Origin of the sequence: Pseudonocardia bannensis (genome assembly GCF_012911875.1) — a bacterium.
Classification (GTDB): Bacteria; Actinomycetota; Actinomycetes; order Mycobacteriales; family Pseudonocardiaceae; genus Pseudonocardia; species Pseudonocardia bannensis.
Window position 1 is genome coordinate 1 of the sequence record NZ_JAAXKZ010000040.1, and the last position, 42,746, is coordinate 42,746.

The 42,746-nt window shown below is 71.5% G+C and carries 41 protein-coding genes, 1 tRNA gene and 3 pseudogenes; 33 read left to right on the forward strand and 12 right to left on the reverse strand.

Annotated features, from left to right (window positions below):
* Positions 1 to 674: 674 nt before the first annotated feature.
* The 4 genes from HF519_RS12975 to HF519_RS12990 all read left to right on the forward strand — a co-directional run bounded on the left by HF519_RS12975 (position 675) and on the right by HF519_RS12990 (position 5,421).
* Entirely contained in the window at positions 675 to 1,871 is a 1,197-nt protein-coding gene (locus HF519_RS12975; protein WP_169413177.1) for a carboxylate--amine ligase, read from the forward strand.
* 145 nt (positions 1,872 to 2,016) lie between these two features.
* Complete coding sequence (locus tag HF519_RS12980; protein WP_312860081.1) at positions 2,017 to 2,961, forward strand: SRPBCC family protein; 945 nt, start codon at positions 2,017 to 2,019, stop codon at positions 2,959 to 2,961.
* Between the two features lie 28 nt (positions 2,962 to 2,989).
* Positions 2,990 to 4,165 carry a zinc-dependent alcohol dehydrogenase gene (locus HF519_RS12985; RefSeq protein ID WP_169413178.1) on the forward strand — a complete coding sequence of 392 codons (1,176 nt, stop codon included), beginning with the start codon at positions 2,990 to 2,992 and terminating at the stop codon, positions 4,163 to 4,165.
* A gap of 71 nt (positions 4,166 to 4,236) precedes the next feature.
* Complete coding sequence (locus tag HF519_RS12990; RefSeq protein WP_169413179.1) at positions 4,237 to 5,421, forward strand: RtcB family protein; 1,185 nt, start codon at positions 4,237 to 4,239, stop codon at positions 5,419 to 5,421.
* Between the two features lie 244 nt (positions 5,422 to 5,665).
* On the opposite strand, the gene paaK is transcribed toward HF519_RS12990, so the two are convergent.
* Both paaK and paaZ read right to left on the reverse strand, forming a co-directional pair.
* A complete protein-coding gene (paaK, locus tag HF519_RS12995) occupies positions 5,666 to 6,982 on the reverse strand; it encodes a phenylacetate--CoA ligase PaaK (RefSeq protein WP_169413210.1) in 1,317 nt (438 codons plus the stop codon).
* Positions 6,983 to 6,987: 5 nt separating this feature from the next.
* Positions 6,988 to 9,033: a phenylacetic acid degradation bifunctional protein PaaZ gene (gene paaZ, locus HF519_RS13000; RefSeq protein WP_169413180.1), complete on the reverse strand. Its 2,046-nt coding sequence runs from the start codon at positions 9,031 to 9,033 to the stop codon at positions 6,988 to 6,990.
* 210 nt (positions 9,034 to 9,243) lie between these two features.
* On the opposite strand from paaZ, the gene HF519_RS13005 reads away from it, so the two are divergent.
* The 7 genes from HF519_RS13005 (at position 9,244) to paaE (ending at position 14,727) form a co-directional block, all read left to right on the forward strand.
* Positions 9,244 to 10,059, forward strand: coding sequence for an enoyl-CoA hydratase/isomerase family protein (locus HF519_RS13005; RefSeq protein ID WP_169413181.1), 816 nt, complete (start codon positions 9,244 to 9,246; stop codon positions 10,057 to 10,059).
* Positions 10,056 to 10,700 (forward strand): TetR/AcrR family transcriptional regulator, encoded by a 645-nt coding sequence (locus tag HF519_RS13010; RefSeq protein WP_169413182.1) that lies wholly within the window; start codon positions 10,056 to 10,058, stop codon positions 10,698 to 10,700. The genes HF519_RS13005 and HF519_RS13010 overlap by 4 nt, the downstream gene beginning before the upstream one ends.
* 100 nt (positions 10,701 to 10,800) lie before the next feature.
* On the forward strand, positions 10,801 to 11,766 hold the full coding sequence (gene paaA, locus HF519_RS13015; protein WP_169413183.1) for a 1,2-phenylacetyl-CoA epoxidase subunit PaaA: 966 nt from the start codon (positions 10,801 to 10,803) through the stop codon (positions 11,764 to 11,766).
* The gene (gene paaB / locus HF519_RS13020; protein WP_169413184.1) at positions 11,763 to 12,134 is read left to right on the forward strand and encodes a 1,2-phenylacetyl-CoA epoxidase subunit PaaB; all 372 of its coding nucleotides are present in this window, start codon (positions 11,763 to 11,765) and stop codon (positions 12,132 to 12,134) included. Before paaA ends, paaB begins: the two co-directional genes overlap by 4 nt.
* Complete coding sequence (gene paaC / locus HF519_RS13025; RefSeq protein ID WP_312860082.1) at positions 12,131 to 13,090, forward strand: 1,2-phenylacetyl-CoA epoxidase subunit PaaC; 960 nt, start codon at positions 12,131 to 12,133, stop codon at positions 13,088 to 13,090. Before paaB ends, paaC begins: the two co-directional genes overlap by 4 nt.
* Positions 13,087 to 13,605, forward strand: a complete 519-nt coding sequence (paaD, locus tag HF519_RS13030; protein ID WP_312860083.1) for a 1,2-phenylacetyl-CoA epoxidase subunit PaaD — start codon at positions 13,087 to 13,089, stop codon at positions 13,603 to 13,605. Before paaC ends, paaD begins: the two co-directional genes overlap by 4 nt.
* A 45-nt stretch (positions 13,606 to 13,650) precedes the next feature.
* Positions 13,651 to 14,727, forward strand: a complete 1,077-nt coding sequence (paaE, locus tag HF519_RS13035) for a 1,2-phenylacetyl-CoA epoxidase subunit PaaE (RefSeq protein WP_169413212.1) — start codon at positions 13,651 to 13,653, stop codon at positions 14,725 to 14,727.
* A 23-nt stretch (positions 14,728 to 14,750) separates the two neighbouring features.
* On the opposite strand, the gene HF519_RS33290 is transcribed toward paaE, so the two are convergent.
* Complete coding sequence (locus HF519_RS33290; protein ID WP_369009248.1) at positions 14,751 to 15,119, reverse strand: response regulator transcription factor; 369 nt, start codon at positions 15,117 to 15,119, stop codon at positions 14,751 to 14,753.
* 274 nt (positions 15,120 to 15,393) lie between these two features.
* A pseudogene (locus HF519_RS33295) lies at positions 15,394 to 15,810 on the reverse strand (hypothetical protein); the annotation flags it as partial.
* Between HF519_RS33295 and HF519_RS13045 the strand changes: the two are divergent.
* From HF519_RS13045 to HF519_RS13095, 10 genes are all read left to right on the forward strand, one after another.
* Positions 15,760 to 16,224, forward strand: coding sequence for an ester cyclase (locus HF519_RS13045; RefSeq protein WP_246243382.1), 465 nt, complete (start codon positions 15,760 to 15,762; stop codon positions 16,222 to 16,224). The pseudogene HF519_RS33295 and the gene HF519_RS13045 overlap by 51 nt on opposite strands.
* 396 nt (positions 16,225 to 16,620) lie before the next feature.
* On the forward strand, positions 16,621 to 18,372 hold the full coding sequence (locus HF519_RS31310) for an ATP-binding cassette domain-containing protein (RefSeq protein WP_312860084.1): 1,752 nt from the start codon (positions 16,621 to 16,623) through the stop codon (positions 18,370 to 18,372).
* Positions 18,369 to 18,920 carry a COG1361 family protein gene (locus tag HF519_RS13060; protein WP_169413187.1) on the forward strand — a complete coding sequence of 184 codons (552 nt, stop codon included), beginning with the start codon at positions 18,369 to 18,371 and terminating at the stop codon, positions 18,918 to 18,920. Before HF519_RS31310 ends, HF519_RS13060 begins: the two co-directional genes overlap by 4 nt.
* A gap of 166 nt (positions 18,921 to 19,086) precedes the next feature.
* Entirely contained in the window at positions 19,087 to 19,320 is a 234-nt protein-coding gene (locus HF519_RS13065; RefSeq protein ID WP_169413188.1) for a hypothetical protein, read from the forward strand.
* A 19-nt stretch (positions 19,321 to 19,339) separates the two neighbouring features.
* On the forward strand, positions 19,340 to 21,079 hold the full coding sequence (frdA, locus tag HF519_RS13070; protein WP_169413189.1) for a fumarate reductase (quinol) flavoprotein subunit: 1,740 nt from the start codon (positions 19,340 to 19,342) through the stop codon (positions 21,077 to 21,079).
* A 5-nt stretch (positions 21,080 to 21,084) separates the two neighbouring features.
* Positions 21,085 to 21,825, forward strand: a complete 741-nt coding sequence (gene sdhB, locus HF519_RS13075; RefSeq protein WP_169413190.1) for a succinate dehydrogenase iron-sulfur subunit — start codon at positions 21,085 to 21,087, stop codon at positions 21,823 to 21,825.
* A complete protein-coding gene (locus HF519_RS13080; protein ID WP_211169955.1) occupies positions 21,822 to 22,283 on the forward strand; it encodes a fumarate reductase subunit C in 462 nt (153 codons plus the stop codon). Before sdhB ends, HF519_RS13080 begins: the two co-directional genes overlap by 4 nt.
* The gene (gene frdD, locus HF519_RS13085; RefSeq protein WP_169413191.1) at positions 22,283 to 22,633 is read left to right on the forward strand and encodes a fumarate reductase subunit FrdD; all 351 of its coding nucleotides are present in this window, start codon (positions 22,283 to 22,285) and stop codon (positions 22,631 to 22,633) included. The genes HF519_RS13080 and frdD overlap by 1 nt, the downstream gene beginning before the upstream one ends.
* A gap of 30 nt (positions 22,634 to 22,663) precedes the next feature.
* Positions 22,664 to 23,914, forward strand: coding sequence for a M23 family metallopeptidase (locus tag HF519_RS13090; RefSeq protein WP_169413192.1), 1,251 nt, complete (start codon positions 22,664 to 22,666; stop codon positions 23,912 to 23,914).
* A gap of 122 nt (positions 23,915 to 24,036) precedes the next feature.
* Complete coding sequence (locus HF519_RS13095) at positions 24,037 to 24,846, forward strand: MOSC domain-containing protein (RefSeq protein WP_169413193.1); 810 nt, start codon at positions 24,037 to 24,039, stop codon at positions 24,844 to 24,846.
* A gap of 6 nt (positions 24,847 to 24,852) precedes the next feature.
* Here the strand turns inward: HF519_RS13095 and HF519_RS13100 are convergent, their stop codons facing one another.
* Complete coding sequence (locus HF519_RS13100) at positions 24,853 to 25,194, reverse strand: hypothetical protein (RefSeq protein WP_169413194.1); 342 nt, start codon at positions 25,192 to 25,194, stop codon at positions 24,853 to 24,855.
* A gap of 553 nt (positions 25,195 to 25,747) precedes the next feature.
* Here HF519_RS13100 and HF519_RS13105 point away from each other — a divergent pair.
* Complete coding sequence (locus HF519_RS13105) at positions 25,748 to 26,749, forward strand: glycoside hydrolase family 183 protein (protein WP_169413195.1); 1,002 nt, start codon at positions 25,748 to 25,750, stop codon at positions 26,747 to 26,749.
* Positions 26,750 to 27,000: 251 nt separating this feature from the next.
* Here HF519_RS13105 and HF519_RS32850 read toward each other — a convergent pair.
* Both HF519_RS32850 and HF519_RS13115 read right to left on the reverse strand, forming a co-directional pair.
* Positions 27,001 to 27,231, reverse strand: a pseudogene (locus HF519_RS32850) (hypothetical protein); the annotation flags it as partial.
* 246 nt (positions 27,232 to 27,477) lie between these two features.
* Positions 27,478 to 27,554 (reverse strand) — tRNA-Leu (locus HF519_RS13115).
* Between the two features lie 104 nt (positions 27,555 to 27,658).
* On the opposite strand from HF519_RS13115, the gene HF519_RS13120 reads away from it, so the two are divergent.
* The 6 genes from HF519_RS13120 (at position 27,659) to HF519_RS13145 (ending at position 34,260) form a co-directional block, all read left to right on the forward strand.
* The gene (locus HF519_RS13120; RefSeq protein ID WP_169413196.1) at positions 27,659 to 28,294 is read left to right on the forward strand and encodes an ANTAR domain-containing response regulator; all 636 of its coding nucleotides are present in this window, start codon (positions 27,659 to 27,661) and stop codon (positions 28,292 to 28,294) included.
* A 230-nt stretch (positions 28,295 to 28,524) separates the two neighbouring features.
* Positions 28,525 to 29,757, forward strand: coding sequence for a branched-chain amino acid ABC transporter substrate-binding protein (locus HF519_RS13125; RefSeq protein ID WP_169413197.1), 1,233 nt, complete (start codon positions 28,525 to 28,527; stop codon positions 29,755 to 29,757).
* Positions 29,758 to 29,847: 90 nt separating this feature from the next.
* Positions 29,848 to 30,840 carry a branched-chain amino acid ABC transporter permease gene (locus HF519_RS13130; RefSeq protein WP_169413198.1) on the forward strand — a complete coding sequence of 331 codons (993 nt, stop codon included), beginning with the start codon at positions 29,848 to 29,850 and terminating at the stop codon, positions 30,838 to 30,840.
* Positions 30,837 to 32,624 (forward strand): branched-chain amino acid ABC transporter permease, encoded by a 1,788-nt coding sequence (locus HF519_RS13135; RefSeq protein ID WP_169413199.1) that lies wholly within the window; start codon positions 30,837 to 30,839, stop codon positions 32,622 to 32,624. The genes HF519_RS13130 and HF519_RS13135 overlap by 4 nt, the downstream gene beginning before the upstream one ends.
* Complete coding sequence (locus tag HF519_RS13140) at positions 32,621 to 33,538, forward strand: ABC transporter ATP-binding protein (protein ID WP_312860085.1); 918 nt, start codon at positions 32,621 to 32,623, stop codon at positions 33,536 to 33,538. Before HF519_RS13135 ends, HF519_RS13140 begins: the two co-directional genes overlap by 4 nt.
* A complete protein-coding gene (locus HF519_RS13145) occupies positions 33,535 to 34,260 on the forward strand; it encodes an ABC transporter ATP-binding protein (protein WP_169413200.1) in 726 nt (241 codons plus the stop codon). The genes HF519_RS13140 and HF519_RS13145 overlap by 4 nt, the downstream gene beginning before the upstream one ends.
* Positions 34,261 to 34,280: 20 nt before the next feature.
* Here the strand turns inward: HF519_RS13145 and HF519_RS13150 are convergent, their stop codons facing one another.
* From HF519_RS13150 to HF519_RS13170, 5 genes are all read right to left on the reverse strand, one after another.
* Positions 34,281 to 34,709 carry a hotdog fold thioesterase gene (locus tag HF519_RS13150; RefSeq protein WP_312860086.1) on the reverse strand — a complete coding sequence of 143 codons (429 nt, stop codon included), beginning with the start codon at positions 34,707 to 34,709 and terminating at the stop codon, positions 34,281 to 34,283.
* A gap of 320 nt (positions 34,710 to 35,029) precedes the next feature.
* Positions 35,030 to 35,272 carry a hypothetical protein gene (locus HF519_RS13155; protein WP_169413201.1) on the reverse strand — a complete coding sequence of 81 codons (243 nt, stop codon included), beginning with the start codon at positions 35,270 to 35,272 and terminating at the stop codon, positions 35,030 to 35,032.
* On the reverse strand, positions 35,266 to 35,478 hold the full coding sequence (locus HF519_RS33300) for a DNA glycosylase AlkZ-like family protein (protein ID WP_369009249.1): 213 nt from the start codon (positions 35,476 to 35,478) through the stop codon (positions 35,266 to 35,268). Before HF519_RS33300 ends, HF519_RS13155 begins: the two co-directional genes overlap by 7 nt.
* 12 nt (positions 35,479 to 35,490) lie before the next feature.
* Positions 35,491 to 35,643 carry a hypothetical protein gene (locus tag HF519_RS13165; protein ID WP_169413203.1) on the reverse strand — a complete coding sequence of 51 codons (153 nt, stop codon included), beginning with the start codon at positions 35,641 to 35,643 and terminating at the stop codon, positions 35,491 to 35,493.
* 284 nt (positions 35,644 to 35,927) lie between these two features.
* Positions 35,928 to 36,752 (reverse strand): class I SAM-dependent methyltransferase, encoded by an 825-nt coding sequence (locus HF519_RS13170; RefSeq protein ID WP_169413204.1) that lies wholly within the window; start codon positions 36,750 to 36,752, stop codon positions 35,928 to 35,930.
* A gap of 281 nt (positions 36,753 to 37,033) precedes the next feature.
* Between HF519_RS13170 and rpsA the strand changes: the two genes are divergently transcribed.
* The 5 genes and pseudogenes from rpsA to HF519_RS13195 form a co-directional block, all read left to right on the forward strand.
* Positions 37,034 to 38,497 carry a 30S ribosomal protein S1 gene (rpsA, locus tag HF519_RS13175; protein WP_169413205.1) on the forward strand — a complete coding sequence of 488 codons (1,464 nt, stop codon included), beginning with the start codon at positions 37,034 to 37,036 and terminating at the stop codon, positions 38,495 to 38,497.
* Positions 38,498 to 38,676: 179 nt separating this feature from the next.
* Positions 38,677 to 39,420, forward strand: coding sequence for a hypothetical protein (locus HF519_RS13180; RefSeq protein ID WP_169413206.1), 744 nt, complete (start codon positions 38,677 to 38,679; stop codon positions 39,418 to 39,420).
* 30 nt (positions 39,421 to 39,450) lie between these two features.
* Complete coding sequence (gene coaE / locus HF519_RS13185) at positions 39,451 to 40,653, forward strand: dephospho-CoA kinase (RefSeq protein ID WP_169413207.1); 1,203 nt, start codon at positions 39,451 to 39,453, stop codon at positions 40,651 to 40,653.
* 131 nt (positions 40,654 to 40,784) lie between these two features.
* The gene (locus HF519_RS13190; protein ID WP_169413208.1) at positions 40,785 to 42,308 is read left to right on the forward strand and encodes a sigma factor-like helix-turn-helix DNA-binding protein; all 1,524 of its coding nucleotides are present in this window, start codon (positions 40,785 to 40,787) and stop codon (positions 42,306 to 42,308) included.
* Positions 42,305 to 42,746 (forward strand): annotated as a pseudogene (locus HF519_RS13195) (hypothetical protein); the annotation flags it as partial. The gene HF519_RS13190 and the pseudogene HF519_RS13195, both read left to right, overlap by 4 nt.

The window sequence follows — 42,746 nt, forward strand, 5'->3', positions numbered from 1 at the left end:
GGGTGCGGGGAATGCCGGGATCCATGCCCGGGGGCCCTGCTCGCGCCGGCTGCACCTTCACGGCGGGGGACGATAGGTATGCCGGGGCCACGGACGTTGCGAAGCTGAGGGCCGTCCACGCCCTGCGTGGCCCGCTGCGCGACGAGCGGCGGCCGGTTCCTCCGGATGGCGCACGGGTTGCGCCGGATGCATCGGCGGGTCCTCAGACTCGCCGGCGGCAGCCGCCCGCCGTCCGACGGGCCACGGTCGTCGCGGGCCAGGCGCGCCCGGCGCGGACGGATCCGGCTCGAACGCCGGGAGCCGCCGCTCGGTGGTTACGGGCCTGGTCAGAACCGGGACGCGTACCGGGAGAAGCACCGCGGTGCCAGCTCGGACACATCCATCTCGCCGCCGGGGTTTCCGCAGGCGCCGCTCGACCTCCCTGATGCCGCCATTCGGCGACACCGCCCGTGGTTCCGGTCAGTACCTGAGCGCGTCGATCTTCGGCCCGTCGGTCGCAGGACGGACCGCGGTCCAGCACAAGGCAATCGGACGGTAAATCGTGAGCAACTTCTGCGTCGTCATCGCAACTCGGACGTGTTCATTCCGTTGGATCCGGCGTGTATCACGCGCGGGAGTCGTTACCCTCCGTAATCCTGCTGCATCCGAACGACGGTTGCCTCACGCTGGCCCGGATGCTGGTCCGTCGCGGAGTGCAGGTGCACGCGCTCGCGACACCGCACTACGGCTACGTGCTGGCCGGCCGCGGAATTCAGGGCCGGGTGATGCCCGACATCCGCCGGCACTCCGACGCCTGGCTGGAGGAGCTCGGCACGCTGGGAGCGGCCGGTGGCGGCGTCGTGCTGTGCGGATCCGACGCCGCCACCGAATGGGTCACGCAGAACCGGGCCGTCCTGGCGCCGTCGTTGCGCAGCTTCGAGTCGGCCGACGGCGTCCACGTAGGCCTGATGGACAAGCTGTCCCTCTACGAGACGGCCCGGCAGGTCGGGGTCCGGGTGCCGTGGATGCACCACGTCAGCACTCGTGGCGACCTCGACCACGTCCTCGACGCGATCACCTATCCCTGCGTGCTCAAGCCGCGTCTCGGGCACCTGGCCAAGCAGCAGGTGGGCTTCGGGACGCTCATCGTCGAGTCCCGGGCCCAGCTCGTCGAACCCGCCTCGCGACTGCTCGACCACGGCATCGACCTGCTGCTCACCGAGGTGGTCCCCGGCCCGGAGACCGGCCTGGAGGGCGCGGTCGCCGTCCGGGACCGGGACGGGAACTACACCCTCGAGTACGGGCGGCACAAGGTGCGCCAATGGCCGCCGAACACCGGTGTCGGATCCCTGCTCGAGTCCGCCGAGGTGCCGGAGACCCTCGCGATGAACCGGCGCCTGCTCGATCACGCCGGCTACCACGGCATCGCAGCGTGTGAGACCAAGCGCCACGAACGGACCGGCGAGCTCTACCTCATCGAGATCAATGTCCGGATCCCCGCCAGCTTCGGCCTCGCCGACGCGTGCGACACCGACGGGTCGTGGCGCCTCTACGCCACTCTGGCCGGCATCCCGCTCCCGCCGCAGGGAGCCCAGACCGACGGTCGAAAGGTGATGCTGCTGCAGAAGGACCTGCGCGCGGCCTGGCAGCGCGTCCGCCGCCACGACGCCTCGCCGGCCGACGTGGTGCGCAGCTGGCGTGGCGTCCGTGACCTCGGCGTCCTCGACCCCCGTGACCTCATGCCGGCGGTGGCGATGGCCGCCGACCTGCTGCGGGCCCGGCGGGGAGCCGGCCGGTCGAAAGGCTCTCAGGACTCGTCGACACCGGCGGTCCCGCGGAGTGACCGACGGTTGCGGGACGCACCGCCGAGAGGGGATCGCCTTCGGCGGTGAATCGATTCCGGCGGGCTGGGAGACGCACCTCTCCACATTCTCGAATCCACGCTGAAACAGCAGGCCGGATGCGTGTCGGCGCCGAAACAACGGGCACTCCGATGGAGTGCCCGGAACCCCGGGCGTTGCGGCGGAGGGAGTCGACGTGGCCGGAAGCGACAGAACCTGGCGATGGGTGGACGGGCTCGGGATCTTCAGTCTGGGGCTCGGCACCGCGCAGGTGGCGGCCCCGGGTGCGATGAACCGCCTGGTCGGGGCGAAGGACACCCCGGAGAACCGGGCCGTTCAGCGCTGGCTCGGCGGGGCCAGAGAGATCGCCGCAGGCATCGGCATCGAGACCCGCCGTGGGACCACCGGCTGGCTGTGGGCGCGGGTCGCGGGTGATGCCCTCGACCTGACCCTGCTCAGCCTGGTGCTGGCCGATCCGCGGCGCCGGCCCGACGAGCGACGGCGGGCGACGGCGGCCACGGCCGCGGTGCTGGGTGTCACGGCGGCCGACATCACCGCCGCGCTGCGGCTCAGCCGCGGCGCGGTCCGGGAGACCAGGGGAAGGGGAACTGGCGACATGGCGGAGATCGAGGCGAAGGCCATGATCACGGTCAATCGGCCGATCGGTGAGGTCTTCAGGTTCTGGCACGACCTGGAGAACCTGCCGCAGTTCATGGCCCACCTGCAGTCGGTGCGCTCTCTCGGCGGTGGCCGGTCCCGATGGCGGGCCAAGGCCCCGGTCGGCATGGAGATCGAGTGGGAAGCGGAGATCACCGGTGAGGAGATCGACGAGTTCATCGCGTGGCGCTCCGTGCCGAGCGCCACGGTGCAGAACTCCGGCGAGGTCCGGTTCCGGCCGGCGCCGGGGGGCCGTGGTACCGAGATCCGGGTACTCCTGCACTACCGCCCGCCGGCCGGGAAGCTCGGCTCGGCGGTCGCGAAGCTGTTCGGTGAGGAGCCCGGCCAGCAGGTCCGCGACGACCTGCGTCGGTTCAAGCAGGTGATGGAGACCGGGGAGGTGGTCCGGTCCGAGGCCAGCCCGGAGGGCACCAGGACCCGGCGGCTGATCGCCCAGCGCCCCGCCCAGCCGCTACCGGCCTGATTCGCCCCAGGAGAAGGGAGCACACGTCATGCGAGCCAACTGCTGGACCGGAAAGAACAGCGTCGAGGTCATGGACGTTCCGGACCCGAAGATCCTGAACTCCCGGGACGCGATCGTGCGGATCACCTCCAGCGCGATCTGCGGGTCCGACCTGCACCTCTACAACGGCTTCATCCCGACCATGAAGAAGGGCGACATCCTCGGTCACGAGTTCATGGGCGAGGTGGTCGAGACCGGCCCGGGCGTCACCAACCTCTCGATGGGCGACCGCGTCGTGGTCCCGTTCCCCATCGCGTGCGGCACCTGCGGTGCCTGCCAGCAGGGTCTGTACTCGGTGTGCGAGAACTCCAATCCCAACGCGCCGATCGCCGAGAAGCTGATGGGCCGGTCCCCCTGCGGGATCTTCGGCTACTCGCACATGCTCGGTGGCTATCCGGGCGGACAGGCGCAGTACGCGCGAGTGCCGTTCGCGGACATCGGCCCGATCAAGATCGAGGACGGGATCCCGGACGAGCAGGTGCTGTTCCTGTCCGACATCTTCCCGACCGGTTACATGGGTGCGGAGTTGTGTGACATCACGCCCGGCGACGTGGTGGCGGTCTGGGGCGCCGGGCCCGTCGGCCAGTTCGCCATCGCGAGTGCGAAGCTGCTCGGCGCGGAACGGGTGATCGCGATCGACCGCTTCGACTACCGGTTGCGGATCGCGGCCCAGCGGGCGGGTGCGACCGATGTGATCAACTACGAGCAGGTGTCGACCTTGGAGGCGCTCGAGGACATCACCGCCGGGCGCGGACCGGACGCATGCATCGATGCGGTCGGCATGGAGGCGCATCACGACATCGGCCCGCTGCACGCCTACGACCGTGCCAAGCAGGCCGCCGGGGTCGAGACCGATCGGCCGCACGTGCTCCGCGAAGCCATCATGAGCTGCCGGAACGGAGGCGTGATCTCGGTCATCGGCGTCTACGGCGGTTTCGTGGACAAGTTCCCGATGGGCGCGTTCATGAACCGGTCATTGCGGATGCGCACCGGGCAGTGCCATGTGCAGCGCTATCTCGAGCCCCTGCTCGCGCGTGTGCGCGCCGGAGAGATCGACCCCAGCTTCGTGATCACCCACCGGATGTCGCTGGAGGACGCCCCGCGGGGCTATGAGATGTTCAAGAACAAGGAGGACGACTGCCTGAAGGTCGTGCTGTCCCCCTGACCGACGATCACTCCGGGCGGCGTCCCCCGGCGGTCGACCTGCCGCCGGGGGACGCCGCACGGGAGGCCGATGTGGAGCGGATCAACGACAAGCTGCTGAGCTGGGCCTCGATCCTCGAGGAGGGCACGCGCCGGCAGGCCGAGGCGACGTCCGAGCGGCCGTTCATCCACCCGCACGTGGCGCTGATGCCCGACGCGCACCTCGGCAAGGGAGCCACGGTCGGCAGCGTGATCCCGACCGAGGGAGCCGTCATGCCGGCCGCGGTGGGTGTCGACATTGGCTGCGGGATGATGGCCGTGCGCACGCAGTTCACTGCGGACGAGGTCGTGGCGCGGCGTGGCGACGGCCGCGGGGACGGGCTCGGCCCCCTGCACGCCGGGATCGCGCGGCGGGTCCCGTTGTCCGCGGGGAAGTACAACCGTTCGCTGTCACCGACCGCGGGCCGGCGGCTGCGGGCGCTGCGGGAGCTGGCCCGTGCAGCGAAGTTCAACCCGGCCTCCTACGCCGAGAACTGGGAGCAGCAGCTCGGCTCGCTCGGGTCGGGGAACCACTTCATCGAGGTGACCGTCGACGAGCAGGACCGGGTGTGGCTGTTCCTGCACACCGGTTCCCGCGGCGTGGGGAACAAGATCGCCCAGAAGCACATCGCGGTGGCCCGTGACGAGTGCGCGTCCCTGGCCTTGCCCGACCGGGATCTCGCCCACCTGTCGGAGGGCACGGATTCGTTCGCCGCCTACATCCGTGAGATGCGCTGGGCGCAGGAGTTCGCCCGGCTGAACCGCGAGGAGATCATGGACCGGACCGCGGACGCCCTGACGGCGTGGATGGACACCGAGGTGGAACGGGTGGAGACGATCAACTGCCACCACAACTACACCACCCGCGAGCGCCACTTCGGCCGGAAGGTGTGGCTGACCCGCAAAGGCGCGATCGACGCGGCGCAGGGCGCCCGCGGGCTCATCCCCGGGTCGATGGGCACCGCGTCCTACGTGGTGACCGGCAAGGGCAACCCGTTGTCGCTGAACTCCAGCCCGCACGGCGCCGGGCGCAACTTCTCCCGGACCGCGGCCCGCAAGCGGTTCAGCCGGCAGTCCCTCGACGAGGCCATGCGTGGCGTGGCGTGGGGCCGCTCCGACGCCTTCCTCGACGAGCACCCCGAGGCCTACAAGGACATCGACGTCGTGATGGCCGACGCCGCCGACCTCGTGACCGTCGACCACACGCTCCGCCAGATCGTCAACGTCAAGGGCGACTGAACGGTCGCGCGCCGGGGCCCGGGCGCCGCGGTCCATACCCGACATCCATCGCGAGCCTGCGTAGTCGTGGGGCGAGGACGCCCTCCTGCAGTTCACCGTCGTCGACGAGGGCGATGATGCCGACCGCGTCGTCGCCGTGACCAGCCCGGTGTGAGCTGCGCGTCGAGCTGCCGGTGGCATCCCCGCGCAGCTACCGCCCGCGCCGGGTGACCGGGTGGGCCGGCCCGGCCGCCGGCCGCGGTCGCTACCTGTCCCGGCGGTCCACGAGGCGCTGCAGCTTGCCGACCGAGCGTTCGAGGGTGTCGGGGTCCACCACCTCGCAGGTCACCGTCACGCCGATCATGTCCTTGACCGCCTGAACCACCTCGCGGGCCGCGTCGGGACGGCGCCCGGCCGGGGTGTCGTGCCGGGCCTCCACCCGCACGCCCAGGGCGTCCATCCGGCCCTGGGTGGTGAGCACGAGCTGGAAGTGCGGCGCGAGCCCCGGGGTGCGCAGCACGATCTCCTCGATCTGGGTCGGGAACAGGTTCACCCCGCGCAGGATGATCATGTCATCGCTGCGGCCGGTGATCTTGTCCATGCGCCGCATGGCCGGGCGGGCGGTGCCGGGACGCAGCGCGGTGAGGTCGCGGGTGCGGTACCGGATGATCGGCAACGCCTCCTTGGTGAGCGAGGTGAACAGCAGCTCGCCCTCCTCGCCGTCGGCGAGCACGTGCCCGTCGAGCGGATCGATCACCTCGGGGAAGAAGTGGTCCTCCCAGACGTGCAGGCCGTCCTTGGTCTCCACGCACTCCTGGGACACCCCCGGGCCCATGACCTCGCTGAGCCCGTAGACGTCGACCGCGTGGATGTCCATGCGGTCCTCGATCTCGGTGCGCATCTGCTCGGTCCACGGCTCGGCGCCGAAGATGCCGACCTGCAGCGATGACGAGCGCGGGTCGATGCCCTGGCGTTCGAACTCGTCGATGATCGTGAGCATGTACGAGGGCGTGAGCATGATGATCTCGGGCCGGAAGTCCTGGATGAGCTGGACCTGGCGCGGGGTCATGCCACCGGAGACCGGGATGACCGTGGCACCGAGCTTCTCGACGCCGTAGTGCGCGCCGAGCCCGCCGGTGAACAGGCCGTAGCCGTAGGCGTTGTGCACCCTGTGCCCCGGCCGCCCGCCGGCCGCGCGGATCGAGCGGGCCATCACGGTGGCCCAGGTGTCGATGTCGCGGGCGGTGTAGCCGACGACGGTGGGCCGGCCGGTGGTGCCCGAGGACGCGTGGATGCGCCGCACCCGGTCCTGCGGCACGGCGAACATGCCGAACGGGTAGTTGTCCCGCAGGTCGGCCTTCGTGGTGGTGGGGAACTTCGCCAGGTCGGCGAGATCCCTGCAGTCGTCGGGATGCACTCCGGCGGCGTCGAAGCTCTTCCGGTAGAACGGCACGTTCTCGTAGGCATGCCGCAGCGTCCACTGCAACCGCTCGAGCTGTAGCGCGCGCAACTCGTCCACGCCCATCCGCTCGGCGGGGTCCAGGGTCTCCGGGGCGGGCGCGTTGCCGAGTCGGCGCTGCATCGTCGTCACCGCGCGGCCTCCTTCTTGGCCACCAGGGTGAGCACCTCGTAGCGGGCGACCGACTCGCCGTCCTGCCGGGTGACGTCGGCGTCCCAGCGGACCTCGCCGTAACCGGGGGACTCGCGCGGGGTGAGCTGCTTGCAGGTCAGGGTCACGGTGAGCTCGTCGCCGAACTTGACCGGGGTGAGGAACCGCAGGTTGTCGACGCCGAAGTTGGCCAGCACCGGTCCCGGGTCGGGGTCGACGAACAGGCCCGCGGCCAGGGAGACGATCAGGTAGCCGTGGGCGACGCGCTCGCCGAACAGGGGGTTGGCCGCGGCGGCCTCGGCGTCCATGTGGGCGTAGAAGGTGTCGCCGGTGAACTCGGCGAAGTGCTCGACGTCGGCCTGGGTCACGCGCCGGGGTCCGGCGACGATCGTGTCGCCGGGACGCAGCTCCTCGAGGTGTTTGCGGAACGGGTGCACGTCGGTCTCGCTGCGCTGCGCGCCCTGGACCCAACGGCCGGTGATCGCGGTGAGCGTGTCCGGGTCGGCCTGCACCGCGGTGCGCTGCATGTGGTGCAGCACGCCGCGGATGCCGCCCATCTCCTCGCCGCCGCCGGCGCGCCCGGGGCCGCCGTGCACCAGCGCGGGCAGCGGGGAACCGTGTCCGGTCGACTCCGTGGCGTCGCGTTCGTTGAGCACCAGGAGGCGGCCGTGCCAGGGGGCGACGCCCAGCACGACGTCGCGGGCGAAGGCGTGGTCGGCGGTGACCACCGAACCGGCGAGGCTGCCCTGGCCGCGGGCGGCGAGCGCGATGACCTGCTCGGTGCTCGTGTACGGCATGACCGTGCTGACCGGACCGAAGGCCTCCACCTCGTGCGGCTCGGCGCGGCCCGGGTCGGCGGTGAGCAGCAGGGGCGAGACGAACGCGCCGCGCTCGGGATCGGCGTCGAGCACCTCGACCTTCTCGGCGTCGCCGTAGACGATGCGACCGGCGGCGGCGAGCGCCTTGACGCTGCGCCGGACCTCCTCGCGTTGCTCGAGGCTCGCCAGCGCGCCCATCCGGACGCCCTCGGACGCCGGGTTGCCGATCACCGTCCTCGCCAGCCGTGCGGAGACGGCCTCGACGACGGCGTCGACGTGCTGTTCCGGGACGAACGCGCGGCGGATGGCGGTGCACTTCTGCCCGGCCTTGACCGTCATCTCGGCGACCAGGCTCTTGACGTAGAGGTCGAACTCCGGCGTGCCCGGAGCGGCGTCGGGACCGAGGATCGAGAGGTTGAGCGAGTCGGCCTCGGCGGTGAACCGGACGGCCCGGCCGACGATCGTCGGGTGGGTGCGCAGCTTGGCGGCGGTGGCCGCCGAGCCGGTGAACGACACGAGGTCCTGCTCGGTGAGGTGGTCGAACAGGTCGCCGACGCCGCCCGCGACGAACTGCAGGGTTCCCTCGGGCAGCAGCCCGGAGCCGACGATCAGCTCGACCAGCTTCGCGGCGAGGAACGCGGTCGGGCTGGCCGGCTTGATCACGGACGGGACGCCGGCGAGGAACGCGGGGGCGAGCTTCTCCAGCGGACCCCACACGGGGAAGTTGAACGCGTTGACCTGCACCGCGACGCCACGCAGCGAGGTGGCGAGGTGCTGGCCGACGAACGTGCCGCCCCGGCTCAGGGGCTCGACGCCGCCGTCGACGTAGACGGTCTCGTTGGGCAGTTCGCGGCGGCCCTTGGATGCGTAGGCCTGCAGCACGCCGATGCCGCCGTCGACGTCGAACTTGGAGTCGCCGAGTGTGGCGCCGGTTCTCGTGGAGACGGCGTAGAGCTCGTCGCGATGCTCGCGCAGGTGTCCGGCGAGGGCCTTGAGCAGCCCGGCTCGCTGGTGGAACGTCAGCTCCCGCAGCGCGGGCCCGCCCACGCGACGACCGTGTTCGAGTACACCGGCGAAGTCGATGCCTGCGGAGGAGATCCGGGCGATCTCCTCGCCGGTGACCGCGTCGTGGAGCGGACGGCCGCCGTCGGCAGGGTCGGTGGGGGAGTGCCAGCTCCCCTGAACGTAGCTGCGCAGGGTTGCCATCGGTGATCCTCCCGAGACGGCGCTGTTCTTCGGTGGCCCAGTTCTTCGTCGGCTCGCGGTCAGCTCTTCATCGCCACCGTCCTCGACCGACCGTTCGTTCTAAAGCGGGTGCGCCGAAGCTAGCACCTCGCGGCCCACAACGGAACGGTCCCGGGAGCGGTCCCGCCCCGTCGACCGATCGTTCGGTCGGAGAGCGGCTAGCATGACCCGATGGCTGTCGATCCTTCCGGCGATCCCGCTGTCCTGCTCGAACGCGACGACACCGACCCCGCGGTCGCGGTGCTGACCCTGAACCGTCCGGCCCGCTACAACGCGCTGACCGTCGAGCTGAAGGACGCGCTGCTCGCCGCCGTCACCGACGTCGCCGGGGACGAGTCGGTGCGCGCGGTGGTGCTGACCGGGGCGGGTAAGGCGTTCTGCGTCGGCCAGGACCTCGGCGAACACGCGGAGAACCTGGAGAAGGACCCGGCCACCGCGCTGGACACCGTGACCGAGCACTACAACCCGATCGTCACGGCGCTGTCCGAGGCGCCCAAGCCCGTCGTGGCGGCGATCAACGGGCCGTGCGTCGGGGCCGGTCTCGGCTTCGCGATGGCCGCGGACCTGCGGATCGCGGCATCCGGGCTGAAGTTCGCCACCGCCTTCACCGGGATCGGTCTCACCGCGGACTCCGGGCTCTCCGCGAGCCTGGCGCACGCCGTCGGGATCTCCCGGGCGACGGAGCTGCTGCTCCTCGGCGAGCAGTTCACCGCCGAGGAGGCGCAGGCCTGGGGCCTGGTGCGCCGCGTCGTCCCGGCCGCCGAGGTCCTGGGCACGGCGCTCGAGCTCGCTCGGACGCTGGCCACGGGCCCGACCGCGGCCTACGCCGAGGTGAAGAGGGCGGTCCGGTTCGGCGCCGTGAACGAGTTGCCGGCGGTGCTCGCGCACGAGGCCGCCGCGCAGGCCCGGCTCGCCGCCACCCGCGACCACGTCGCCGCCGTCGGGGACTTCCTGGCGAAGAAGAAGCCCACCTTCGAGGGCCGATGAGCGGGCTGCGGGCTCGGGATCCGGCACCGGCGAAGCCCGCGGCCACCGAACCCGCGCGCCGGCCCCGCCGGCCCAGCGGCGGCCCCGGCTCGCTGCTCGAGGTGGCGGTGGCGGAGTTCAACACGCGCGGCTACGACGCCACGAGCATGGAGGACCTCTCCCGCGCCGCGGGCATCACGAAGTCGTCGTTCTACCACCACTTCGCGGGTAAGGAGGCGCTGCTGCGGGCGGCCCTGGAGCGGGCGCTCGACGGCCTGTTCGGGGTGCTCGCCGAGCCCGGTGCGCAGACCGGTACGCCGTCGGAGCGGCTGCGGCACATCGTGCGCGGACAGGTCCGGGTGCTGATGGCCGACCTGCCCTACGTGACGCTGCTGCTGCGCGTGCGGGGCAACACCGAGACCGAGCGGTGGGCGTTGGAGCGCCGCCGCGCATTCGACGCCGAGATCACCGCGCTGGTCCGGGCCGCGGTCGACGCGGGAGAGGTGCGGGCCGGGGTCGAGCCCGCGCTGGCGGCGAAGCTGCTCTCCGGGCTCGTGAACTCGATCGTCGAGTGGTACCGCCCCGGCCGCCCGGGCACCGCGACCCTGCCCGACGACGTCGCCCGGGCGGCCTTCGCGGGAATCCTGCCGGCCGCGGCCTGACCGGCTCGCGCGGCCGCAGCCGCAGCCCGGCCCACCTTGCGCCGCGCCGCGCACTGCGCCATCCTGTAGCCGAACGAACATTCGGTTCAGGAGGTGCCCAGTGCCGGACACGGACGAGCTCGCCGCGGGCTTCGAGGCGGAGTTCGAGCGGACGATCGCGGCCGACCAGCGGATCGAGCCGCGGGACTGGATGCCCGACGCCTACCGCAGGACGCTGATCCGGCAGATCGCGCAGCACGCGCACTCCGAGATCATCGGGATGCAGCCGGAGGGGAACTGGATCCTGCGGGCGCCCAGCCTGCGCCGCAAGGCGATCCTGCTGGCCAAGGTGCAGGACGAGGCCGGGCACGGGATGTACCTCTACGCCGCCGCGGAGACCCTCGGGGTGGACCGCGAGGAGCTCACCGAGAAGCTCATCGACTCCAAGCAGAAGTACTCGTCGATCTTCAACTACCCGACCCTCTCCTACGCCGACATCGGCGTGATCGGCTGGCTGGTCGACGGGGCCGCGATCTGCAACCAGGTGCCCCTGTGCCGGTGTTCCTACGGCCCGTACGCGCGGGCGATGATCCGGATCTGCAAGGAGGAGTCGTTTCACCAGCGGCAGGGCTACGAGCTGCTGCTGGCGATGGTGAACGGCACGGAGGCGCAGCGGGCGATGGTGCAGGAGTCGGTGGACCGCTGGTGGTGGCCGTCGCTGATGATGTTCGGCCCGCCCGACGCCGACTCGCCGAACACACAGCAGTCGATGGCGTGGGGGATCAAGCGGCACACCAACGACGAGCTCCGCCAGCGCTTCGTCGACATGACCGTGCCGCAGGCGGCGGCGCTGGGTGTCACGCTGCCGGACCCGGACCTGCGCTGGAACCCCGAACGCCAGGCGCACGACTACGGCGAGCCGGACTGGGAGGAGTTCAAGGCCGTGCTCGCCGGCTCCGGTCCGACCAACGCGCAGCGACTGGCCCACCGTCGCCGGGCGCACGAGAACGGGGCCTGGGTGCGGGAGGCCGCGCAGGCCTACGCCGACAAGCAGGCCGCCCGGTCCCGGAAGGAGGCTGCGGCGTGAGCGAGGACGTCACCGACCTCACCGCCGAGGGCGGGCGCGGGGCCGTCCCGACGACGGGCGTCGAGGCCGGGGCGGGGGAGCGCAAGCGCCGGTCCTGGCCCCTGTACGAGGTGTTCGTCCGTGGCAAGCGCGGCCTGAACCACGTGCACGTGGGCTCGCTGCACGCCGCCGACGACGAGATGGCGCTGCACAACGCGCGCGACGTCTACACCCGGCGCAACGAGGGCGTGAGCATCTGGGTGGTCCGCGCCGACCACATCACCGCGTCGAGCCCGGCGGAGAAGGACCCCTTCTTCGCGCCGGCCGGCGACAAGGTCTACCGGCACCCCACCTTCTACGCGATCCCGGAGGAGGTGCCGCACCTGTGAGCGGGCACCACACCGACGTGGAGGAGCACGACGCGACCAACGCCTATCAGTCGCTGTCACAGACCACCGCGGTCGACGACCCGCGCTGGGCGTTCGGTACCGGCGTCGAGGACGTGCAGGCCGAGATCACCTCGCCGGTCCCGGACGGCGTCGACCCGGCCGACCTGGCCGCGTACTGCCTGATGCTCGGCGACGACGCGCTGATCTGCAGCCACCGCATCTCCGAGTGGGTGTCCAACGCCCCGGAGCTGGAGGAGGAGGTCGCGCTCGCCAACACCGCGCTGGACCTGCTCGGCCAGGCCCGGGTGCTGCTGGCCCGCGCCGGACACGTCGAGGGCTTGGGCTCGACGGCCGGCTCCGCAGGCTCCGCCGGACGTGGACGCGACGAGGACGCCCTGGCCTACCTGCGCACCGAGTCGCAGTTCCGCAACGTCGCGCTGGCCGAACTCGGCGACGAGCTCGACTTCGCCCGCGCGATCGCCCGGCTGCTGATCTTCTCGACCTGGCGGCTGGCGCTGCTGCACCGGCTGCTCGGCTCGCGTGACCCGGTGATCGCCGCGGTGGCGGGCAAGGGCGTGAAGGAGCTGACCTACCACCGCGACTACGCCGCCCGCTGGACGCTGCGGCTCGGCGACGGCACCGACGAGTCGCACCGGCGGATGCAGGCCGCGCTCGATGCGATCTGGCCCTACGTCGAAGAGTTGTTCCGTACCTCCGACGAGGAGCGGCGGCTGGTCGAGGCCGGTGTCGCCGTCGACCCGGCGCAGACGCGCGCCGAGGTCGACGCCGTGCTCGACGAGGTGCTGGCGAAGGCCACCCTGACCCGCCCGCAACGCCCCGCCATCGGGACCATCGGCGGGCGCGGCGGCCGGCAGGGCCTGCACACCGAGCAGCTCGGGCACGTGCTCGCCGAGATGCAGAGCCTGGCCCGCCAGCACCCGGGGGCGACGTGGTGAGCGGAGCTCCCGCGAGTGCGCGGTCCCGGGCCCGCACGGTCGTGGCGCAGGTCGTCGATCCCGAGATGCCGATGCTCACCCTCGACGACCTGGGCGTCGTGCGCGGGGTCGAGGTCGACGACCACGGGGGCGTCACGGTGACGATCACCCCGACGTACTCGGGCTGCCCCGCGATCGAGGTGATGCGCGACGACCTTCGCGCGACGCTCGGCGAGGCCGGTTACGACCGGGTCGAGGTGCGTACCGTCCTCTCCCCGCCGTGGAGCACCGACTGGATCAGCGACGACGGCCGGCGCAAGCTCGCCGAGGCCGGCGTCGCCCCGCCCGGCCGCGTCGGCCCGAGGCCCACCGGGCCGATACCGCTGACCCTGACCCCGCCGTCGGCGGCCGTGCGCTGCCCGCGATGCGGGTCGCCGGCCACCGAGGAGGTCTCCCGGTTCGGGCCGACCGCCTGCACGGCGCTGCGCCGGTGCCCGTCGTGCCGGGAGCCCTTCGAGCACATGAAGGAGATCTGAGCGGTGCCTGCGGATTCGATCACGGCGACCGCCCCGGCCGACGAGATCGTCGAGCCGGTCGCCGGCGGCTTCCACCGACTGCGCGTGGCGGCGATCGAGCGGCTCTGCGACGACGCCGTCGCCGTCACGTTCGCGGTGCCCGACGACCTGCGCGCGGAGTTCTCCTTCCGGCCCGGCCAGTACCTCACGCTGCGGCAGTTCGTCGACGGGGGCGAGGAGCGCCGCTCGTACTCGATCTGCGCCCCGGCCGGTGCCGCACCGCGGGTCGGCGTGCGCCGGATCGACTCGGGGCTGTTCTCCGAATGGCTGGTCGACCGGCTGGAGCCCGGTGAGGAGATCGAGGTCGGGCCGCCGGCCGGGTCGTTCACGCCCGATCTCGAAGCAGGGATGCACCACGGGCTCATCGCGGCCGGCTCGGGGATCACGCCGGTCCTGTCGATCGCGGCGTCCGTGCTGGCCGCGCACGCCGACACCCGGGTGACGCTGCTCTACGGCAACCGGCGCACCGACACGGTGATGTTCACCGAGGAGCTCGCCGATCTGAAGAACGCCTACGGCCCGCGGTTGCACCTGCTGCACGTGCTGTCGCGGGAGCCGATGGAGGCCGAGATCTTCTCCGGCCGGCTCGACGCCGACAAGCTCCGCACGCTGCTCGGTGCGCTGGTGGAGGTCGAGGACGTGGACCACTGGTGGCTGTGCGGGCCGCTGGGAATGACCGAGGGCGCCGTCGAGGTGCTCACCGGGTTCGGTGTGGACCGCAAGCGGGTGCACCGGGAGCTGTTCTACGTCGACGAGCCGCCGCCGGAGCTGCACCGCGTCGACGCCGCCGACCTCGTCGGGGGGGAGACCAGCGAGGTCACCGTCGTCCTCAACGGCCGGTCGACCAACCTGACCCTGCCCCGTGACGTCTCGATGCTCGACGCCGCGCAGAGGGTCCGCGGCGATCTGCCGTTCGCCTGCAAGGGCGGGGTGTGCGGCACGTGCCGGGCCAAGGTCACCGACGGTGACGTGATGATGCGCCGCAACTTCGCGCTCGAGGACGACGAGGTCGAGGCCGGCTTCGTGCTGACCTGCCAGACGAGGCCGGTGTCGGAGAAGGTGACCGTCGACTTCGACGTCTAGTCCGTCCAGTTCGAGGCGTCACGTCAGGGCCGATCGGACCCGCCCGGGCCGAGGAGCCGGCCGACGAGATCGCGGCGGCTGCGCACGCCGACCTTGTCGAAGACCGCTTTGAGGTGGTCCTGAACGGTGTGCCGGGAGATGTGCAGGGTGTCCGAGATGGTCAGGGTCGACGAACCGCGCAGGACCAGCCTGGCGATCTCCGCCTCGCGGGCTGAGGCCGTGTGCGGACAACACGAGCGGCACGGTGTCGCCCGCCACCGCGGGTTCGACGACCACCGCGATGCGATCCTCACCGGGCGGCCCGCGCAGCCGGGACGCGTGCACCCGGAGCCAGCGTCCGACGACGGTCCGGACCCGGGTACTCGGCAGCACCCGCGGCGCTGCCGTTCCACGCTCCACCGCGCCGAGCGCCACCGCGACGGTGTAGACGGCGACCGGCAACGGAAGCCGGGTGGAGCGGACGTCCTCGACCAGCGACAGCAGATGTTCGGCTTCCGGCGTGATCGCGACGACGCTCAGATCGTCGGCGAGCAGGACGACCCCGGGTCGCTGATCGCTGCCGTCGCCGCCGGCCCCGCCACGGTTGTGCAACAGCACGGCCTGACGCAGCGCGTGGGCGATGTGCGGGCCGAGCCGGGCGATCAGCGCGGCCTCCGGCGGCGTGAAACCGAGCGGCCGGTCCGCGCGATGCAGGCACAGGTAGCCCCAGCACTCCGAGCCGGTGACCAACGCCGCGCGAAGCTCGTCGCCGAGGCCGAGGGGCCTCATGATGTCGCGGTAGCGCGCGCTCGACGCGCGGTGGAGGTGGGTGGCCTCGTCCAGCGAGGCCACGTGCGTCGCCGCGGAGGCCAGCGACGCGAACGTGTTGACGTCGGCGCTGCCGAACTCGTTGTCGAGGAACCGGGGGGTCGCGGTGTCGAGCGCTGTGGCATTGGCGGATCGTGTCGTGCTCGGCCCGGGCCGCAACGGCTCTCCTCGGCACGCCCACGGTGTCCTGCCCCCACAGCGGCCGCGATACCCCAGCTTTCTGGGATGGAGGACGTCCGCCGCCGGCTGGACGACCCGACCATGACGGCCGACCACATCACCCGTAACAAGCAGCTCGTCGAGGCGTTCATCCAGGAACTGTTCAGCAAGGGCGACCTCGATGCCGTCGACCGCTACCTGGACCCGGACTTCGTCAACCACGATCCGCCGTTCCCCGGTGCTCCCGATGGACCCGAGGGCATGCGGCAGGCGGCCGCGATGTTCCGGCGGGCGCTACCCGACTGGCACAGCGAGGTGAATCAGCTCGTCGCCGAGGACGACATCGTCGTCGAGCGCTTCACCGCCGGCGGCACGCACCGCGGAGAATTGATGGGCGCACAACCCACGGGCAGGACGATCGTGCTCGCCGGTGTCAACATGTTCCGGATCGACGGCGACAGGATCCTCGAGCGGTGGGGCCGGCTGGACGAACTCGGATTGCTGCGTCAGCTCGGCCTGCTCCCTGGATAGGCGCTGTTCCGCGGTGGCCTGCTAGCCGCTGTCGCCATGTTCTCGCCGAAATGTTGCTGGCCGGGCAGCCAGTCGACTATTCGAGTACTCGCACGCGGTCGTTCTCGACGACCACCCTGTAATGGTCGGGATTGCTGAGCGCCGACTCCATGTCGTCCACGCGATCGGTGTGGCCCGGCCGTCGATGCATCGACTCGCGCTCGAACATAGTCCGAACTGAGGATGACAGCTCCGCTCGGCTGAGCCGACACTCTCGCTCCGACGACCCGACCAGGAATCCGAGGCCAGCGCGAGGCACACCACGATGAGGCGCACCGAACGGACCGGTTCTCCTTTCCCCGGCACCGGAGATGGATCGACCCCGCGTGACAGCCCTGCGGTGAGAGGGATCTGACCGTGGCGGCGGCGCTCGAGGCACGCGGTCTGCGCAAGTCCTACGGACCCGTCGTCGCCGTCGACTCGCTGGACCTCGAGGTCGAAGCGGGTGCGGTGGTGGGCTTCCTCGGGCCGAACGGTGCCGGGAAGACCACGGCGATCCGCATGCTGTCGACCGTCCTGCCCCCGGACGCCGGTGAGTTCGCCGTCGCCGGCGTACCGCACAGCCGTCCGCGGGAGATCCGTCGGCGGCTGGACGTCCTGCCGGAGAGCGCCGGCTACCCGCAGGGCCAGACGGGCCACGAGTGGCTGAGCTTCCACGCCCGGCTGTTCGGCCGCTCCCGGGCCGACGCCGCCGCGACCGCGTGGCGGCTGCTCGGCGAGGTGGGCCTGGCCGACCGCGGCCGATCGCGCGTGTCGAGCTACAGCCGCGGCATGTGCCAGCGTCTCGGCATCGCCCGGGCACTGGTCAACGACCCCCAGGTGGTCTTCCTCGACGAGCCCACCCTCGGTCTGGACCCGAGCGGCCAGCGGCAGATCCTGGACCTGGTCGCCCGGATCGGGCGGGAGCACGGGGTCACCGTGGTGCTCAGCACGCACCTGCTCGCCGAGGTCGAAGCGTTCTGCGATCGCGTGATCATCCTCAACCGCGGCCGGATCGCCGCGCAGGGCACGGTCGACGAGGTCGGGCGGCTGGCGGCGGGGCGCCGCAGCGGCCTGCTGCGGGTGCAGGCCGAGTCGCTGTCCCGCGCGCTCGAGGCGCTCGCCGCCGCCGGGGTGCCGGCCGCCGCCGACGGGCGGCTCGGCGGCCGGATCCGGCTGAGCGTGCCGCCCGGCGCCGAGCCGGGACGTTGTCGGCGCCCTCGAGCCGCTGCTCGCCGCAGGTATCCCGGTGCTCGGGTTCGCCGTCGAGGGCGGTCGTCTCAACGACGCGTTCCTCACGGTCACGAAGGACAGCTGATGGTCGTCCACGAGCGTTCCCGGCCCGGTGTCGGCCGGCCGAGCCCGGCGTGGCTGGTCGTCGCGGAGCGCGAGCTGCGCGACCTGTGGATCGGAGGCAAGGGGCCGCTGCTGATCTTCGCCCACACGCTGCTGCTGAGCGTGACGGCGTACCTGGCCGGTGTGAACGAGGCGCTCAACTTCCTGGAGCAGCGGGAGGCCGTCGACCTGATTCTCGAGGTGGCGGTCGCGGTGGGGTCGTTGCTCGTCCTGCTGTCCGCCGCCGACGCGATCAGTGGGGAGCGGGAGCGCGGCACCCTGGAGGCCGTGCTGCTGGCCCCGGCGCCCCGCTGCGCGCTCGTCCTCGGCAAGGCGATCGCAGCACTCTCACTCTGGGTCGCCGCGTACGCCGTGTCCGTTCCGTATCTGTGGCATCTCGGCAGCGGCGTCGGGCTGTTCGCAACGGCGGCTGCCGGTGGTCTGCTCGTCGGCACCCTGTTGGCCCTGTTCCTGGTCGGCCTCGGCCTGTTCACCAGCACGCTCGCGCGGTCCAACCGGGTCAGCCTGTCGGTGAGCCTGCTCCTGCTGCTCGTGCTGGTCGCACCCAGCCGGCTTCCGGCCGTCGTGCAGGACAGCTGGGCCGGTCAGCTGCTGTCCCGGATCGACCCGTTCACCGCCGGCCTGCGGTTCCTGGCCAAGGTGGTCGTGGAGGGCCACCGGGTCGGCCAGGAGGTGGGCTGGCTGGTCGGCCCCCTCGCCGCCGCGGCCATCGCGCTCGCCGCCGCCCTCGTCGCCGGTGCCCGGCTCACCCTTCGCCCAGGAGAACGAGCATGAACGCCCTCATCGCCGTGGTGTTCTCCCTGGCCGTCCTCGTTCCGTCGGCCGTCGGCTCCGGGGCGGTGCCGCAGGCCGGGGCCGGCGTGTCGATCGAGCTGGACCGCTCGGACCTCGCCCTGGTCGTCGGTGACCGGTTCGGATTCACCTCGACCCTGCGCAACGACGGCACCCGGCCGATGCCAGACGTGGTCGCCCATGTCGACGTCGTCGGTCTCGACCCCGGCGTCTACGTCGACCCGGAGGACTGGTCCTCGGAACGGACCCAGTTCGTCGGCACCCTGCCCGCAGGACAGTCGGTACAGCTCGCCTGGACCGTCCAGGCCGTCAATCCCGGACCGCTGGTGATCTACGTGACGGTCACGTCGCAACAGGGTTCGGTCGCCGTCGCCGTGAGTCCGGCACTGCGACTGGACGTCGCGTCCCGGTCGACGGTGAGCGGGGGCGGCATCCTGCCGGTCGTGTTCGGCGTGCCCGCCGTGGCGCTGATCGCGATCGGGCTGGTGCTGTACCTGCGCCGACGGGGAGGATCCCGCGCCGGCACCTGAGGACCGGCCATGCTGATCGCGCCGCAGCGTTGCTCCAGACTCGTGATTGACTCGGTTGCGCCCAGGCTGTGCCATGAGGGGGAACGCGTCACTCGAGGCCGGTCCACCCGCCACGACCCTCGCGCCGCGCACGGAGACGATCGGCCCCGCCGTCAGGAGGTGGGCCGTGGTCGGCACGAGTACCGGCTTCACGAAGGAACGCGCACCGTGCGGAAAGCGGGTGGACGGCAGCCGCTACCACGAGGCCGACGGCTCGGGCATGGTGTGCGACGACGTCCACTACGCCTGCGGCTGCCGCAGGATCCTGCACCAGTTCCACGACGGCAGCTGCCGTACCAGGGTCATCCGCCACGACGGTCGGGTGCTGTTGAACGAGCTGTCCGCCGAACACGCCGAATGAACCGGGACGGACCCCGGACATGACCAGCCATGACGTGGTGGTGGTGGGCGGCGGTGGCGCCGGCTTGCGCGCAGCCATCGCGATCGTGCAGGCCGATCCCCGGCTGAACGTGGCGATCGTGTCGAAGGTCTACCCGATGCGCAGCCATACGGTCTCGGCGGAGGGCGGCGCGGCCGCGGTCATCGCGGCCGACGACAGCCTGGACGAGCACGCGTACGACACGGTGTCCGGTAGCGACTGGTTGTGTGATCAGGACGCGGTCGAGGCGTTCGTCGCGGAGGCACCGGGCGAGCTCCTGCAGCTCGAGCACTGGGGCTGCCCGTGGAGCCGCATGCCCGACGGCGAGGTCGCGGTCCGTGCATTCGGCGGCATGAAGAAGATGCGAACCTGGTTCGCCGCGGACAAGACCGGTTTCCACCTGCTGCACACGTTGTTCCAGACGTCGCTGCAGTACGAGCAGATCACCCGCTACGACGAGTGGTACGTGACCAGGCTGCTCGTCGACGAGAACCGGGTGTACGGCGTGGTCGCCATCGAGCTGGCCACCGGTCGGATCCAGGCCGTCACCGGCCGGGCCGTCGTCCTGTGCACGGGCGGGTGCGGGCGGGTGTTCCCGTTCACCACCAACGGCAACATCAAGACCGGTGACGGGATGGCGCTGGCCTACCGCGCGGGCGCCCCCCTCAAGGACATGGAGTTCATCCAGTACCACCCGACCGGCCTGCCCTTCACCGGCATCCTGATCACCGAGGCGGCTCGGGCGGAGGGCGGCTGGCTGCTGAACAAGGACGGCTACCGCTACCTGCAGGACTACGACCTGGGCACGCCGTCGCCCACGCCGGTCCTGCGCAGCATGGAACTCGGTCCCCGGGATCGGGTGTCCCAGGCCTTCGTCCACGAGCAGGAGAAGGGCCGCACCGTCGACACCCCGTACGGCCCGGTCGTGTATCTCGACCTGCGCCACCTCGGGGCGAAGGTGATCGACACCAAGCTGCCGTTCGTGCGCGAGCTGTGCCTGCAGTACGAGCGGATCGACCCGGTGCACGAGCTGATCCCGGTGCGGCCGGTGCAGCACTACATGATGGGCGGGGTCCACACCGACATCGACGGCGCCACCGGCCTCCCGGGCCTGTACGCGGCCGGCGAGGTCGCCTGCGTGAGCATCAACGGGGCCAATCGGCTGGGATCCAACTCGCTCCCGGAGCTGTTGGTGTTCGGCCGCCGAGCCGGGATCGCGGCGGCCGAGTTCGCCGCTACCGGGAACACCGATCCGGGTCCTGCGGTGCGGGCGCAGGCGGCCGACGAGCGCCGCCGGCTGGAACGTGACCTCCTGGCACGCCGTGACGGCCGGGAGCGGATCGCCGACATCCGCACCGAGATGCAGCACACGATGGAGGGCAGTGCCGGGATCTACCGGGACGCCGCCTCGCTGGTCAAGGGTGCAGACAAGCTCCGTGAGCTGCGGGAACGCTTCGGCAAGGCCACCGTCGAGGATGCCAGCCGGACCTTCAACACGGAGCTGGTCGCGGCACTCGAGCTGGAGTTCATGCTGGATGTGGCCGAGACCATGGTGGCCTGCGCGCTGTGCCGGCAGGAGTCGCGGGGCGCGCACCAGCGCACGGACTTCCGGGGTCGGGACGACGAGCGGTTCCTGACCCACTCGCTGGTCTTTCTCGACCGGGCCGGCTCCCCGCGCGTCGAGTACCTGCCGGTGACGATCACTCGCTGGCCACCCGCCGAACGCGTCTACGGGAGGTGAGCGGGATGCCCGACACCATCACGCTGCAGGTCGCCCGCTACCGCCCGGACACCGACGCTGCTCCGACGATGCAGGAGTACGTGGTGCCGCTGCGCCAGGAATGGGCGGTTCTCGACGGCCTGAACTACATCAAGGACCAGCTCGACGGGACGTTGTCGTTCCGCTGGTCGTGCCGGATGGGCATCTGCGGCAGCTGCGGCATGACGGTCGACGGGGACCCGGCACTGACCTGCGGTACGTTCCTGGCCGACTACGCGCCGGGACCCGTTCGGGTCGAGCCGTTGGCGAACTTCCCCGTCATCCGCGACCTCGTCGTGGGGATCGACGACTTCATGCGCAAGCTGCCGAAGGTGAAGCCGTGGCTGGTCCGGGAGGACGAGCCGGGGGTCGCTGACGTCGAGTTCCTGCAGACGCCGCCCCAACTGGACGAGTACCAGCAGTACAGCATGTGCATCAACTGCATGCTCTGTTACGCGGCGTGCCCCGTGTACGCCATCGAGCCGGACTTCCTGGGTCCGGCGGCCATCGCGCTCGCGCAGCGCTACAACCTCGACTCCCGGGACCAGGGCGCACATCAGCGGATGGATGTGCTCGCCACCGCGGAGGGGGTCTGGGCCTGCACCTACGTCGGGGAGTGCACCAGCGCCTGCCCCAAGGGTGTGGATCCGGCCGGCGCCATCCAGCGCTACAAGCTCACCGCGGCGACGCGGACGCTGCGGTCCTTCCTGCCACGGGGAGAGCGATGAGCGAGCTTGCGCGCGAATCGTCGATGCAGCGCCCGCACGAAGCGCCGACGCAGCGAGCGGTCCCGGCGCAGGTGCGGCCGTACCGGCCGCGGGTCTCCCGGTTCTGGTGGCTGCGCCGCCGCTCCTACCTGCTGTTCGTGCTGCGGGAGCTGTCCAGCGTGTTCGTCGCCTGGTTCGTGGTGTACCTGCTGCTGCTGGTCGACGCCGTCTACCAGGGCCCCGATCCCTATCGGCGCTTCCTCGAGTGGAGCGGCCGTCCCTGGGTGCTGGTGCTCAACATGGTCGCGCTGGCCTTCGTGCTGCTGCACGCGATCACGTGGTTCAACCTGGCCCCGAAGGCGATGGTGCTGCGGATGCAGGGGCGACGGGTGCCGGCCCGCCTGGTCGCGGCGGCGCACTTCGCGGCGTGGGGGGTGGCCTCCGGCGTGGTGGCCTGGATCGTGCTGGGCGGGCTGTGATGGCCAGGCGGTCGTCATCGGAAGCCATCGGGTGGCTGCTGTTCAGTGCCGGCGGGATGGTGTCCGCGCTGCTGGTCCCGGTGCTGCTGTTGCTCTTCGGGGTGGTCTTCCCGCTGGGCTTGCTGGCACCGCCCGAGCACGCACATCTGTCGGCCGTGCTCCGGCATCCGTTCATCCGGATCGCGCTGTTCGTCCTGTGTATGCTCTCGCTCCTGCACTGGGCTCACCGGTTCCGCTACACGCTCCATGACGGCCTGCAGCTCAAGCAGCTGAACAAGCTGATCAATCTGCTGTGCTACGGCGGGGTCGTCGCCGGTTCCTCGTGGGCTGCGTTCGTGCTGTTCGGATGACGTAATGCCGTCCCGCTGACGGGGGTTCCGATGGGAGCGCACCGAACCGGTCGAGCGGCCGCGGTCGCGCTGCTCGCCGCGAGTGTGGTGACCATGGCAGGTTGCACGGCCGGCAACCGGGACGCCCCCGCGGGCGGCGCCTCGGGCACGGCCGGCCCGGTGACGGGTGCGGGGCGCTCGACCACGGCGGCGACGGCGCTCGCACCGCTGCTGGTCACCGCTCGGGAGCCGGCCGTCCCGTTCAAGGGCTCGGACGGGAGGTTCATCGCCTCCTACGAGCTGACCCTGTTCAATGCCACCCCACTGACGCTCAGGCCGACGAAGGTCGAGGTGCTCGCCCCCTCCGGGATGGTGATCGATTCGCTGGACGAGGGCGAGATCGCCGCGGCGCTGGCGCTGCCGGCCAACCGTACCGGTGTGCAGGACCTGACCGAGGCGCAGACCGCGACGCTGTACCTCTCCCCGGAGTTCGCCGACCGGTCCGACGTTCCGCCCCGCCTCGACAACAGGGTCACGGTCACCGCGCCCGGGCTGCCGCCGGAGGGCGTGACGACCGTTCCGGTCGCGGTCGCCGTCTCCGACGTCACGGTTCCTGTGCTCGGGCCGCCGCTCGAGCCCGGCACGGGCTATATCGCGGCCGACAGCTGCTGCGACTCGGTCCGTCACCGGCGTGCGCTGTTGCCCGTCGACAACCGGCTGTGGCTCGCCCAGCGGTTCGCCGTCGACTGGGAGCAGCTCGACGACCGAGGCCGCACGGTCAGCGGCGACGATCCGTCCTCGCCCGCGGACTACACGATCTTCGGCAAGCGGGCGGTCGCCGCGGCCGGGGGCACGGTGGTTCACGTGGTGGACGGCCTGCCCGAACAGGTGCCGGGCGCGCTGCCGGCGTCGATCACGCTGCCGGAGGCGGACGGGAACAGCGTCATCCTCGACATCGGCGGCGGTCTGTACGCGCTGTACGCCCACATGCAGCCCGGCTCGATCGCGGTCTCGGTGGGCCAGCGGGTTGCGCGCGGGGACACGATCGGGCTGGTCGGCAACACCGGCAACAGCTCGGCGCCCCACCTGCACTTCCACGTGATGGACGGTCCGTCGCCGGTGACGTCGGAGGGCGTCCCCTATGTGATCGACTCCTTCGAGACGACCGGGCAGATCACCTCGACAGCGGCGTTCGACCAGTTCGAGAACACCACACAGCCGCTGCCGGTGCAGCCCACGCCGTCCGACGGCGCGCACCGCGACGAGCTCCCGCTCGACCGTGTGATCGTCACGTTCCCATGAAGTGGACTCCTGCCCGTGGTGGCCCCGGGTACGGCTCACCTGATTCGTGCGAGGCGTGGCCTGCCGTTGGTGCGCTTCGGTAGGTGGCGTTCGCCCGCACGTCCGGGGGTAGGAGGGTCGACATGGCCGACGGAGCGGTCGTCTCGTTGTGGCGGTACCCGCTGAAGTCGATGCAGGGAGAGGAGCTCAACGCGTCACCTCTCAATGATCGTGGCCTGCTGGGCGATCGTGCCCTCGCCCTCGTCGACGTGGAGACCGGCAAGGTGGTAAGTGCCAAGAACCCGAGAAAGTGGCCGGCCATGTTCGACTTCCGGGGAGCGTTCACCGCACCGCCGGAGCCGGGCGGCCCGCTCCCGGCGGTCGTGGTGACCCTTCCCGACGGCTCGGTGATCAGCTCGGCGGACGCCGACTTCGACGAGACCGTCTCCGCGGCGCTCGGCAGGCGCGTGGTGCTGGCGTCCGCCGGGGCGCCGCGCCCGAGCCTGGAGGAGTACTGGCCCGACATGGCGGAGCTGGCCCACCAGGAGACCGTCACCGACGAGGCGATGCCCCCCGGCACGTTCTTCGACCTCGCGGGTGTGCACATCCTCACCACGAGCACGATCAACCGGCTCCGTGAGCTGTACCCGCGGGGACGCTTCGAGGTTCGGCGGTTCCGGCCGAACATCGTCGTGCGGGTCACCGACGATGCCGTCGAGTTCGTGGAGAACAAATGGGTGGGCCAGCAGATGCGGATCGGTGACGAGGTCGTCCTCGAGGTCACCGACTACTGCCCGCGCTGCGTCATGACCACCCTTCCGCAGGGCGACCTGCCCAAGGACAGCGAGATCCTGCGTACGGCGGCACGGCACAACGACGTGAACGTCGGCGTGTACGCGGAGGTGCGCCGCACCGGGGCGGTCCGGCGAGGTGACCCCGTCACGCTCGCCTGATCGGCGTCACCCGTCGATGCCCATCCGGGCCGTCGACCTGTCCGGACCGTGGCGCACCTCGATCCAGGGACCGGACCCGTCGACGGGCGAGGGACTGCCCAGGCGGGTCGGGTACGCCCCGCGTGGTCCGTCGCTCGCGTCGGGGGTGCCGTGGACCATCAGGGACACGAGCTCGTCGGGCTCCGCCCGCATGTCCTCGGCGGGCTCCGCCCGCATGTCCAACGTCGCCGTTCCGCGTTCGACCACCATCGTGGCGGCCTCACCCGTGGCGGTGCCGGACCGGCGGGCGGCCGGTTCGGGCACCCACCGTCGGGCCACCGCGTAAGCGATCCCGGTGACTGCCGCCACGCCGCGACGGTCGATACGGGTGCGCGCCCAGATGGAGTCTTCCGGTGGGTCGGGGTCGCCGTGACCAGGGGGCGGCGCGTCGATCACTGATCCGCTCAGGCGCGTGCTGCGGCTCCCGGGCTCAGCCCGCCGGCGCACGGGTGCCGCGCTGACGTGGCCACTCCGGGTGGTGTCGGCCTGCGGCCGACCGGGTAGGCGGCCGTGGGCGCCCCGTTGAACGCCCCCGACCGTCGCCGGAGAAGCCGGCACGCTGCCGCCCCTGACCAGCCGAAGTGTCGAAGCCGGTCCACAGGGCCGGGAAGGAGGCACCGTCATCGAGCACCACCGTCCCGCCCGCCCGAGGCACCTCGCCGGCACTGCCGGTCACCGTCGTGGTGTTCGCGGCTCTCGGCACATCGGTCGTCGCCGGTTGCTGCGGCTGCTCGGCGGCGGTGCGGCAGCGCTGCTGGACGGAGGCGTGGCTCCGTCCTCTGCCGCGCCCTCTGCCGCGCCCTCTGCCGCCGGTGCCGTGGCATCACCGCGCCCCTCGTCCCGGGGCAGGGGCGCCGTCCCGGTGCGTGCCGAGTTCGTCGCCTGGGTCACCGGGCAGCAGTCCCGGAACCGCACCGGTGACCGCGCCGGCGTGTACGGCACCGACCTGGGCATCTGCTGGGCCGACGGCGTGGGTGGGGTGCTGGTCGCCTACGGCGACACGTTCGGGCGAGGTTGGTCGGGCGAGGGGGGTGCCGCCGGCCCGAGAGCCTCACACGAGGAGGCCGACTGGCGGAGCAACGTCATCGCACGGTCGGATGGTGGCATCCTGGCCGCCGGGATGCGGCTGGACTCGTGGCTGACCGACCGCCCCGGGCATGCCCGGCAGGTGATTCCCCGCGACGACCGGGCGGGAGTGCGCGAGTTCACCGTGATCCCGACGGCGGGGATCTCGGTCGGGCGACGGAACTTCCTGGCGTACATGTCGGTCCGCGATTGGGACACGCCGGGCCGGTGGCGGACCAACTACGCCGGGATCGCCTACTCCGACGACGTGGGGGAGACCTGGCACAAGCCCGAAGCGGCGCAGTGGTCGAACCTGCCCGACGGGTCCCAGGGCTGGCAGATGTGCGCGTTCGCCCGCGACGGCGGCTTCGTCTACATCTTCGGCACCCCCAACGGGCGGGGCGGGCCCGTCCGGCTGGCCCGCGTGCCGGAGAACGCGGTGCTGGACCTGAACGCCCACGAGCAGTGGACCGGAGCCGGCTGGACGCGGGACCAGTCCCGGGCCGCCGTGGTCATTCCGGCACCGGCCTCCGAGCTGTCGGTGATGTTCCACTGGGCGTCGGGCCAATGGCTGGCCGCGCACTACAACGAACACCTCGACGCGATCGTGGTCCACACCGCGCCGCGGGTCACCGGGCCGTGGTCTCCGCCGCACGTCGTGGCTACCGCGGCGGCCTGGCCTGCCCTCTACGGCGCGTTCTTCCACCCGGCCTCGGCCATGGCCGGCACGCCCTATTTCCTGATGAGCCAGTGGGGGCCCTACAACACGATGCTCATGCGGCTGCATCTCGGCACGTGAGTCGCGCTCGGCGCGCCGAGGGCACGGGCTGCGTCGAGGGGACCTGGAAGGTGGTCGGCAAGCTGTTCGCCCACACTGGCGGTGACGTGCCCGCGAAGGAGAGCGGCCCCCAGTAGCCCTCCTCGGCCACCTCGGCCACAGCCGCGTCTCCCGTCTGCTGCACCGAGCGGATGCGCCCGGTGGTTGCCCGTGGCGCCCGGCTCCTTGGCCGCCAGCTCGACGAACTCCGCGATGGGCATGCCGTAGCGGGTGCCTCCGACCGAGCCGAACATCCGGGCGTCCGGGTGCGACGCCTCACTGATCTTCGCTGCGTCGCCCTTCGCCTCGCCGTCGAGGAAGAGCTCCACGACACTGGTCGTGTCAGCCCTGCCCGCTGGTCGGCCGTTTCGCTGACGGTGCTCGGATGCGCGACATCGCAGGAGCGGTTCCGGTGCATCAGTGACCAACGGTCTTAACGGAGACGAGCCCCAGGGCGTAGCCACGGCCTGGCGCCGAGATGGCTACGGGGAGGCTGAGCACGCCTCGGTGGGGGCGCCCTCGATCACTGCTGGAGCAGAGTTCGGCAACGCCATCGAGCAGGTTCGTGGCCGCGTATGGGCCGCAGCTCGGCCGCGTACAGGCGGCAGAGGGCCGGTGACGGCCAGACGACGTCGGGGACGCTCGGACACCCTCGATCCTGCTCCAGCCGCGTTTGTCCAGGTGAGCGGCCCGAACGGGCCGGTAGGTGGTGGTGCCCCCGGTGCGACTCGAACGCACACTGGACGGATTTTGAGTCCGCTGCCTCTGCCGATTGGGCTACGGGGGCCCGGCGTGTCCCTCCCCACGAAGACGGGAGATCACACCGAGATGCCCACCTTATCCCGGTAGCCTGGACTCTTGCGTTCGACCCACCGCTGAAGGAGAAGCCCGGTGACCCAGCAGGTTTCCGAGGACAACCAGCACGCCAGCGAGGCCGGACCGGCCGCCGGCTGGCGAGTGCTCGTGGTCGAGGACGAGGCGTTGATCCGTCTCGACCTGACCGAGATGCTCACCGAGGAGGGCTACCAGATCGCGGGGGAGGCCGCCGACGGCGAGACCGCGGTCGCCCTGGCCCGTGAGCTGCGCCCCGACCTGGTGATCATGGACGTCAAGATGCCCAGGGTCGACGGCATCGACGCGGCCGCCGCGATCGTCGAGGAGAAGATCGCTCCGGTCGTCATGCTCACCGCGTTCAGCCAGCGCGACCTCATCGAGCGCGCCCGCGACGCCGGGGCCATGGCGTATCTGGTCAAGCCGTTCGCCCGGCACGAACTCGTGCCCGCGATCGAGCTCGCAGTGTCCCGGTTCGCCGAGAAGCGCGCCCTCGAGGACGAGGTCGCGACGCTCACCGAGCGGCTCGAGACCCGCAAGGTCGTGGACCGGGCCAAGGGCCTGCTGATGACGCGCCAGCAGATGTCCGAGCCCGAGGCCTTCCGCTGGATCCAGCGCACCGCGATGGACCGCCGGACCACCATGAAGGCCGTCGCGGAAGCCGTCGTCGAGGGGCTGGCCGCGCCCCGCTCCTGACCGTCACCCCTCCCCATTCGCGTTACGGGCCGCGACCAATTCGGTCGCGGTCCGTAGTCGTTCTGGCGCATTCCAGCGGTTCCGGTTGCGTTCTGATAAAGAGCCCCGTTGTTGTGATGACGACGCGTCACAGGTCACATAACGTCCGCCACGCTCTCGACAGCTGCGGGGGCTCGGCGGTGTTTCGGGGTCCGTCGTGGACGGCTCGAACGGCACGGAAGGACATCAGGATGAGTCGGAAGCGGACGGTCGTTGCGACTGCCGCGGTGCTCGCCGCGGCGCTCGTGCTCTCGGCGTGCGGTACGAACCGGACCGAGGCCGGCGGCGGCACCGGGGGGCAGTGCGACACCAGCAAGGGGACACTGGTCGTCGGCATGATCGCGCCCCTCTCGGGCGGTTTGTCCGCGCTGGGCCTGGGCATGCGCAACTCGGCCCAGCTCGCGGTCGATCAGGCCAACCAGAACTGCACCGTGCCCGGCTATCGCCTCGCCTTCCAGGCCGAGGACGACCAGGCCACCGCTCAGATCGCGGGCCAGGCCGCCACCAAGCTGTCCTCGGACCCGAACGTCGTCGGGGTCGTGGGCACCCTGAACTCCTCGACGTCGCAGTCGGTACAGCCGATCCTCTCCGGCAAGCAGATCGTGCAGATCTCGCCGGCCAACACGAACCCGACGCTGACTCTGGGCCAGGACCCCACGGGGAGCCCCGAGCGGCCCTTCCCCGGCTACTTCCGCGTGGCGACCACCGACCTCGTGCAGGGTCCGTTCGGTGCCCAGTACCTGGTCCAGAAGGCCGGCAAGAGGAACATCGCCGTGATCGACGACGGCAAGACCTACGGCGCGGGCCTGGCCGAGGAGTTCGCTCAGGAGGCGGCCAAGCTGGGTGCCACCGTCGTCGCCCGGGAGAAGGTCGGCGAGAAGGACACCGACTTCGCCGGCGTCATCACCCGGATCCGGCCGCTGAACCCGGACGCCGTCTACTACGGCGGCGAGTACCCGGTCGCCGGGCCGCTGTCGGCCCAGCTCGCGGCGGCCGGCCTGAACGTCCCGCTGATGGGCGGTGACGGCATCGTCGACAAGCAGTTCGTCGCACTCGGCGGGCGTCCCGGAGACTTCGCCACCAACGTCGGCGCGCCGGCCGCAAACCTGCCGAGCGCCAAGGCGTTCACCGACGCCTACGCCGCGGCGAACTTCGCGGAGCCCTTCAGCGCCTACGGCGTGCTCACCTACGACGCGACGAACGTGATCATCGAAGCGTTGGCGAGGGTCGTCGGAACCGGGACCTTCGACGACTCCCGGCGTCCCGCTCTGATCGACGCGGTCCAGCAGACGAACCTGGACGGCGCGAGCGGGAAGGTCGCCTTCGACCAGTACGGGGACACCACCAACAAGTTGCTGACGATCTACTCGGTCCAGGGCGACGACTTCGCGCCGGTGGAGACCGGCACCTTCCAGGAGAGCTGAGCCCCGCGCCCGAGCGGAGACTCGGGATCATGAAGAGTGTGACGGGGGCGGGCGTCGACCCGCCCCCGTCGCACGTCTGAAAGGCCGCCGATGGGACTCCTCGAGTCGTTCTCCACGCAGTTGACCCAATGCTTCGGCAGCACGTCGCCGCCGGTCTTCGTCTTCCTCCAGCAGATCATCAACGGGCTCGTTCTCGGCTCGCTCATCGGGCTGATCGCCCTCGGCTACACGATGGTCTACGGCATCATCCAGCTGATCAACTTCGCCCACGGCGAGGTCTTCATGGTGGGCGCCTACGGCGGGCTGGCGACGTTCACCTACCTGCTGCCGACCTTCGCCGCCCGCGAGTGGTACATCGCGCTGCCCCTCGTCCTGCTCGGGGGCGCGCTCATCTCCGTGCTGGTCGCCGTCGCGATGGAGCGTTTCGCCTACCGGCCGCTGCGCAACGCGCCCCGGTTGGCCCCGCTGATCACCGCCCTCGGCGTCTCGGTGGCGCTGCAGGAGGCGGTGCGCGTCTTCTACCCGAATGCCACCGCCGCGTTGCCGTTCCCGAACATCTTCGTGCCGGGGAGCCTGAGCTTCAGCGTCGGCGGCGGCGACATCGCGATCAAGTACTCCGGGATCCTGCTCCTGGTGGTGTCGCTGGTGCTGGCGATCGCGCTGCAGATCTTCGTCGACGGTTCCCGGATGGGCCGGGCGATGCGCGCCACCGCTCAGGACCGCGATGTCGCCCGGCTGATGGGCATCAACCCGGACCGGGTCATCGTGCTCACGTTCGTCATCGGCGGCGCGCTCGCCGGTATCGGCGGCGTGCTCTACGGCGGCTACCTCAACAACATCAACATCGACATGGGCTTCCAGACCGGCATCTTCGCGTTCACCGCCGCCGTTCTGGGCGGTATCGGTAGCATTCGCGGAGCCGTCATCGGTGGCCTGCTCATCGGTTTGGTGAAGTCCCTCGGTGGCCAGTGCCTTCCTGGCGGCACCGCCTACGACTACGTCTGGATCTTCGTGGTGCTGATCGTGGTGCTGGTGTTCCGGCCGCAGGGCTTCTTCGGGGAGACCGAGAGGGTCCGCGCATGACCACGACGCCGTCCCCGGACACGACCTCGCCGGCCGAACCCCTGTCGCCGCCCCCGCCGGCCGGACGGCTTGCGGCCCTCGCGCCGCGGGTCACCCTGCTGCGGGTGGCCGGTGGGGCGCTCGCCGTGATCGGCGCACTCCTGCCGTGGGCGACCTTCGTGCTCAACGAGGGCCCGTACCCGGAGAAGTCGACGCTGCAGTTCTTCGTGGCCCCGCTGGCCGTGACCGGGTTCCGGCTACACCTCGTCGTCCTCGGCCTCGCCACGATCGTCGTCTCGCTGGTGCCCGCGGTGCCGGCCAAGGGCCGCATCGTCCGCGCCCTCGGCTGGGGCATCATCGCGATCGCCGTGCTCAACGGCGCCTACATCGCCGTCGAGGGCGGTGGGGTCGGGGCGATCACGGCAGCGGGCGGCTCGGTCGCGTTCGGCTCCCTCGTGGCCTTGGCCGGCGGCGTGCTCGCGGTGCTCGGCGCCACGGCCGCAGGCCTGGAGCCGGTGCCGACCTGGACCTGGCGGCTCCCGACCTGGGCCGAATGGCTGCTGCTGGTCGTCGTCTACATCCTGCTGCTCCTCGTGGTCGCCGCCGTGCTCACCAGCGGTGGGCAGGGCGGCGTCGTGAATCCCTACGCCGGCGCGGTCTTCCTGTCCACGCTCGGCGCCGTCGGCGGAGCGCTCGGTGCGCTGCACGCGTCCGGGCTGCTCGGGTGGGTGGGCGTGGTGTCCGAGCGGCACCGGGTGTACAGCGTGATCGTGCTGCTCGCGGTGGCGCTGGCGCTGCCGCTGACCGGGGCGGGCACGGAGTACTGGATGACGGTCGCGGCCAATATCGGCGTCTACGCGGCCACCGCGATCGGGCTCAACATCGTCGTCGGCCTCGCCGGCCTGCTCGACCTCGGTTACGTCGCGTTCCTCGGCATCGGCGCCTTCGTCGCGGCCAACCTGTCCGGCGCGGCGGCCTCGCAGGTCGGCATCGAACTGCCGTTCCCGGTGGTCATGGTGATCTCCGCGGTGATCGCGGGGATCTTCGGCGCGATCGTCGGCTCGCCGACGTTACGGGTGCGCGGGGACTACCTGGCCATCGTGACGCTGGCCTTCGGCGAGATCTTCGTGCGCAGCGCGCAGAACAACATCGGTGGCCTCACCGGGGGCGCCAACGCGATCCCGAACATCCCGCCGGTCAGCGTGCTCGGTACGTCGTTCGCCGACCCGATCACGGTCGGGCCGATCCAACTCCCGTCCGGGGTCCTCTACTACGTCCTGATCGTGCTGCTGGTGGCTGCGGTCATGCTCGTGTTCGGCAACCTGAAGAACTCGCGGCTGGGCCGGGCGTGGATCGCGATCCGTGAGGACGAGGACGCGGCCCGCGCGATGGGGATCCGCACAGGTCCGATCAAGATCCTGGCGTTCCTCATCGGGGCGATGCTGGCCGGCCTCGCCGGAGCCTTCTTCGCCCACAAGACCGCGGTCGTGGCCTACGACAGCTTCCGGTTCCTGGAGTCGGTGACCCTCCTGGCGGCGGTCATCCTCGGTGGGATGGGCACCATCCCCGGGGCGGTGCTGGGCGCGTCGATCCTGTTCGTGCTGCCGGAGAAGCTGCGGGAGTTCTCCGACTACCGGCTCCTGCTGTTCGGCATCGCGCTGATCCTGATCATGCGGTTCCGGCCGCAGGGGCTGGTACCCGACCGGCACCGCCGGGCGGAGCTCGCGGCCGACGCACCCGGCGCGCCACCACCCCTACCGGCGACCGCACCGGTGCAGACGGCGGCCGCCGGAGGCGGGTCGTGACGGCGGAGGAGCAGGCGCTGACCAGCGGAAACACAGCATCGGACGACGTTTCGGCGGCGCCGGTCGGCGAGGTCACGGCCGCCCTCGCGGCCGCGATGGACCACACGACCGGGACCGGTACACCGATCCTCGAGGCGACCGGCGTCTCGATGGTGTTCGGTGGGCTCACCGCGTTGCGCGATGTGTCGTTCGCCCTCCACGAGGGCGAGGTCATCGGGTTGATCGGGCCGAACGGGGCCGGCAAGACGACCCTGTTCAACTGCCTGACCGGGCTCTACGCGCCGACCAGCGGGACCGTGGCACTGCGTGGTGAGCCGCTGCCGCAGGACCCGGCGCGGGTGACCGAGGCGGGCATCGCCCGGACGTTCCAGAACATCCGGCTCTTCCCGAGCATGACCGCGAGCGAGAACGTGCTGGTCGGACGTCACGTGCGGATGCGTCAGGGACCGCTGTCGTCGCTCCTGCACGGACCGCGCTTCCGGCGCAGCGAGGCCGAGGCCGCCGAGCGCACCGAGAAACTGCTCGCGTTCGTCGGGCTGACCAGGTTCTCCGACGAGCTCGCGCGCAACCTGCCCTACGGCGACCAGCGCCGTCTGGAGATCGCGCGGGCGCTGGCCACCGAGCCGTCGGTGCTGCTGCTCGACGAGCCGACCGCGGGAATGAACGCCCAGGAGACCGAGGCCACCCGGCAGCTGATCTTCGCGATCCGCGACCTGGGCGTCTCGGTGGTGGTCATCGAGCACGACACCAAGTTCATCTTCACCCTCTGCGACCGGGTGCTGGTGCTCGTGCAGGGCGAGATGCTCGTCGAGGGCACCCCCGACGAGGTCCGGGGCGATCCCCGCGTCGTGGAGGCCTACCTCGGCGCGCCGCCGGAGGAAGTCGAGGCGCAGATCCACGGGAGTGAGCGATGACGCCGTTTCTCGAGGTCCGCGACCTCACCGTCGCCTACGGGGCGATCCAGGCCGTGCGCGGGGTGTCGTTCACGGTCGAGCAGGGCCAGATCGTGAGCCTGATCGGCAGTAACGGTGCCGGCAAGACGACCACCCTGCGCACGATCTCCGGTCTGCTGCGGCCGGTCTCCGGGGAGATCCTGCTCGACGGCACGCCCATCCATCGCCGGCCCGCGCACGAGATCCTCGGGCTCGGCGTGGCACACAGCCCCGAGGGCCGGCGCCTGTTCGCCCGGATGACCGTCGAGGAGAACCTGCGCCTGGGCGCCTACACCCGGCGCGACGAGGCGGGCATCGTCGCCGACCTGGACCGGGTCTACGACCTGTTTCCGGTGCTGGGGGAGCGGCGGCGCAACAAGGCCGGGCTGTTCTCCGGCGGCGAGCAGCAGATGCTCGCGATCGGCCGGGCGCTGATGTCGCGGCCGAAGCTGCTGATGCTCGACGAGCCGTCGATGGGTCTGTCGCCGATCATGACCCAGAAGATCTTCGACACGGTCCGGGGGCTGCGGGCGGACGGGACGACGGTGCTGCTGGTGGAGCAGAACGCGCTGGCCGCGCTCGCGCTGTCCGACCGGGCCTACGTGATCGACCTGGGCCGCACCACGCTGACCGGGACGGGTGGGGAGTTGCTCGCCGACCCGCGGGTCCAGGAGGCGTACCTCGGTGAGGGCGTGAGCAGCTGACGGCGGATCGCCGCGAGGGCTCAGCCGATCTCGGGCCGGGTGTCGCGGTGCAAGCAGGTCAGCTTCGCGGTGCAGGTCCGGTGGCCGTGCTCGTCGGTGATCACGATCTCCGTCGTCGACGTGCTGCGGCCTACGTGGAGGGGGCGTGCCACGCCCGTCACGAACCCCTGGGTGGCCGACCGGTGGTGCGTGCACGTCAACTCGAGACCGACCGGGAAGCGGTCGGGCAGCGCGTGCAACGCCGACAGCGTCGAACCGAGCGTCTCGGCGAGCACGGCGTTCGCGCCGCCGTGCAGCAGACCGAAGGGCTGCCGGTTGCCCTCCACGGGCATCCGGCCGACGACCTCGTCCAGCGTCATCGAGGTGATCTCGACACCCATCCGGCTCGTCAGCAGCTCGGCCGCGTCGATGGTGGGGAAGTCGGTCAGGTCGGCGGGATTGATCGGCACGAGTGGCACTGTATGTCAGCCTCTCCGCGGCGCCGTCCGCGCCCGACCTCCTGACCGGGTCTGCACGCGACCCGGCGACGCGGAGGCGAAGGGGACCACGTGAGCCTCGGGTGAAGACGTCGCGGAACGCTGCAGCCGGCGGCCGGGGCGTGGGGCCGGGCGCCGTCCGACGGCCGCGGAGGGCGTGATCGTGACGAGTCGCAAGCAGCTCAAGGCCCGGGTGCGGGCACGGATGGCGCGCACCGGCGAGAGAGCTACATGACCGATTACCGGTACGTGGCCGGGGGCGGGGCCGCCCCCGGGCCGGTCGCGCCCGGCGACTACCGGTTGCGCGGCGGCGTGCACCCGACCCGACGGTGGGCGAGGGCTGGCTCCGGGTCTTCGCCGGCGGCCGCGGTTCCGGAGCCGTCCGCGGGGCCCGAGCAGAGCAGCCCGCGGGCCGCCGCGGGCTTGAGCAGCGCACCCCACCCGGTCGACAGCGGCCCGGCGAGGTCGGGTCGGCCCAGATGCGCGCAGATCGCGTCGGCGAGCCGGGAGCGGCTCATCGGCTCGGCGCTCAGCACCGCCCACCGCGTCGGTGATCGCGTGCAGCTCCGCAGCGGTGACGCCGTGCTCGCGCTCCCACGACGGCGGGAACCGGCGGGCGCGATTCGCGGTCGGTGAGGGCGCCGGTCCAGAGGTCGAGCTCGTCGACCGGCAGCAGATGCAGGGTGCCTCGCATGGCCCAGGTCCGGACGAGCGTGCGATCGGTCCAGAGCACGGCATCCAGGTCGGGCGGCGGTCAGGCGGTGCGCACCCCGGCGATCAGCAGGCTGCTGGAGGTGACCTGGGCGTGCACGCCGCACAGGCGCCGGGCGACCGCGACGACGTCCGGCGCCGGCGCGCCGAGCAACTGCCGCCGGGTCCGCCACCGGGTCACCTGCCGCCAGCTCACCCTCACGAACCGGATCTCAGCACACGAGGCCGACGGAAACCCGACTCGCGCACCTGGAGACCCCGACTCGCGAACTTGGAGACCCCGACTCGCGAACTTGGAGACCCCGACTCGCGCACCTGGAGACCCCGACTCGCGAACTTGGAGACCCCGACTCGCGAACTTGGAGACCCCGACTCGCGAACTTGGAGACCCCGACTCGCGCATCCGGAGACCCCGACTCGCGCATCCGGAGACCCCGACTCGCGCACCTGGAGACCCTGACTCGTGGGGATGAGCGGGGGTCAGGGGCGGCGGGTGCAGAAGATGGCGGTCCCCGGGAACAGCGCGCCCCGCAGCGGGGACCACTGCCCCCACACCGTCTCCCGTCCCTCCGGCCACTCCGGCTCGACGATGTCGGTCAGGACGAGGCCGGCGGCGACCACGTCGCGGACCCGGTCGCCGACGGTGCGGTGGTGCTCGACGTAGGTCGCGGCGCCCGAGGCGTCGATCTCGACGTAGGGCGTCCGGTCGAAGTACGACTGCGTGACGGTCAGCCCGCCGGGCCCCGGATCGTCGGAGAACATCCATCGCATCGGGTGGTTCACGGCGAACACCCACCGCCCGCCCGGTCGCAGCACTCGGGCCACCTCGCGCATGACCTGCCGGGGGTCGGCGACGAACGGGACCGCCCCGAAGGCGGAGCACGCCAGGTCGAACGACCCGTCGGCGAACGGCAACCGCTCCGCGCCCGCCTGGACGAGCGGCACGGCGACACCGGTCTTCTCACCCAGGGCGGCGGCGTGCCGCAGCATCCCGCGCGACAGGTCGAGCCCCACGACCCGGGCGCCCTGCGTCGCCAGCCAGCGCGCGCACGGCGCCGAGCCGCAGCCGACCTCCAGCACCCGCGCGCCGCGCAGGTCCGCCGGGTCACCGAGCAGGTGCGCCTCCGCCTCGCGCAGGCCCTCCGGGCCCCAGACGAAGTCGGCGTCGCCGATGTCGGCGCCGTGCTCGGCCAGATAGTCGTCGGCATCGGCGTCCCACCAGGCACGGCTCGCGCGCTCAGACTCGGCCGCGCCGACCGTGCGTCGCGCCACCCCGGCGGTCCCGAGTTCCTCCTCCGCACTCACCGTCGTATCGTCCCGGTGGCACGCGCGCTACCGGTTGGGGACCCGCATTGCCCTGCTGATCGGGTGCCGCGTAGCATGAAAAACGCACTGTGGTCAACGTGGCGCCCAGCAGTTCCGAGATCGGCCGGGCCGTCTGTTCGCAGACCGCCGACATACCGTGCGTCGCACATCTGCACTACAGAAATCGACCAGCAAGGGTGACCGCTACAACGTCACAGCACGACACAGCCAGCCAGGTCCGTACGACCACCCCCATATCCCTTACCGGAGCACCCCACTACATGTCCACCGACACCACCGCCGCCCCGACCACGCCGCAGGTCGCCGTCAACGACATCGGGTCGGAGGAGGACTTCCTCGCCGCCATCGACCAGACGATCAAGTACTTCAACGATGGCGACATCGTCGAGGGCACCATCGTCAAGGTGGACCGTGACGAGGTCCTGCTCGACATCGGCTACAAGACCGAAGGCGTCATCCCCTCGCGCGAGCTGTCGATCAAGCACGACGTCGACCCTGCCGAGGTTGTCGAGGTCGGCGAGTTCGTCGAGGCCCTCGTTCTCCAGAAGGAGGACAAGGAAGGCCGACTGATCCTGTCCAAGAAGCGTGCCCAGTACGAGCGCGCCTGGGGCACGATCGAGGCTCTCAAGGAGGCCGACGAGCCTGTTGAGGGCACCGTCATCGAGGTCGTCAAGGGCGGCCTGATCCTCGACATCGGACTGCGCGGCTTCCTGCCCGCGTCGCTGGTGGAGATGCGCCGGGTCCGCGATCTGCAGCCGTACGTCGGGCGCAAGATCGAGGCGAAGATCATCGAGCTGGACAAGAACCGCAACAACGTGGTCCTGTCCCGCCGCGCCTGGCTGGAGCAGACCCAGTCCGAGGTCCGCAGCGAGTTCCTCAACCAGCTCGCCCGCGGCCAGGTCCGCAAGGGTGTCGTCTCCTCGGTCGTCAACTTCGGTGCGTTCGTCGACCTCGGCGGCGTCGACGGTCTGGTGCACGTCTCCGAGCTGTCCTGGAAGCACATCGACCACCCGAGCGAGGTCGTCGAGGTCGGCCAGGAGGTCACCGTCGAGGTTCTCGACGTCGACCTGGACCGCGAGCGTGTGTCGCTGTCGCTCAAGGCGACCCAGGAAGACCCGTGGCGCCTGTACGCCCGGACCCACGCGATCGGCCAGATCGTGCCGGGCAAGGTCACCAAGCTCGTTCCCTTCGGTGCGTTCGTGCGCGTCGAGGAGGGCATCGAGGGCCTGGTCCACATCTCCGAGCTGGCCGAGCGCCACGTGGAGATCCCGGAGCAGGTCGTGCAGGTCGGCGACGACTGCATGGTCAAGGTCATCGACATCGACCTCGACCGGCGCCGCATCTCGCTGTCGCTCAAGCAGGCCAACGAGGGCATGACGGTCGACACCGAGTTCGACCCGACCCGCTACGGTATGGCCGCCGAGTACGACGACCAGGGGAACTACATCTACCCCGAGGGCTTCGACGTCGAGTCCGGCGAGTGGCAGGAGGGCTTCGAGGCCCAGCGCGAGGAGTGGGAGAAGCAGTACGCCGAGGCGCACGCCCGCTACGAGCAGCACATCGCGCAGATCAAGAAGGCCGCCGAGGCCGAGGCCGAGGCGACCGCCGAGGGTGCCGGCACCAACTACTCCTCCCAGGGCGGGGCGCCCGCCGAGAGTGGTGGCTCGCTGGCCAGCGACGAGCAGCTCGCCGCGCTGCGGGAGAAGCTCTCCGGCGGAGCGTGACCGTTCGCTGAACGATGCATGACCCGAACGGCCCCGGGCGACCACTGGTCACCCGGGGCCGTTCGGTGTCCTGACCGTGTGAACGGGATTGATCGTCCGGATCACGGTTCTGCTGCGTTCTGTCACCGAACGGGCGTGCCGCGAGAGTTGATCTAGTCTTTCGCTCTACGGTTGAGCACATGCGCGGCTGGGCGGCGCGTCGGGCGGTGACCGGTGCAGTCAGAGTTCTCTTCCTTTCCATCGTCGTCGGGGCGACGGCCGCCTGCGGGGGCGGGGCGGTCGGCTCGCCTGAGCTACCGGTCCCCACGTTCGCGGACCCCTCGGCGGTTGCCGCGGCCGGCTCGGCCGACTCCGACGGGGCCTTGCCGGACGATTGCGGCCGGCTGCTCTCGGTGGCGGACCTCTCCGCGCTGTTCGCCCGGCCGATCGACTCGGTCACGGTGCGGACGGTCCGCGGGGTCCCCGAGCCGTCGGTCGGACGCACCGGGCGCGTCGGGTGTCGCTACAGCGGGGTCGCCGATCCCCTGAAGGGCAGCACACTGCTCGACCTCAACGTGGGCCGCTACACCGATGCGGCCGCCGCGGCCAAACAGTGGCGGGTCAACAGCGCCGCCGAGCGCGCGAGCGAGGGCAACGGCCGTGAGGTGCCGATCGGCAGCGCACAGGCGATGATCGTGGAACGCCGCGACGAGACCGTGCTCATGGTGGCCTACGGCATCGACACCCTGACCTTCGTGCTGCCCCGTGCGGCGACGGGGCCCCGGCCGGCCGCCGACACGCTCGTCGACCTGGCGCTGCGTGTGCTGCCGCAGGTCGCGGCCACCGCACCGGCCACACCGACCCCTGCGCGGCCGGTCGCACCGGTGAGTGCCGCGAGGACGACCGCGCTGGACGACCGTGCGACCGGACGGCCCCAATCCTGAGCCCCAACCCGTTCGCGTAGCGTGATCGGAGTGCTGCGGGTAGGGCTGACCGGGGGGATCGGTTCGGGCAAGTCGACGGTCGCGCGCCGACTCGTGGAGCACGGGGCGGTGCTCGTCGATTCGGACGCGCTGGCCCGGGAGGTCGTGGCCGCGGGCAGCGAGGGTCTCGCGGAGATCGTCGGGACGTTCGGGCCGGAGCTGGTCGGCCCGGACGGCGAACTCGACCGGCCGCGGATGGCGTCGGTGGTGTTCGGCGACCCGGCCGCCCGGGACCGGCTCAACGCGATCGTGCACCCCCGGGTGCGCCGTCGCTCCGACGAGCTCATCGCCACTGCGCCCGACGATGCCATCGTCGTGCAGGACATCCCACTTCTGGTCGAGGGACGGATGTCGCCGGCGTTCCCACTGGTCGTGGTGGTGCACGCGGACGCCGAGGAGCGGGTCCGCCGGCTGGTCGGCAGCCGCGGCATGCCCGAGGACGACGCGCGGGCGCGGCTCGCGGCGCAGGCCGACGACGCGGACCGCCGCGCCGCCGCCGACGTCATCCTCGACAACAGCGGGACACCGGCCGAGCTGGAAGCCGCCGTCGACGAGCTGTGGGCCCGCAGGCTGGTGCCCTTCGAGGAGAACCTGCGGCTGCGCCGGACCGTTCGGAGCGGATCGCCGCGGCTCGTCGATCCCGACCCCGAGTGGCCGGCGCAGGCGGCCAGGCTGGCCGCTCGCATCGCGCTGGTCGCCGGCGATCGCGGGCTGGGCGTCGAGCACGTGGGTTCGACGGCGGTGCCGGGCCTCCCGGCCAAGGACGTCATCGACCTGCAGTTGGCCGTGCGCTCCCTCGACGACGCCGACGCGCTCGCCGGGGCACTGGGCGAAGCCGGCTTCCCCGCGCGGCCGGACATCGATCGAGATCGGCCGAAGCCGGTCGACCCGGATCCGGAGCACTGGGCTAAGCGCTTCCACGGCGGAGCCGACCCGGGACGGCTCGTTCACCTGCACATTCGCGAGGCCGGCTCGGCCGGCTGGCGCTACGCGCTGCTGCTCCGCGACTGGTTGCGCGCCGACGCGGGCGCCTGCGCGGAGTACCTGGCGATGAAGCGCCGCGCCGAGCGCGAGTGCGCGGACGATCCCGACCCGGAGCGGTACGCCGAGATGAAGGAGCCCTGGTTCGACGCCGCGCTCCCCCGGGCGGAGCGCTGGGCCGAAAGCTCCGGATGGCGTCCCCCTTTAGCCTGAACGGCGGTGCCGAATCTGTAACGCTCGTTGCTCGTTGTCCGATTGAGGGGCAGGGGGGATGGTGCCGGGCGCTCTGGGAGCGGCCGATGTGCTGAAGCGCGGGCACTCCGCGAGGGCGAGGGGGCGAAAGGTTGAGCGCGCTGGTCGAGCACCGTGCCGGGACCGGTAACGGCGGTTCCGACGAGCCGGCCGGGTCCGAGACGCACGCCGAGGAGCCCGGCGGATCCGACGCGCGCGCAGGCCGGCCCGCCGGGGCTCGTTCACGGGTCGCCGAGCGCGGCACGTCCGGTCCCGCCGTCGACGAGCGGGACGAGCCGGAGCCGGCCCCCGAGGAGCGCCAGGCGAGCGACGCCGACCACGACGAGCCGGAGACGAGCGCGGACGCGGGCGGTGAACCCGAAGCGAGCCTCACCGAACGGCACGAGGCCGTGGTGAGCGGCAGCGACCCGGAGGAGCCCGAGGCCGGCGGGTCCGGGGCGAGCGCCGACGATCGGGATGAGCCGGAGTCGGCCCCCGACGAGCGCCGGATGGGCGCCGCCGACCGCGACAAGCAGGAGACCAGCGCGGACGAGCCCGGGGCGAGCGCCGCCGAGGACGACAAGCCGGAGTCGGGCGCCGGGGAGGACGACGAGCCCGGCGCAGGCGCTGACGGACGCGACTCGGCGAAGAGCACCGACCCGGACGAACCCGGAACGAGCGCCCACGGACCCGACTCGGAGACGGGCGCCGCGGGGCCCGACTCGGAAGCGGACGCCGACGAGGGCATCGGGACCGGCTCGGGCGCCGAGGGGTCCGGTTCGGGCGCCGAGGGGCGCGACGGGGAGACCGGCGCCGCGGGGCGCGACTCGGAAGCGGACGTCGACGAGGGCGACGGGTCCGGATCGAGCGCGGCGGGGCCCGGCTCGGGCGCCGCGGGGCGCGACTCGGGGACGAGATCCGAAGAGGGCGACGAGCCCGAGGCGAGCGCCGCGGAGCGCGACGAGCCCGGAACGACCGCAGACCCTGGGTCGAGCGCCGCCGAGCCGACTGAACCCGAGACGACGGCGGTCGCGCTCGAGACGGGTGCCACCCAACCGGAGCAGCCGGCGACGGCGGCCACCGCGCAGTCCCCGGCGGTCGTCCAGGACCCGGCCACGGCGTCTCCCGCCGCGCTGCGCATCGACTTCGGTGCCCATCTCGAGGCCAACTACCAGCGCCTCGTCGCCCAGCTCTACGCGATCACACTGGACGCGGGCGAAGCGCATGACGTCGTCCAGGACGCGTACTCGAGGGCCTGGCGTTCGTGGTCGGAAGTCGGGCATACGGCCGACCCGACGGGCTGGATCCGCCGCGTCGCCGTCCGCTCGACCATGCGCAGTTGGCGGGCCGTCCTGTCGCGGATCGGCATGGGTCGGACGCAGCCTCCGCCCGCTGACACCGTGGATCCGCGCACGGCGGCGATGCTGGCCGCGCTGCGCAGGTTGCCCGCGGCCGAGCGGCGCAGTGTGGTGCTCTTCCACATGGTGGGCATGTCGATCGGCGACATCGCGACGCTGGAACAGGTATCGCTCGGAACGGTGCAAGCGCGATTGTCCCGGGCACGACGACACGTGGTGACCGAGGGGATGGCGGACATGACGCCGACGGATCTCGGTCTGTACGAGGAGGGCTCGTGAGCGATCCGCTGAACTGGGTGACCGAGGAGTTCCGGCGGCTGGACGACGAACTGTCGGCCGGGGTGACGCTGCCTCCGGTCGACGCCGTCATCCGGCGAGCCGGCTCCCTCACCCGCGCCAGCACGGCTGCTGCCGCGGCAGTGCTGACGGTGGGTGCGCTGGGAGGCATCACCGTCGTCGCGCAGGCCGCCACCCAGCCGGCCGCCGCGGTGCCGGCGCCGCCGGTCGCGATGCCGGCCGTCCCGACGTCCACCACCCAGACACCGGTGGCCCCGGCGCCGGTCGTCGCGCCTGCCCCGGCCCCGGCTCCGGTGGTCACCCAGGCACAGCGACGGGCCCGCCCGGTGCAGCGGACCCGGGTGCGCGTGCGGCCGACGCCGGCGCCGGTGGCTCCGGTGGCTCGGCCGGTCCTGCCCCCGGCCCCGCCCCCGGTCGCGC

Bases quoted from the DNA above. Each gene is read 5' to 3' on its own strand.
- frdA (WP_169413189.1), top strand. From the start codon at position 19,340: ATGACCAGCCATGACGTGGTGGTGGTGGGCGGCGGTGGCGCCGGCTTG.
- paaK (WP_169413210.1), bottom strand. From the start codon at position 6,982: ATGCAGCGCCGACTCGGCAACGCGCCCGCCCCGGAGACCCTGGACCCC.
- HF519_RS12985 (WP_169413178.1), top strand. From the start codon at position 2,990: ATGCGAGCCAACTGCTGGACCGGAAAGAACAGCGTCGAGGTCATGGAC.
- HF519_RS13095 (WP_169413193.1), top strand. From the start codon at position 24,037: ATGGCCGACGGAGCGGTCGTCTCGTTGTGGCGGTACCCGCTGAAGTCG.
- HF519_RS13045 (WP_246243382.1), top strand. From the start codon at position 15,760: ATGGAGGACGTCCGCCGCCGGCTGGACGACCCGACCATGACGGCCGAC.
- HF519_RS13080 (WP_211169955.1), top strand. From the start codon at position 21,822: ATGAGCGAGCTTGCGCGCGAATCGTCGATGCAGCGCCCGCACGAAGCG.
- sdhB (WP_169413190.1), top strand. From the start codon at position 21,085: ATGCCCGACACCATCACGCTGCAGGTCGCCCGCTACCGCCCGGACACC.
- HF519_RS13060 (WP_169413187.1), top strand. From the start codon at position 18,369: ATGAACGCCCTCATCGCCGTGGTGTTCTCCCTGGCCGTCCTCGTTCCG.
- HF519_RS12975 (WP_169413177.1), top strand. From the start codon at position 675: ATGCTGGTCCGTCGCGGAGTGCAGGTGCACGCGCTCGCGACACCGCAC.
- HF519_RS13130 (WP_169413198.1), top strand. From the start codon at position 29,848: ATGGGACTCCTCGAGTCGTTCTCCACGCAGTTGACCCAATGCTTCGGC.
- HF519_RS13180 (WP_169413206.1), top strand. From the start codon at position 38,677: ATGCGCGGCTGGGCGGCGCGTCGGGCGGTGACCGGTGCAGTCAGAGTT.
- HF519_RS13005 (WP_169413181.1), top strand. From the start codon at position 9,244: ATGGCTGTCGATCCTTCCGGCGATCCCGCTGTCCTGCTCGAACGCGAC.
- HF519_RS13125 (WP_169413197.1), top strand. From the start codon at position 28,525: ATGAGTCGGAAGCGGACGGTCGTTGCGACTGCCGCGGTGCTCGCCGCG.
- paaZ (WP_169413180.1), bottom strand. From the start codon at position 9,033: ATGGCAACCCTGCGCAGCTACGTTCAGGGGAGCTGGCACTCCCCCACC.
- HF519_RS13145 (WP_169413200.1), top strand. From the start codon at position 33,535: ATGACGCCGTTTCTCGAGGTCCGCGACCTCACCGTCGCCTACGGGGCG.
- frdD (WP_169413191.1), top strand. From the start codon at position 22,283: ATGGCCAGGCGGTCGTCATCGGAAGCCATCGGGTGGCTGCTGTTCAGT.
- HF519_RS13090 (WP_169413192.1), top strand. From the start codon at position 22,664: ATGGGAGCGCACCGAACCGGTCGAGCGGCCGCGGTCGCGCTGCTCGCC.
- HF519_RS13135 (WP_169413199.1), top strand. From the start codon at position 30,837: ATGACCACGACGCCGTCCCCGGACACGACCTCGCCGGCCGAACCCCTG.
- HF519_RS13010 (WP_169413182.1), top strand. From the start codon at position 10,056: ATGAGCGGGCTGCGGGCTCGGGATCCGGCACCGGCGAAGCCCGCGGCC.
- rpsA (WP_169413205.1), top strand. From the start codon at position 37,034: ATGTCCACCGACACCACCGCCGCCCCGACCACGCCGCAGGTCGCCGTC.